Genomic DNA, 57671 nt, shown 5'->3' on the forward strand with positions numbered 1-57671 from the left:
TTCCGGCCGTGTAGGTCAACGTGTCGCCATCCGGATCCGCGAAGTAGTCGGGTCCGGCCCACGTGCGCGTCTCCCCGGCCGTCAAGCGTTGGGAGAGGATCCTATCCGTCACGACCGGCGCCTGGTTGGGAATCACGACTCCGAAACTTTGATCGGCGGCCAAACCACCGGGATCGGTGACTGTCACCTTCACCGTCGCCCGCCCCCTGGCCACCGCCCGGACCGTCAGCGTGGTGCCCGACACAGATACGGCAGCAATCGCTTCTTCCGATGTCTCTGGCGTGTAGGTGAGCGCGTCTCCGTCAGGATCGCGGAAGTACTCCTCAAGATCGAATGTGGCCGAATCCCCTGCGGCGAGTTGCAACTCGGGAATCGTGTCCGTTACCTCCGGCGCCCGGTTGGGTACCGTTACCGAGAAACTCTGCTGCGCCACGAGGCCGCCGGGATCCGTGGCGGTAACCGTCACCGTGGCTATACCCGTACTCACGCCCACCACCGTCGCCGTGCTACCCGTGATCGCAGCCGTGACCGTCCCCGCGTTCGACGTGGTGACTGAGTAGTTCAGAGCGTCACCATCAGGATCACTGAAGACGCCCGACACCTCCACCGACGCGGAGTCACCCACCGTCAACTCCACTGCGGGGAGGGTACCGACCGCAACCGGCGCCCTGTTCGGGGGGGGTGGAGGGGGTGTGGGTCGAACCGGGGCTGTGGGTTCTCCGCCACCGCACGAGATGAGCAACGCGCCGATGAGGATTGGTCCTGCCGAAGCAAGAGCTTGCCGGTTCAGCACGGAGGAGGCGATGCCTCTCAGGCTCGCGAGGCCGCCGCCAAGGCGCTCCCTCCGAGAACCACCTGTGAAGTGGCTATTGGCCAGCTGGAGGCTCCTGAGTCGTCGTTGGGTGGCAGGATAGGCAAGCGTCATCGGCGGACGACAGTACAACCAGGAATTGAGGGACGCAAACCTGCTCGCGCGGGTGCGGAGGGGCCGTGTCCTGCACCCCCGGCACGAGAGCGTCAGGGAGTGAGGGCCTTCTTTGCTACCCGAACCCGAGTGCTGGCGACGAAGTCGTCGAGGGGGACGACCTCCTGTTTCCGCTTCGCGCCGCGGGCCCGCACGGCAACCGTGCCGGCTTCGATCTCGCGGTCTCCGACGACGAGCAGGTAGGGGATTTTCTGCAGTTCGCCGTCCCGGATGCGGTAGCCGAGCGTGTCCGAGCGGTCGTCGAGTTCGGCGCGCAGGCCCTCCGCGGCGAGTCGGTCGCGGAACTCGGCGGCAGCAGCCGCGTGCGCGTCGGTGATCGGCAGGATGCGGACCTGCACGGGGGCGAGCCACGGTGGGAAAGCCCCGGCGAAGTGCTCGATGAGCACGCCCGTGAAGCGCTCCAGCGTACCGAATATCGCCCGGTGGATCATGACGGGCCGGTGGGGCTTGTTGTCCGCCCCCACGTATTCGAGCTCGAAACGCTCGGGAAGGTTGAAGTCGAGCTGGATCGTGGCCCCCTGCCACTCGCGTCCGATCGCATCCTTGTACTTGATATCGATCTTCGGGCCATAGAAGGCGCCCCCGCCCTCGTCCAGTTCATAGTCCAGCCCGGCGCCATCCAGTGCCTCGCGCAACGCACTCTCGGCCCGGTCCCAGACTTCGTCGTCGCCGATCCGCTTTTCTCCGTGAGGACGGGTGGACAGATCGAATCGATAGTCCAGCCCGAGGGTCGTCATCACTGTATCCACCAGATCGAGACAGATGGAGATCTCGTCCTCGACCTGTTCGAGAGTACAGAAGACGTGCCCGTCGTCCATCGTGAGCATGCGCACGCGCAGAAGCCCCTGCAGCGTCCCCGAACGCTCATACCGGTAGACGTTCGCGACCTCCGACAGTCGGACCGGCAGGTCGCGGTAGCTGCGCGGGTGCGCGGCATAGATCGTGATATGCCCCGGGCAGTTCATCGGCTTCACCCGGAACGCCTCGCCGTCCTCCCCTTGCATGCGGGGGTACATGTTCTCCGCATAGTTCGGCAGATGTCCGGAACGCCGGAACAGGGCTTCGCTCGAGACGTGAGGCGTGTAGACGAACTCGTAACCGCGCGACTCCTGCAGGTCCTCGATCCAGCGTCGCAGCTCGAGTTGGACCCTCGCGCCCTTCGGGTGCCAGCACACGAGCCCGGGGCCGATCTCCTCCTGAATCGAGAACAGATCCAGTTCGCGGCCCAGTTTCCGGTGGTCCCGCTTCCGAGCCTCCTCACGCCGCGTGATGAAAGCCTCGAGAGCTTCGCGCGAATAGAAAGCGGTGCCGTAGATGCGCTGGAGCATCCGCCGCCGCTCGTCGCCGCGCCAGTACGCCCCGGCGGAACTGAGGAGCTTGAAGTGGCGGATCTCGCCGGTGCGCGGGGCGTGCGGACCCCGGCACAGGTCGAGAAAGGGGCCGTTCCGATAGACCGAGATCGATTCGTCCTCCGGGATCTCATCCAGCCGCTCGAGCTTCAGGGGATCGTCGGCGAACAGCTCCAGTGCTTCATCCCGCGCGACTTCACGGCGTTCGAACGCGTCGTCCGCCTCGACGACCTCCGCCATGGTCAGCTCGATCTTCTCGAGGTCCTCGGGCGTGAAGGGCGCGGGGACATCGAAGTCGTAGTAGAAGCCCTCGTCGATGGGAGGGCCGAAGCCGATCCCCGCCCCCGGAACCAGCTCGCGGACGGCGGTGGCCAGCGCATGCGCCGCGGAATGCCGGAGCACGTAGAGCGCGTCCACGTCCCCATCGTTCCGGGTCACGATCGCGACCTCGGCGCCGTCCGGAAGGGGCGCCGACAGATCGGTCAACTGGCCGTTCACACGCGCGGCGACCGCGGCGCGGGCGAGGCCGGGACCTATGCCTGAAGCGAGGTCCGCGGCGCTGGAGCCGTGAGGGAGTCGCTTCGAGGAACCATCCGGAAGCGTAATCGAGATCTGCGAGTCGTTCATCGGCCTACCCGTCGATGGACGTTTGGAGGACGCTGTCGGTGGAGGTCGTGGTCGGTTGATTCGGGGCAAGCTAGGGCCGAACCCGCTGATCACCAAACGCGTGGGCGGCGGCGGCTCGCGGCCCGAAACTACGCGGCGCCCTCTCCCTCGGGATCGCGGATGACCCCGTACCCGGACACGCCTCCGCGCTCATCCAGCACGACCCAGATAAGCGATCCCACCCTCCGAGCGAGCTGGCCGGAGACAGAATCGAGTCGGGTCACACGGCCTCCCGGCCGAGCGAGGTGGAAGCCGTCCACGTCCCGTTCGAGTCGTCCGAGCAGGGGACGCTCGCCGTCCACCGACACGAGTTCGTACGACGAGGCCTCGAGAGCCGTACCCGGCTGCTCCCCCTGAACGAGGCGCCCCGTAACGCGTACCTGCGCCCCGGCCAGCCGCCGAACCTCATCCCTGAAGACGCCGGTCACGATCCTGGACCGGCCGTCTTCCGCCTGGACGATGGTGAAGGGGAAGGGTTCGCTCCCCACCACTCGCACCATTCCCTCGAACGACTCGGGGCCGATCTCGCCGACCCAGTCCACCCCCTCGCCGACCCTGGTTTCGGGCGCGCAGCCCGCGACCGTCCCGCACACCAGGAAAAGGGAGAGAAGGGAGAGGACGGAGAGAACGGGGCGGACCGCGCGCACTACCGCGTACGCACCACGATGACGTGGGCCTCGGCGCTGTTGGGGACGTTGCCGCCCGACGCGATGGTCGTCTCCACGATCATCGAGGGATGCGCCCCGTCGGCCCGGAACAGCCAGTAGCGCGCCGTCGATGATCCCAGATCGAATTGGGACGTCGACGATACGCCCGACCCCATCTGCACGATCTGGCGCTGGAGCGGGTCGCCGCCGCTCAAGCCGCGGATCCCCGCCGACTTCAGCTCATCCCACAGCCGGGGCCAGTCCCACGTCGAGAACTGGACCCCCGGCGACAGTGCGTCGTTCCTGCCGTCCGCGGCCGGTGCGGCGAAGTATTCGGCGAGGATCTCGGGCCAGGTCGTCGTCCCGCCCCCCGTGACCTCGATCGCACGGAGGATGTTCTCGTACCCGAACAGATAGTCGGGACCGCCGACCGCGAGTTCCCGGAACAGCGCCGCCTCGCCCGACCCGTCCACGACCCCGGCCGGATCCGCGGGCCCGTACCGATCCCCGAGCCAGCGCAGGAAGACGTAGCCCCAACCGCGGGTCGCGAAGTTGAGCGTGTTGTTGCTCAGCGCCAGAGAGTTGAATTCGGTCGGGGCCGAAAGATAGCTCGCGGCATTGTCGAGGTTGTCCTCGTAGAAGTCCCGGAAAGCTTCGAGGTCCGGATCGCCGGCCGTCACTTCCGTGAAGCCGTAGTTCCGGCGCACCCCGAGGCCCAGCCGGTAGAAGCCCGTGACTTCTTCGGCGACGTGAGAGAGACCTTCGTTGATCCAGAGATCCGCCGCATTCCACGTGTCCTGTCCGCGCTGCCCGGCCAGACGCTGCGATGCGTTGAGCAGATGCTGGTACTCGTGCGCGACCAGACTGCGAGCCAGTCCTTTCACTCTCTCTGTACTGATTTCGAAGCCGAACTCCGCATCGGGATCCGGTCCGATCAGCCAGACGATCTCGGCCTCGTTGCTGGCCGGACAATCCGCCGGGTCGAAGAGATTGCCGCTCCAGTGGAAGCCGATCGTGATGCTGCCGCTCCCGGGCTCGCTGAGGCGATTCACTTCGCCGGTGAAGAAGGCGATGACCCGCTGATTCCCGTCCAGGTCGTCGGGCCTGCCGAAGTAGTCATCGCTGACCGGCGCGATGAATTCATCCAGTTCCCGGTCGAGGTCGATGTAATCCTCCTCCGTGAACCGGCCCGCGAGACGGTTGTCCTCCACGATGATGAAATTGTCGCCCACCGTCCGGACCGTCGACGCGATCGGCGTGTTCGCCGTACACTGGACGCCGCCGCCCGGCACGATGGCTGACTTGATCGTGATCGTGTCGCCCACCTGCGGAACGTCGGAGGCGCCCGCTGCCGCCAGACCGCGCGAGCCCCGGCCGAACTTTGCCGACGGGCGGGCTCCGAGCCGGCGCAGTTCGCGCTCGGTTTCCACCATAATCCGGAGGTGCGCCTCGCGGTTCGGCCGCAGCTCATCGAAGTCGTCGGCCAGCCCCCGAGCCGGTGGCGCGGTGAGGTCCGCTCCCGTGGCGCGGGTCGCCCGTGGGCGCGGGACGACGTTGGCGCTCACGTCTTCCGCCCGGGCTCGCACCCGCAGCGGGGTCATGCGCCCCTCGCTGAGCGACGCGCTCATCACGATCACCTGATACTCGCGCGCCTCCCCGGCGCCCTGGATCTGGAAAGCCCGGATCGCGTCGCGCTCGGAGAGCACGCGGACCTCGCCCGGCTGAAGGTTAAGTGTGGCCCCGATCGTCGGCCCCGGCGGGGGCGGAGGAGGTCCCGGCGGCGGGGGCGAGGTCGGCCCACCACCATCGCCGCCGCAGGTCCAGGACGAGGCCGCGGAGAACACCGCGAGCCCGTACGCAATCGGTCGACCGAGTCGCCATTTCATTGGGAACGCCTTTCGCTTCGTGTGGAACGACCGCTTACCGGCTCCTGAGGATGGTCACCTGCGCTCTGGCCCGCCGCGGGAGATTCGACCCCTCGCGGTCCATGACCTCGACGATCACGTCCGGGGTGGCGCCCGAAGCCGCCAGCGAAAGAAAGCGCCCGGTGGACGCGTTCGCGGTGAACTCAACGGCACTGTTGGTCGCCACATGGAGATTTACCCTCGTTGGAGAGAGTGGAAACTGGCGCGTGAACGGACACCCGTCCCCGAGATTGGAGTCGTTCAGTTGCCCGTACACCCCCCTGAGATTCCAGGTCCGCCACTGCGTTCGGGGATCCGTGCCCTCCGGCGTGTGGTCGTCGGCGATCAGTGACGCCAGATAGAGCGGGAGCAGCTCTTCCCACTGCAGGTTGGACCCCGCCACGGTCCGAATCGCCTGCTCCACGTTGGAGATGCCCCTGGCGTGGGCCGGTCCGCCCGAAGACAACTCGCGGAACAGTCCCTCCTCCCGGCTGCCGGGCAGCGCCCCCCCACTCCCGGCCTCGCCGAACTGGTCGCCCAGCCAGCGCACAAACCCGTAGGCGAAGCCTCGGAACGCGAGCGATGCAACCCCTCCCGGATCTTCACCCCCGGCGCTACCGAGCGCATGCGCGGCGGCGGGCCCTTCCGAGTCGGGCGTGGGACAACCACCGCGGAGGAAACGGCCGAACCGAATGAAATTCAGCAGGAGGAAGTGATTGAAGTGAGTGAGTTGTTCCTCGCTGGCCGTGATTGTGGCGAGGTCGAGGTTGGCCCGCGTCCCCAGTCCCGACGAGCGGAGGCCGGAGATCTCCTCGGCGAGGTGGGCCGTTCCCTCGTCCAGCCAGGCCACCTCGCGGTCATTGAAGAGGCTGCCGCCCCCGATCGTGACCCGCTGCTGTGTGTTGAGCAGATGAACGAACTCGTGCGCAACTGTCGCGCGCGTGAGCGCGTTAGCGAAGCGAAGGCTGATCTCCGCGCCGTAGTCCTCGTCGGGATCCGGGCCCACGAGGTAGAAGATCTCGCCCTCGTTCGAAGCCGGGCAGCTGGAGCGACTCGTGAGATCCCGCGCCAGGAAGAACCCGGCGACAATGCTCTCATCCCCGGCGGGGGTGAGCCTGTTGACCTCGGCCGTGATCAGCGCGATCACCGTCCCGTTGTTGTCGATGTCCGCAGGTTCGCCGAAATAGGCGACGTTCATCGGGTACACGACCTCGTCGAGCTGACGCCCGATCGTCTCGAATTCTTCCGCCGAAAGTCGGTCGACATCCGGCTGGGTGCCGAACTCGATGTCTTCCACGACGGTGAAGTTCTCACCCGCATACCGGACTTCGCCCCGGATCACTGTGGGGTTGCGGCAGTTCACCGTCAGGTTCGCACCGATACCGATCCGGAACGAAAGGGTATCGCCGAGCCGCGGTGACGCCTTCGCGAGGGCCGCTGATACGTCGAGATCGGGCCGGACGGGCCGGGCGCCGATCCGCACCAGTTCCTCCACATCCCGCTCCCGCAACAGACGCTCTCTCTGGAACCACGAGGCCCGCCGCCGAAGGTCGCGGTTCATACCGCCGGGCGCGGGAGCGAGCTGAGCGGTTCGGGCCGGGGTCACGCTGGCCGCCGCCCGCTCGGCCCGTACCCTCACGCGACCCTCCATCGTCTGCCCGGGCGCCTCCGACGCGCTCTGGATGATGACCTCGTACGTACGCGGACTCTCTCCGCCCGTAAGCCTGAACGCCCGCACCTCATCGGGTGCAACCAGCGTGACGAGACCTCCGGGGGCCAGATCCAGAGTCACGGCGGTCGAGGTGGGAGGCGGGGGGGGGGGTGGAGGCGGAGGAGGGTCCGTCGTCCCTCCCCCGCAGGCCGCCAGGGCAAGGCCGGCCATCGTCGCCGCCAGCAGCCGACGCTCGTCGCGAGGTCTCACTCTCCCTGGCTCACCGTTGCTCTCCCGTGCGAGAAGCGCCGCGGCTCCCGGCCACGGCGCCTGACCGTCGCTCCCCCGGCAAATCTACCCGTCCACGGCGGCGGGCGCCCGCTACCGCGTACGGAGTACGACGAAGCGGACCCCCGCCGAGGGAGGTACACCGAGGCCGGCCTGCGTAGAGAGTGCGATCCGGATCGCCGGGTGGGGACCATCGCTCTCCAACACGAAGTAGCGGCCCGTCGACGCATTCAGCTCGAAATCGACCCTCACGTCGATGTCAGCCGCGAGACCGAACTCCGTCGCGAGGAGCGGAAACGGCCGTTCGAAAGGTTCTTCGCCGTCCACTTCGCGGTTCAGAGCCGCGAACACGTCGCGAAGTCCGAGGCTGGTCACCTGGGTCGCGGCGGGCAGCTCCCCCGGCAGGTCGTCGGCGAGCGGGGACAGGGCCCAGGCCGCAAGGAGGGTTTCCCACTCGGAGGGAGCGCCGAGCGTCGCGGCGACGCGTTCGAGGTTCTCCACGCCACGCGACCGGGTCTCCCCACCTCCGGAGAGGTCACGGAAAATGGCCTCTTCCCGCGGCCCTCCGAGAATCCCCCCGGCGCCCGTCGCATACTGATCGGCGAACCAGCGCAGCAACAGCCACCCGAAGCCCCTCATGGCCAGAGACGGAAGGCCTGCCGGGTCTCGGCCCCGGTCATCGCCCAGCGCCGGCGTACCGTGCGGGTCACTGAGGTAGTAGGCGGCCCGCCGGAAGTTCGGGAAATGGTAGGTGCGGAACGTCTTCGCCTGCGCAGCCAGTTCCTCGAACCCGTAGTTCCCGCCCGGACGATGTGCAGCGAGGAACATGCCGACGAAGGTCTCGGCCGAATGGGCCAGTCCTTCGCTCAACCAGGTCGCTTCGAGATCGCCGAAGCCACCCCCACTCAGGACCGTGCGCTGTTCGGCCGAAATCAGGTGCGCCAGCTCGTGCGTGGCGACGCCGATCGCCCGCGTGGTGGCGAAGGACACGGGGACCGGGTCCGAGAACCGGCCGCCGGGATCCGCCGCGAGGACGTAGAGGAGCTCACCGCCGTTCGAGGCTCCGCAGCTCTCGGGGTCGGCCAGGTCGGTCGGACTGAAGAAGCCGGAGACCCGCGTCGTACTGTTGCGCGACGTGACCCGGTTCACGACCGGCGTGAACAGCACCCACACAATTCCGTTCTCATCCAGGTCCGCGGGCTCGCCGAAGTACGCCGTCACCACGGGGAGTACGAGGAGTTCGAGTGACTCGACCACTCTCTGGTAAGCGTTGGCGGGCACAGGCCCGGCACCGTCAAGATCCTCGACGGCCGCGAAGTTCGAGCCCACCGCCCGAACGACCGCGGTCAGGTCATGGATCCCTGCGCAATCGACGTTGAGGTCGGGGTCCACCGCGTTGTGGAACACCACGGTGTCGCCGACCGAGGGGGGTGCCGCCCGGGGACGTGTCGCGGTCGCGGTCGCGGTTCCTGCCGGCGCCCCGCGCCTGGGCCCCACTCGGAGCGGTGTCGCGCCCTCGAGGGCGCGCCGCGCGTTCTCCCGGAAGTCGAGTTCTGTCTGCGAAGCCGCTTCGAGCCTCTGCCCCTCGATCGAGATCGTACGGGTGGGAGCAACCAGAGCCGGAACCCGGGCGGCGGCGACGTTGCGCGCCCTGGCCGAGAGCCGGAGGCGCGTGGTTGCGCCCGGCGTGCGGACGCCACTCTGCACGACCACCAGATACTGCGCGGAAGCCGACCCCGGCTCGATGTCGACGGCGTCGGCGTCGGACGCCGCCAGCGTACACATCTGACCGGGCGCGAGCGACAGCGGCACCCGCGTCGTGACCCGCCCGGCGACAACGGGGCACGGCCCCCCATCAGGGCCGGTGGCGTCGGCGCATGCCAGCGGTACGAGCAGAGTGAGGGGGAGCACGACCCGCGTCGCCGCGGGGCGCCGGGGCCATCCGCGGCAAGAATCCGGCCGTCGCCGCCGCGAGTCAGCATTGGAGCAGATCATGAGGCATACATGAGGCATAATCGTAACCGCGCCGGCGCATGGATGCGCGAAGGCCCGGCCGGAGCCGGGCCTTCGGTGCTTCTTGCAGCGGACTTCTTCCAGCGGTGGACGGCTACCGCCGCCCCGGGCTCTAGTACATGCCTCCCATGCCGCCGCCCATGCCGCCCGCCGCCGCAGCCGCCGGATCTTCCTTCTCGGGCCGCTCGACGACAACGGCCTCGGTCGTGAGGAGCAGACCCGCGATCGACGCCGCATTCTGGAGCGCCGTGCGCGTGACCTTGGTCGGGTCGATGACGCCGGCCTTCACCATGTCCTCGTAATCGCCCGTGCCCGCGTTATAGCCGGTGTTCAGGCCTCCCGCCTCACGGACCTTCTCGACGATGATCGCGCCCTCGGCCCCCGCGTTCGAGGCGATCGTGCGGATCGGCTCCTCGATCGCGCGGCGTACGATCCTGATCCCGATCAACTCGTCGGAGTCGGCGCCTTCGACACCGTCCAGCGCCGCCTGGCTCCGGAGCAGAGCCACGCCGCCGCCCGGCACGATCCCTTCCTCGACCGCCGCGCGCGTCGCGTGCAGCGCGTCCTCGACGCGAGCCTTCTTCTCCTTCATCTCGGTCTCGGTCGCGGCGCCCACGTTGATGACGGCCACGCCGCCGGCCAGCTTCGCCAGCCGCTCCTGCAGCTTTTCGCGGTCGTAGTCCGACGTCGACTTGTCGATCGCGACCTTGATCTCGCTGATCCGGCCCTGGATCCGGTCCGTGTCACCGGCGCCGTCGACGAGCGTCGTGTTGTCCTTGTCGATGACGACCCGCTTCGCCTGGCCCAGGTCGCCGACCACCGTGTTCTCGAGCTTGAAGCCGAGTTCCTCGGAGATCACCTGGCCGCCGGTCAGAATCGCGACGTCCTGCAGCATCTGCTTGCGGCGGTCGCCGAAGCCCGGCGCCTTGACGGCCGCTACCTTGAGCGTTCCGCGCAGCTTGTTGACGACGAGCGTGGCAAGCGCCTCGCCCTCGACATCCTCCGCAACGATCAGGAGGGGCTTGCCCATCTGGGCCACCTTCTCGAGGACCGGGAGCAGGTCCTTCATGGCCGAGACCTTCTTGTCGTGGATCAGGATGATCGGCTCGTCGAGGACGACCTCCATCTTGTCCGGATCCGTGACGAAGTAGGGGGACAGGTAGCCGCGGTCGAACTGCATCCCGTCGACCGTCTCGAGATCCGTCTCGAGGCCGCGGGCCTCTTCGACCGTGATCACGCCGTCCTTCCCGACCTTCTCCATCGCGTCGGCGATCAGTTCGCCGATCTCCTGATCGCTGTTGGCCGAAATCGCCGCGACCTGGGCGATTTCCGTCTTGCCCGAAGTCTCGACCGAAATCGAGTGCAGGTTCGCGACGATCGCCTCGACCGCCTTGTCGATCCCGCGCTTCAGCGCCATGGGGTTCGCACCCGCCGTCACGCTCTTCAGACCTTCCGTGAAGATCGACTGCGCGAGCACGGTGGCCGTGGTCGTGCCGTCGCCCGCCGCGTCGGAGGTCTTGGTCGCGACTTCCTTGACCATCATCGCGCCGAGATTCTCGACCGGGTCATCGAGCTCGACTTCCTTCGCGACGGTCACACCATCCTTGGTGATGGTCGGGCTGCCGAACTTCTTCTCCAGGACCACGTTCCGCCCCTTCGGGCCGAGCGTGACGTTCACCGCGCGGGCGAGCTTGTCCACGCCCTGCTTCAGGCGCTGCCGCGCCGCGGTATCGAATTCCAGATCCTTCGCCATCTTCATCTCCTTCGCCCGGTGTCGGGCGCATCAATCAAAGGGTGGACTGCCGTCTCCCGCTCCGGCGGCTAGAGGACGGCCAGAACGTCGCCTTCCTTGACGATCAGGTAGTCGTCGCCGTCCAGCGTGACCTCGGTGCCGGCGTACTTGCCGTACAGCACGCGGTCTCCGGCCTTGACCTCCATCGGGATGCGCGCACCCTCGTCGTTCATGCGGCCTGGGCCCACGGCGACGATGGTTCCCTGCTGCGGCTTCTCCTTCGCGGTGTCCGGAATGTACAGCCCACCGCGCATCTCCTCGGTCTCCTCGAGCGGCGCGACGACGATGCGGTCGGCCATCGGGGAGATGTTCAGCTTTGTGTTCGAGGCGGTTGCCATCTTACCTGTCCCTCCTTGAACCTTCGGTATTGGGTGATCCTTCGGGTGACCAAAACCGCGAGGGAACCCCGCGGCTGTTAGCACTCTACCTTATTGAGTGCCAAGACGAGCGGAAGATAGTCCACCGGACGGCGACGATCAAGTAGGGGCGACTTCGGGCCGCTTCGGGCCGCGGAGGTGTTGAAACCCTGCTCTCAACCCTAACGTAGAGGCGGTTCGAACAAGGAGGTCGTCATGATTCGTGCAGGGTTGGTCCTATTCGTCGCCGGGGTCGCGGGGTTCTGGGTGACGGGCATCCTCTTCTCGCTCGTCCTGCCCCTGGTGTGGCTGGCGCTGAAGGTTGGTTTCTTTGTCGGGATCGTCTATTTGATCGTGCGTCTCGTGAATCCGGAGTACGCCGACAAGCTCAAGGAGAAGTGCTGCGGCGGGAGAGCCGTCAAGAGCTGAGATAGCGGGCGGCGATCGCCAGGCCGGTGATCGTCAATGCCGGCTCGATGAGGTCGACCGTCCTGCAGTGTGGCGCCACCACTCGTGCGAGTCCCCCCGTCGCGACCACGAGCGCCTCCCGCTGCCACTCCTCCACGATTCGGCTGACGATCCCGTCGATGCCGTCCACCACCGAGTAGAACCCGCCGCTCAGCAGGCACTCGCGCGTATTCCGGCCGATCACGCGCATCGGGCTCTCCACCTCGACCTGGGGGAGCCGCGCCGTCGCCCTCGCCAACTGGTCCATGCCGGTGGTCGGGCCCGGGGCGATGACCCCGCCCGCGAAGATACCGTCCGCCGTGATGCAGTCGAAGGTCGTCGCCGTGCCGAGATCGACGACGACGGTGTCTCGGCCGTAGAGTTCGGTCGCCGCGAGAGTGTTCGCGATGCGGTCGGCGCCCACCTCCAGGGGGTGGTCCACGTCCAGCGTGACGGGCACCCTGGAGCCGCCGTCGAGGAAGCGCACGGGCACGTCGAGCATCTTTCCCACGCCGAGCCAGACTCGGTGTAGCGCGGGGACAACCGAAGCGACGACGATCCGCTCAGGGGCTGGCAGGTTGCGGGTCTCCAGCAGGCCGCGCAGCTGGAGTCCGATCTCGTCGCCGGTGCGGCGGCGGTCGGTCGCGATGCGCCAGACGTGGACGGGCGTGAGATCCTCGAACCACCCGAGTACCGATTCCGTGTTGCCGATGTCGACGGTGAGCAGCATGCCGCTCAATTCCTCCCGACCGAGATGGAGCCGGCCACAACGCGGCGGAGCGCGCCTCCGCGCGGTCTGAGCAGCAGCGCGCCATCGGGCGCGATTCCGGCAGCGAGGCCGACGGCCGGCTCGCGGTCCGACACTCGGTGCTCGACGGTGCGGTTCCTCAACCAGTCGAGGCGATCGAGTTCGTCCAGCGAAGCCGCATCGAGTGACGGCGGAATCCTGGGCAATCGACGCTCGAGTCCCGCGACGACGGCGTCCGCGACCTCGATCAGAGCCACCGGACCCACGCAGTCGGCAAGGGCCACCGCCCCGGTCACATGCCCCGGAAGGCGGTCCGGATCGACGTTGATCCCGACCCCGACGATGAGAAAGGCCCCTCCGTCCCCGCTGCCAGCCGCCTCGGCCAGGATGCCGCCCAGCTTACGGTCCCGCGCCATCAGATCGTTGGGCCACTTGACGGCTGCCCCGAGGCCCGGAAAGCGACGGTTCAGCTCACGGGCCAGATCGACTCCCGCCACCACCGTCACCAGTGGCGGAACGACGCCGGCCACGGGGCGGAACAGCATGCTCAGATAGAGGCCCGCCCCGGGGGGCGAGCTCCAGCTCCGGCCTCCCCTGCCCCGCCCGGCGGTCTGCTCCCGGCACAGGACGATGGAGCCGGCGGGTGCCCGGGCCTCCGCGAGTTCGCGCGCCAGGTCGTTCGTGGAAGGGACGCTGCCGAACGCGTAGACGGAGTCGCGCTGCCAACGTGTTCGCAGCGCGGTGCCCGATTCCCCGGCCCAGCGGTCTACTTGTTGTTCAAGCATGTTCGCCCCGACATCCGTCACTTTCCCGTCACCCGCGCAGCGCCGGCCAGACCCCGGCTGCCGCGAGGTATGCCCCGCCCACGACCCAGCAATACCACGCAAAGTGGTGGAAGACGCGCCGTTCCAGCATCCGCAGGAAAATACGAATGGCGAGGACCCCGGACAGAGCGGCGGTGACGAACGCGACGCCAAGGGGCACGGCCCCGAGCGCGGACCCGGCTTCTCCGAGAGCCGGCGCCTGCAATACCGCGGCCCCGGCGATGGCGGGAATCGAGAGGAGGAAGGAGAACTCGGCTGCGTGGCGGGGTTCGACGCCCGCGGCGGTCGCTGCGGCCACCGTGCTTCCCGACCTCGAGATGCCGGGGAGGATGGCGGCCGCCTGGGCCAGGCCGATACCGACCGCCCCGCGGACGGTGGGCTGGTGCCGCGAAGTCCGGCGAGCGAAGTGCCGGATCGACCAGACCAGAACGCCCGTCACGAGGAGCATCGCCGCCGCGATCACGGGACGTTCGAACACGCCCGCGAGCGCATCCCCGAACCCCACGCCCACGACGGCGGCAGGCAGCGTGGCCACCGCGAGCAGGGCGACGTAGCGGAGGCTGTCCCGATCTCCCGACGAAACGCCGCGGACGAGGGCGGCCAGGAGGGTCCGATACACCCAGCACACCGCACACAGCGTCGCCAGGTGCACGGTGACCTCGAACACGACTCCGGGGATCTCGATCCCGAAGAGCGCCTGCCCGAGTACGAGATGCCCGGAACTCGACACCGGCAGGAACTCGGTGACGCCCTGGACGACCCCGAGGAGGGCAGCTTCGAGCAGGTTCACGCCGCCGAGATCCCGGATGTGTCGGTGGTTCCGATGACCTTGTGATAGAGCGATTCGTAGCGGGGGACGATGCGGTCGGCGGCGAAGTGTTCGACAGCCCGCTGCCGCGCCGCGCTGGAGAACTCCGCCCAGCGCGCGCCGTCAGCGAGTACGGAGATCGCCGAGCGCGCCATGGCATCGACCGAGCCCACCGGATGCAGGTAGCCGGTCACACCGTTCTCGACGACTTCGTCCAGGCCCGTGCCGGAGGAGCCCACGACGGGGACGCCCGACGCCTGAGCTTCCAGGGCAACCAGCCCGAAGGCTTCCTGTTCGCTGGGGAGCAGGAAGAGGTCGGCGCTCGCAAGCAGTTCGGCGACCGAGTCGAACTTGCCCAGGAAGACGACGCGCTCGGAGATCCCCAGTCTTGCCGCGAGCTCCTCCGCGCGCTGCCGTTCCGGGCCGTCACCTATCAGAACGAGACGCGCCGAGATTTCCCGCTGGATCTGTGCGAATACCTCCATCAGGTCCGGGATCCGCTTGACCGCACGGAAATTGGAGATGTGCATCACCACTTTTTCGCCGGCCCGGGCGAGTCGGTGCAGACCCCTGTACCGCTCGCGGTCGTAGATCTTCGGGTCGACGAAGTTCGGGATCACGTCGATCGCGCAGCGGTCGCATTCGAAATCGCGATGCGTGCGGTCGCGTAGCCAGCCGGACACGGCGGTCAGACGGTCGGATTTCTCGATCGAGAAACGCGTGATCGACCAGTACGACGGATCCTGGCCGACCAGTGTGATGTCCGTACCGTGCAGCGTCGTCACAAGCTTCACGTCGCGGCCGCCGTCCCGGAGCATGTCGCGCGCGATCCAGCCGGCCGTGGCGTGCGGGATCGCATAATGCACGTGGAGCAGGTCCAATTCCTCACGCCGCGCTACTTCGTGCATGGTCACGGCCAGGGCGAGCGAGTAGGGCGGATACTCGAACAGAGGGTACTGGTTGACTTCCACCTCGTGGAAGTAGACGCCGTCGATGAAATGCGTGAGCCGGAACGGCTGGGCATAGGAGATGAAATGCACCTCGTGCCCGCGGCGGGCGAGGCCGAGGCCGAGTTCGGTCGCGACAGCCCCGGAACCTCCATACGTCGGGTAGCACGTGATGCCGATCTTCATTTCCGCCCTGTCTCCCCGGCTTTCCTCGCCGACTCTCGCCATTCGTACGCGATGCGGCGCGCAAGTTGCTCCGGCGCCGCCGAGCCGTCCAGCACCACGGCGTCTGCCGGCAGCTGGTGTCTGAACCAGGTTCGCTGTCGCCGCGCGTAGTGCCACGTCGCGGCGGACACGCGGTCGACCGTCTCCTCCGGAGGCACGGCGCCCCGAACGAGTGCGGCGACATCGGCATATCCCAGAGCGTTGAAGGCCCGCGATCCCTCCAGGCCGCGCTCCAGCAGGCGGCGCACCTCCTCCGGCCAGGCGCCGTCCCGGATCAGGGTTTCTGCCCGGCGCCGGATCCGTTCACGGAGGAGGGCGGCGGGCAACTCCAGCGCGTAGGTCGCGGTGCACAGCGGCGGTCGCTCCGGTCGGCCGCTCGCCATCCACCGGCTCAGCGGCAGGCCCGTCAGAAGCGCCAGTTCCACGGTCCGGGCCGCGCGCTGCCGGTCGAGGGGAGACCGGCGCTCCGTCAGAACCCGGTCCAACCGCGCAGCCCAATGCCTCAGTTCCCCCCGCTCCAGCTGGTCCAGCCAGCCGTGCAGCCGCCCGCGCCGCTCCGGGTCGAGCGCCGGCTCCTCGAACATCGGGTGCGTAAGGGAGCGCAGGAAGAGCCCCGTACCGCCAGCCAGGATCGGGACCGACCCCCGGCTCCCGATGTCCGACAGCCAGCCGGTCGCCAAGCGCGCGAAGCGCCCCGCACCGTACCGTTCGTGGGGATCGAGGAAGCCCACGCCGTGGTGCCGCGCCGCCGCCAACTCCTCACTGGAGGGCGCCGCGGTCCCGATGGCGAAGCCGCAATACGCCTGTCGGCTGTCCATCGAGATGATCTCGCCGTCAAGTCGGCGCGCGACCTCGACGGCGACCGAGGTCTTCCCCGAGGCGGTGGGTCCCGTGATCACCGGCACCGGCAACTGCTCCACGACTGGCTCCCCTAGCTCCGGCCGAAGCGCCGGTCCAGCTCTTCGATGCTCAGGCGCACGATCGTCGGACGGCCGTGTACGTCGTGCCCGGGCAACTCGGTCGCGAACAGCCGGTCGAACAACTCCCGCGCCTCCTCAGGCGAGATGTGCTCCCCCGCCTTGATGGCGCCCTTGCACGCCATGCTCTTGGCGATCCGTTCGTGCTGGTTGCGCGCGGTGTCCACGAGCGGGGACCCTTCCGCGAGTTCACGCACCATGTTCCGCAGACAGCGCTCGGCGTCGAAGCGGGCGTGCGGCAGTGGTGCGGCTCTGAGGATCCAGGTCCGGTCCCCGAAGGGTTCCAGCTCGAAGCCCAGACGCGCGAGAAAGCCCGAGAGGTCCTCGAGCGCGGCGACCTCGGGCGGAGAGAACTGCAGCGTCACCGGAAAGAGGAGCGCCTGCGACGTGCCGCCTCCGGCCTCGAACCGCGCCATGATCTCCTCGTAGAGGACGCGCTCGTGAGCCGAATGCTGGTCGACGAGGAGGAGGCCCTCGCGGGTCGCGGCGAGGATGTAGCGGTCGTGGAGCTGCCACAGCTGGGGGCCCGCAAAGTCCGCGTCCGGCTCGTCTCCGGGCAGCGCGGTGGGGGCTCCCTCGCCTTCGCCTGTCGTCCCGGCACCGGACGTATCCCGACCCGACACGAAGAGGGCGAACTGAGGCATCTCCGGCGGTTCCCGTTCGGCACCCCTCCCTGCGGAACGGGAGCCTCGCTTGCGATCGGTCAGAGCCCCCGCGGCACCGATCGACTTGGTCGAGTCGATCCGGCCGAGCGCGGATCGCACGGCGTCATGCACCGTCGTCTCCATCCGCTCGCGGTCGCGGAACCGCACCTCCGCCTTGGCGGGGTGCACGTTCACGTCCACGCTCGCGGGGGGAAGCTCGATCCACAGGAACAAGCTCGGCCTCACGCCCTCGACCACCGTCGTGCGAAACGCCTCGTCCACCAACCGCAGGAGTCCGGGGTCACGGAACGGACGGCCATTCACGAAGGTGTAGCGACGTCCCCCCCGGGCGCGGGCGGCATCGGGCCGCTGGATGAAGCCGCGCACTCGCACCGCTCCGCCTCCGTTCTCGACCGGAATGAGGGTGGCCGCGAGGTCCGCCCACAACTGGCTGATTCGGGCCAGCCAGTCCCTCGCGGGGGCAAGGTCCATCGAGACCCTCCGGTTCGACTCGAGGCGGAACCCCACGTCGGGGTTCGCGAGCGCCAGCAGGACCAGCGCCTCACCCGCGGCCCGCGTCTCCGCTGCCGTACTGCGCAGGAACTTCGCCCGCGCCGGCAGGTCGTGGAACAGCGCCCGGACGGTCACGGTAGTCCCGCGCCTGCGCGCCACATCATCCACGCTGCGAATTCGGCCGAAATCGACCCGCGCGCGCACGCCCTCGTCGGGACGCAGCGCCGTGTGGAGCTCGAAGCGGCTTACCGCGGCGATGGACGGGAGGGCTTCGCCGCGAAAGCCGAACGAACGCACGCTCCTCAGGTCATCGACGCCTCGAATCTTGCTCGTCGCGTGTCGCTCCAGAGCGAGCAGCGCATCGTCGCGACCCATGCCGCTCCCATCATCGGAGACGCGGATCTCGGTCTTGCCTCCGTTGCGCAGCGCGACCTCCACCCGCCGTGCGCCCGCGTCGATCGCGTTCTCGGCCAGTTCCTTCACGATCGAGGCGGGATGCTCCACGACTTCGCCCGCCGCGATCTGGTTCGCGACGTGGTCGGGCAGAATCTCGACCCGGCCTGCCGCCGCGCCGGTCATACCGGCCCCCCGGCGGTCCCCGAGGAAGGCCCCCCGTTCGACAGGGTCTCCAGCCCGTAGAACCGTCGAGCGTTGGCGGTCGTGGCCGCCGCCGTGTCATCGAACGACATGCCGCGAAGCTCGGCCAGTCGCTCGCATGTGTGGGGGAGGAACCCTGGCTCGTTCCGCCGCCCGCGGCGTGGAACCGGCGCCAGGTACGGCGCGTCGGTCTCGATCAGCAGTCGGTCGGCGGGCACCGCGCGGACCGGGCCGGCAAGCTCGGCGACGAAGGTGATCAACCCGGAGAACGACACGTACCAGTCGGCCTCCAGCGCGGCGTCGAGGAGTGCTTCGCCTCCCGTGAAGCAGTGCAGCACCCCGCTGACGCCGTCGCCGCACTCCCTGACCAGAGCCGCTGTATCGGCCTCCGCCGAGCGCGAATGGACGACGATCGGCAGTCCCAGCCGGTCAGCCAGCCCGAGGTGCGCCTCGAAGTTCTCGATCTGCGCAGCCCGGGCCGCATTGTCGTAGTGGAAGTCGAGGCCCGTCTCACCGATCGCGACCACCTCGGGCGCCGCGGCGATCCGCTCGATCTCCGCCAGAAGTGAGGCCGAGGTCCGGTCCGCCTCGTGCGGATGGAGGCCCGCCGTGGCCCAGAGTCCCTGCGTCCCCACAGCCAGCGCCACGGCATCGGAGGCATCCTCGGGGTTCGACGCGACAGTGACCATACCGCCAACCCCGCGCCTCCGGGCCCGCTCGAGCACCTCGCCGAGGTCGGAGGAGAAACGGGCCGCCGTCAGATGGAGGTGCGAGTCGAAGAGATCCGGCCGGGTCACCTCTCTCCCAGGACGGCTAGGTGCGGGCGCCGATCGCGGCGCGTTTGCGCGCCCGCTCGTGAATCTCGACGAGGGCCGGCGAGGCTACGAAGATCGAGGAATACGTTCCGACGAGTACGCCGACGATCAGGACGCTGGCGAAGGGCCGAATCACGGCGCCTCCGATAACCACCAGCGAGACGAGCGAGACCAGTGTCGTGCCGCTGGTCAGAACCGTGCGAGGCAGCGTTTCGTTCAGGCTGCGGTCCAGGGTCGTCTCGTACGGTTCCTTCCGCTTCTTTCTCAGGTTCTCCCGAACGCGGTCGAAGACGACGATCGTGTCGTTGAGCGAGTACCCGATGATCGTGAGGATGGCCGCGACCGTGGCCAGGCTGATCTCGATGTCGAACAGCGAGATGAACCCGAACGTGATCAGCATGTCGTGGACCGTCGCGATCACGGCCGCCACACCGAAACGCCACTCGAACCGGAATGCGAGGTAGATCAGGGTCAGCAGGAAGGAGAGGATCACGGCGATGATCGCCGTGCGCTGAAATTCTCCGCCCACCTTGGCGCTCAACGTGTCGCCGCGGACAATGTCGAAGCTCCCGGCCGCGAACTCCGTCTCGAGGCTCTGCCGGATCTGGTCCCTGACCTCGTTCTGGTCCTCATCCGCCCCGACCGGCACCCTCAACAGGAAATCGTTCGTCGCCTGGGCCACCGCCCGCAGCTGCGTGATCTGAACCCCGGTGGTGCCTCCGGCTGTCAGCGCGTCCCTGATCTGGCCGACATTCGTCTCTTCGGAGAACTGCACCTCGAGCAGGACGCCTCCGGTGAATTCCACCCCCATCCGCAGCCCGCCACGAAGGGCGATGGACGCGAGTCCGATGGTGATGATCGCGGCCGAGACGAAATAGGCCGGCCGCCGCATGGAGAGAAACTTGTAGTTCGCGTTCTCGAAGACCCTCATGATCGCAGGCGCCCTATATGCTCACGGACTCTCTGGAGCCCCGTCGGTTCAGATACATGATGAAGAAGGTTCGCGTCACGTAGATCGCGGAGAAGAACGACGCGAGGATTCCGATGCACAGCGTGACCGCGAAGCCCCGTACCGAACTGGTCCCGAACTGGAACAGGATGATTCCGGTGATGAGCGTCGTGAGGTTCGCATCGACGATCGCCGAGAGCGCGCTGGCGAACCCGGCCTCTACGGCGGTCCGCGGCGTCTTCCCCGCGGCCAGTTCCTCGCGGACGCGTTCGAAGATGAGGACGTTCGCGTCCACGGCCATCCCGATCGACAGGATGAGACCTGCGATTCCGGGCAGCGTAAGCGTCGCGTCGAGGCCGGCCAGGCCCCCCAGCATGAGGACGACATAGACGATCAGGGCACCGACCGCGAGCACGCCCGCCGCCTTGTAGTACAGCATCATGAGGACGATGACGCCCACGATGCCGATGATGAAAGCCGTGCGTCCCTGCCGAATCGAGTCCTCGCCCAGCGAGGCGCTCACGTTGCGCTCTTCCACCACCTCGATGGGCATGGGCAGCGCCCCGGCCCGCAGCACGAGCGCCAGGTCCTGCGCTTCCTGGAACGACGCCCCCGGGGCCAGCTCGATCTGCGCGCGCCGGCTCAGGGTGCTGCGGATGACGGCGTAACTCTGCACGCGATCGTCGAGGACGATGGCCATGTTCTGACCGATGTTGCGGGCGGTGCCGCGCTCGAAGACCCGCGCCCCCCGGCGCGTCGTCTCGAACGGCACGAGCGGCTGGTTGAACGTCGGGTCGCGGTTCGCGGGCCCGGCGTCCTGCAACATCTCACCGGTGATCAGGGGCTCCGCCTCCAGCACATAGAGCGGGACGTAGGAACTCCCGCCCGCCCCGACCTCCTCGACACCCCAATGGATCGTGACCTCTCTCGGGATCGTCGCCTGCACACCCTCCAGTTCGAGCCATGCGGTGACGGTCGGCTGGTCCTCCCGCGCCACCAGGAACTCGCCCAGAACCCCACCCTGACCAAGGAGCGCGCTGAGCGGTCGAGCCGTCGCCGGATCGGGCGTGGCGGAGTCCCCCGCGCTGGCCGGGTCTTCCGTCTGTGCCGGATCTTCGGCTCCGGCGACGGCCGGATCCTCCGCTTCACCCGGGCCCCCGGCATCGGCCTCCCCCTCGGCCGTGTCCGCCGTGGTTCCGAGGATCTCGCCGAGGTCGACTTCAGGCGCCGTTTCCAGCGGCGTGATGCGGAGGTTCTCGATCCCCACCTCGTTCACGATCGCACGATCGATCCGTTCGAGCGCCTCCATGAACGCCTGACCGTCGGTGATGATCTTGAACTCCATATAGGCGGTCTCGGTGGCAATCCGCTTCGCCTGATCGGGGTCGTCCACGCCCGCGAGTTCGATGACGATGCGGTTGCCGGAACGCTGGATGGTGGGCTCGCGGACGCCGAACTCGTCGATCCGGTTGCGGATCGTGGTGAGTGTCCGGTCGAGTGCGTCGTCGAGGTCCGCGCCGGTCAGTGTACCCTCGGGGTCGTAGATCTCGACCGCGAGGTGCATCCCGCCCTGCAGGTCGAGCCCCAGCTTCAGTGGCCAGACGAGTTCAGACTCTCCCGTGGCCTCATCCACGACGGTCTCCGGCATGAGAGCGAAGCCGCAGACCGTTATCAGGACGGCGATCCAGATCAACCGCCATCGTACCGAACTGAACATCTAAATCGTCACCGTTCTTCGTGGGTCTCGTGACCGCGGACCCGATGGGGTCCGGGCGGCGCCGGCCCCGGTGGGCGGCGGCGCTGCGAGTGGCAAAGGGACGGAAAGCTAGTCAAGCGACCCCCGCGACGAAACTGCGCGACTTCTCGCGCCGCATGGTAGGTTCCTCGCGGGCGGCGCGGCGGCGGGCGGCCCGCGGCGCACCCCCGCGAGGGCGGGGCTGAGACCGGGGCCCGGAGCCACGAGGAGCGCATGGCGGATACCCGTTCGGGAAACGATCCTGCGGAGGGGCCGGCGGCCGCACGCCGGTCGCGCAGTCAACGCGTCGGCCTCTGGCTAGGGCCGCTGCTGTTCCTGCTCATGCTGCTGCTCGATCTGGATCCCGGCCGGCCGGAGGTCACGCGCATGGCGGCGCTGGCCCTCCTCATGGCCACCTGGTGGATCACCGACGCGATCCCGCTGTTCGCCACCGCGCTGCTCCCGCTCTTCCTCTTCCCCCTCCTCGGCATCGAGCGGACGGGTGACACGGCGCCGATCTACTTCAACAGCACCATCGTCCTTTTCCTGGGCGGCTTCATGATCGCCCTCACCATGGAGAAATGGGACGTGCACCGGCGGATCGCCCTCTGGGTCATCCGCTCGGTGGGAGGCGGGCCGGCCCGTATCGTCCTCGGATTCATGCTCGCCGCCGCCTTCCTCTCGATGTGGATCTCGAACACGGCCACGGCGATCATGATGCTCCCGGTCGGACTCGCCGTGATCCTGAGGATGGAAGAGCAGTTCGGGCGGGATCGGACGCGCACCTTTTCCGTGTCGATCATGCTCGGGATCGCGTATGCCTGCTCGGCCGGCGGGATCGCCACCCTCGTCGGGACGCCGCCGATCCTGTCGCTGCAGCGGATATTCCAGATCACGTTTCCGGACGCACCGCCCATCGCGTTCGGGCAGTGGTTCGTCATGGCACTTCCCATCTCGGCCCTGATGCTGGCCATCGCCTGGGGCCTGATCACCCGCGTCTTCTTCCGTGTACCCGAGGAGGTCACGGTCGACCGCGAGGTGGTCGAGTCGGAGATGCGGAAGCTAGGCGCGATCGCCTTCGAGGAGCGGGCGATCCTCGGGGTGTTCGCGGCCACGGCGTTTCTCTGGGTCTTCCGTGCCCCGATCGCAATCGGGCCGCTCACCGTCCCCGGCTGGTCCACCCTTCTGCCGTACGGGCACCTGATCGACGACGGCACCGTCGCGATCACCATGGCCAGCATCCTCTTCCTCATCCCGACGCGTACGCCCGGCGCGAAGTCGCGGACGGTCATGGGACCGGGCGTGGTGCTGCGGCTCCCCTGGAACATCGTGCTGCTCTTCGGCGGGGGCTTCGCGCTGGCGCACGGCTTTCAGACCACCGGGCTCGCGCGCTTCATCGGCGACGGATTCGGTGGACTGGCCACCGTACCGCCGCTCCTTCTGATCCTCGTCATCTGTCTCGCGATGACGTTCCTCACGGAGCTCACGTCGAACACGGCGACGACCGAGATGGTGCTCCCGATTTTCGCGGCCGTTGCGGTGTCGACCGGCGTTCACCCGCTGCTGCTGATGATCCCCGCCACGCTGTCCGCCTCGTGCGCCTTCATGATGCCCGTGGCCACGCCGCCCAACGCGGTCGTGTTCGGGAGCGATCGGGTGAGGATCGCGGAGATGGCGCGGGTGGGCCTCGTGCTCAACCTCTTCGGCGCGGTGGTGATCACGCTGATCTTCCGCGCCCTGGGTCCGCTTCTGTTCGGGATCGAGCCCGGCGTCCTGCCCGACTGGGCGGGGCCGGGTCCGTAGTGGCGGGCCGGCGGCCGGGGCGATCGAAGCGACCCGGCCGCCGGAGCCCGAGTGGGAGTCGCTACATGCCGGCGGAGTGCGCGCCCATCAGCAACCAGTGCACCATGAGGTCACCGTCCTCGCCGCGCATGTACAGCGCCGCGAAGTGGCCCCCAGCCGCACCGTCCGCACCCTCGGTGCCGTACGTGCCGATGCCGACCACGTGCCCCTCGTCGAGTTCGTGCGCGGACCAGCCGGAAACCCCGCTGAACGTGACGCCCGCATCGAACATCGCCTGCAGCCCCTCCTCGACAGCGGCGCGTCCCTCACGGGCCCGCTCGCCCGGCATCATCGCGACCGCGTCCTCCGTGAAGGTATTCGCGACCATCGACGCGTGGCCCATGTTGTAGTGGGTGGCGAAGTAGTCCCCGCTCGCCTGGATCAGGTCTCCGCCCATCCCTTCGGGCATCTCCATCATCTCGCCCGCCGACATGGCCTGGTCGGGTGTGTCCAGGTTGCTCACCATGCCCTTCAGAGACCACTCGCCATCCATGTTCCCGGCCAGCGCCATGTAGTATCCGGAGTTCCTGACCGCCGCCCCGTCCACGGTACCGGTCAGCACATAGTGTCCGCGCGTGACCATCTGGTCGCCGAATCCCATCGTCTCGCCCGGGTGGATCGCGATCTGCGACCCCTCCGCGTCAATCCGCGCCTGGAGGCCCGCGCCGACGGCATCCCTCCCGTAGAGCATGGCCCCCGAGGAACCCCAGAGGAGCCCGTCCTCGGCGAACCTGCCCGCGACCATGCTGCCGTGTCCCATGTTGAAATGGGTCTGCCAGTAGTCCGTGATTTCCGTCATCGCCGCGGTGGCGTCGGGCATGGCTTCGGCATCGGCCATGTCTTCCGTCATTGCGGCGTCTTCCGTGGCAGGCTCTCCGCAGGCGAAAGTCACGGCGAGGGCGAGGGGAGCCAAGGTGCGGATGCGCATCAGGTACCTCCTTCGGCAAGAACCGTCGCGACCCGGCGGCGTACCTTCCAATTCAGCGCCCCGGTATCTGTCGACGAGACAACGCATAACTGCCGGGAACCGTACGTCGGACGAGGCGGATCCGTCAATGCGCGCGACGCTTCGGATTGTGGTTGGCCCGCCCCGGCGTCGGGCATAGTTTTCCCGGCGAGCCGGCCTACGCTCGAGATTTAACGATACTCCCGCAACGGACAGTCAAAGCCATGGTTCGCATCTCCAGCGCCCCCCGACGCTTCGCACTCGTACTCCCCCTCTCCCTGCTGCTCGTGGTCTCAGGCTGCGTGCGGCCCTTCGCGCGTCCGGCCGCGGGCCCGCCCGCGTCGGCCGGCGGAGGGGCCGACAGCCGCGGTGGCGACGGGAGCGACGACGGACCCAAGCCCTACGCGGAGGTCGTTACGGAGGAGGCGGTCACCGACTCGGGCATGGTCCACGTGCACCGCTTCGACGACAAGATCCTGTTTGAGATTCCGAACGAGATCCTCGACCGTGAGATCCTCCTCGTGAGCCGCACGGCGTCGGTCCCCAACGGGATGGGCTACGGTGGCCAGAAGCTGAACACACAGGTCATCCGCTGGGAGAAGAACGGTCCCAGGGATGAGCGGGTCTTCCTGCGCGTGGTCACGCACGTGAACGTGGCCGACGAGGAGCTTCCGGTGGCCCGCGCGGTCCGGAGCGCGAACTTCGAGACCATCCTCCGGGCCTTCGACGTGGAGGCCCTCAATGAGGACTCGACCAGCGTGGTCGTGGACGTCACCCCTCTGTTCGAGTCGGACATTCCGATGCTGGGCCTGCGCCAGAGCTTCCGCGACTCGTACCGGGTGCGCTCGCTCGACTCGAACCGCAGCTATGTCGACTGGGTGAAGAGCTTTCCGCGCAACGTCGAAGTCCGGCACGTCCTCACCTATACCGCGCAGTCGCCTCCGACGAACGCGACGACGAACGCGATCTCGATCGAGATGAACCAGTCGATGATCCTGCTTCCGGACGAACCGATGGAGCCGCGGATCTACGACGAGCGGGTCGGGTTCTTCAGCGTGAGCCAGGTGGACTACGGCCGCAGCGACCAGAAGGTCGTCACGCGACGCTACGTCACGCGCTGGCGGCTCGAGCCCAGCGACACGGCGGCCTTCCGGCGCGGCGAGCTCGTCGACCCCGTGAAACCCATCATCTATTACCTCGACCCAGCCACACCCGAGAGGTGGCGCCCCTATCTCATCCAGGGGATCGAGGACTGGCAGGAGGCGTTCGAGGCCGCCGGTTTCAGCAACGCGATTCAGGGGCGGATGCCCCCCTCGTTCGAGGAGGATCCGGAGTTCAGTCCCGAGGACGTGCGCTATTCGGTGATCCGCTGGCTTCCGTCGCAGGTCCAGAACGCCTCGGGACCTCATGTCCACGACCCCCGCACGGGCGAGATCCTGGAGAGCGATATCCAGTGGTACCACAACGTCGCCAACCTGCTGCGCAACTGGTACCTGATTCAGACGGCGGCGGTGAACCCGGCCGCGCGCCGTGCGCTCTTCGATGACGAGGTCATGGGCCGGCTGATCCGCTTCGTCGCCGCGCACGAAGTGGGACACACGCTCGGGCTCCAGCACAACATGAAGTCGAGTTCGGCCTTCCCCGTCGATTCGCTCCGGGCCCCGGGCTTCGTGTGCCGGAACGGCGTCGCGCCCTCGATCATGGACTACGCCCGCTTCAACTACGTCGCGCAGCCGGACGACGAGGGCGCGTGCGTCGACCCGCGCATCGGAGAGTACGACCGTTTCGCGATCAACTGGGCCTACCGGCCGATTCCGGGGGCCGACGCCGACGAGGAAAGAGCCACGCTGGACGCGTGGGCACGCGAGGTCGAGGACGATCCCGTGTACTACTTCGGCAACTCGACGCCGATCGACCCGAGCGCCCAGACGGAGGCCATCGGCTCCGACGCCATGGAGGCCGGCGACCTCGGCATCGAAAACCTGAAGCGGATCCTTCCCAACCTCGTCGAGTGGAGCAGCGAGGAGCGCGAGGGAGAGGATTACTCGGAACTGGCCGAACTATACAGCAACGTCATCGGTCAGTGGAACCGGTACATGGGCCACGTCGGCACGGTGGTCGGCGGCGTCACGCGGACCCGGAAGCGGATCGGGCAGGAAGGTCCCGTCTACGAGTTCGTGGATGAGGCGACTCAGGGGCGGGCCATGGACTTCTTCGCCCGGCAGGCCTTCGACCCGCCCACATGGATGATCGACGAGAACATCCTGTCGAAGATCGAGAACCCCTCGACGGTGGACCGCATGCGGGGCATACAGGTCCGCGTCGTCAACCTGGTGCTCGACCCCGGGCGCATGCAGCGGCTCATCGAGGCGGAGGCCCGGAACGGAGACGATCACTACAGCCTCGGGGAGATGTTCGAGGATTTGCGCAACGCGATCTGGGGAGAACTCGAGACGGGCGCGCCGATCGGCGTCTACCGGCGCAACCTCCAGCGGGGCCACCTGGAGCGCCTCGAGTTCCTGATGAGGTCGGAACTCTCGCTCCCGCCCTTCATCTTCGGCGGTCTGGCTGATTTCTTCACGTCGGTCGACGTGTCGCAGTCCGATATCCGCGCCTTCGTGCGCGGCGAACTCGCCGGACTCCAGGAGTCGATCGAGGGCACGCTGCGGCGCCGGCTCGACCGCACGACCGAACTGCACCTGCGCGACGCGCTGGCCCGGATTGACGACATCCTGAACCCTGACTGAGGTCGAGGAGCCACGCGTGCTCAAGCGAAACTCTACCGCAGCGCCTCAACTCAGAAGCGGAAGCGGACGCCGAGTTGCGCGCGGCGCGTGTCGCCGAGGCCGCTGCGGATCGTGCCGTCGAAGTTGAACAGGAGTCCCGTCTGCGCCGTGTCGAGGAAGTTGTCGGCGCCCGTCAGGTTGAAGACCTCCAGGATGGGCTCGATCGTACGCCCGCCTCCGAGCGGGAACACCTTCGAGATCCGCAGGTCCCACGTGAAAAAGTCGTTCTCCCGGCGCAGCGTGTTGCGCCGCAGAATCGAGCCGTCGGCGCACACGCGATCCGCAGGGGCCCCGGCCCGCTCACCAGCCGGGGCGGCAAGAGGGTTCGCAGCCGTCGGGCCGCAGCTCTCCGACATCGGCGACGCGGACAGGTACCGGAACACGTGGTTGAGGAGGACGCCCCGTCCCAGGTGGAACAGGAAGAAACCCGTCATCTGATGGCGTCGATCCCGGATCGACCAGTTGTATTCGGGCGTGAGATCGGTCGCGCTCGCATAGAAGAAGTTGAACGGGTCACGTTCATTGTCGTCGTCCGACTTGTCGAAGGCCAGCGTGTAGTTCGCTTCGAAACTCAGCCTGCCGGAGAGCGCGTTGTCGCCGTGCAGCCCGAGCGTGATCGCGTGATAGCGGGAGCGCGCGCTGCTCTCCGTCACCGTCAGCGTCCCCAGTCCGTTGGCTCCCTCGGCAAACGGCGCGCCAAGCTCCGCCGCGTTGCGGTCGACGAAGCGGAACAGGTTGTCCGTGCGCGCGTGCTGTAGCGAAACGGTCGCGGCCATGTCCTCGCTGAACGCCTGTTCCAGGGCGACGTTGAACGACCACGTGCGCGGCAGCTCCAGGTCCCGGTTCGCGACGTTGACCCCCGGCTGGAAAGGCGGCGTCCCGGGCGGCGGGGGTGTGAGGAATTCTCCGATCCGTGGCGGCGGCGGGAGGAACGTCGCGTCGCTGGCCGCGAACTGGGTGCCCTGGAAGGCCCCGTTCGTGGTACGGTGCTGTGCGAACACCAGCATCGGGATGCGCGAAAAATAGGACCCCGCATTCAGGCGGACGAGGGTCCGGCCATCATCGCGCGGGTCCCAGGCCAGCCCGAAACGCGGCTGGAAATTGTCGAGGTCGTCCGGGATCCTCCCATCCGAGGGGAACCCCGATTGTCCGATCCAGGGGCCGTAGAAGGTGTCCTCCGGATCGATGAACATGTCCGGGTGCCACGAGCCCTCCCAGCGCAGGCCGAGGTTCAGCGTCAGGTTGGTGCGCGGACGCCACGTGTCCTGGATGAAGAGCCCGAGTTCGTCCATCGGAAAATCCTGCAGGCCCAGTTGATTCTGCGGTGTGTGGCCGAGCGTGAGCGCCTGCAGGTAGAGGAGCACGGGACCCGTGATCGTGGTCCCCGCGGGGCAGACGCCCGTCGCGCTGTCGGAACCGTCCGAGCAGGTCACGTAGCGGTTCCCCTGCGTGACGAAGTTCATGAAACCGTCGACGGAGGCGAACTTGTAGAGCCCGTTCGCAAAGCCGATGAACTGCTGGCCGACGGACGTCCGGTTGTACTCGAGCCCTACTTTGAACAGGTGGTCGCCCGCCAGGAACGAGAGGTTGTCGACGAGTTGGACGCGGGTGTCGTAGCCCGGATCGATGGGCAGGAAGAAGGGCAACCCGATCCGGAACCCGTCCGCGAAATCCATCGCGATGTCGGGGAACGGGCGACCGCCGAGCGCCGCGAAGGCCGGTTGCGGCGGGGCGGCGGCCCCGGGGATCAGCGGTCCGCTGTACCCTCGGGGCCGGTCCTCGCGTGCGTACTGGAAGCGGAATTCGTTCGACACCGTGTTCGAGAGCTGGGACCTGAGGCTCGCGTTCACCGCGTGCGAGAAGTCCTCCTCGAGACCGTTGGCGCTCAGTCCCCACGAATCCACGTCGAACGTTCCGTTCACCTGCTGGGACCAGGTGTAGTTGTACTTGAACGACGCCTGATGACGGTCGCTGAGGTTGAAATCGAGCTTGGCGACGAGCGCCTTGTTGTCGTCGGTGCGCTGGATGGGCCCGAACTCCTCGTCGAACAGGCCGGGCCATTGGGTCTGGAGGAAGGTCTCCAGTTTCTCCAGTTCGGACCGGTTCACGACGTTGCGCGTGAACTGCTTGGTCTCGCTCGCCTCCTGCTGGTCGTACGCCACGAAGAAGAAGGCTTTGTCCCGCACGATCGGGCCGCCGAACGTGAACCCGAACTGACCTCGTCCGAAGTCGGGTTCGCCGCCGTCTCGCTCGCTGGGGTAGGCGGAGGAAATTGCGTCCCACTGGCCGAAGTAGTGCGCGGATCCCGTGAAGTCGTTCGTCCCGGACTTCGTGATCACGTTCACAAACCCGCCCGCCGAGCGCCCGAACTCGGCCGATGCTCCCTGGTTCACGACCACAATTTCCTCGATCGCGTCCTGGTTGAAGGTGAAGGCGGGGCGCTGTCCCCCGCGCTGCTCGCCGAAGAAGGGATTGTTGAAGTCGGCGCCGTCGACGGAGACGTTGTTGAAGATGCCCCGCTGCCCGCCGATGTTCAGCACCTCTCCGTCCGGCCCCTGCGACACCGAAACGCCCGGCGTAAGCAGCGTATAGTCGAGGAAGTTGCGGCCGTTGTTGGGGAGGTTGTCGACCACCTCCTCCGCGAGCCGGTGAGAACTCGACGCGTCTTCGGTGTCGACGAGCGGGGCACCCTCCGCGCTCACGGTGATCTCGGCCACCGCGACGGGTTTGAAGTCCAGTATCAGGTCGAGCATCTCGCCCACCCGCAGCACCAGACCCTCGACGCGTTCGTCGCCGAACTGGCCGAGGGCGCGGGCGGTGACGTCGTACACGCCAAGGGGGAGGAGCGTTCGCACGAAGGTCCCGTTCGAGGTCGTCTCGACGGTCGTCGCGAGGCCGGTCGCGCGGTGCTCGATGAGGACGGCGGCACCCGCGACGGGCGCCCCCCGCGGGTCCCGCACCAGGCCACGGATCACACCGGTCGTAGCCTGGGCCTGGGCGGCCGCTTCCGCCGCCCCGGCTAACAACAGCAGGAGTACCGCGAGCGGGCCGGCGGACCATCGCCGGGTGACCGGAATGCGGGGTGGCCGCATGGACGACTCCTTATTGGTCACATGGGCCCGGCAGGATTCGAACCTGCGACCTTGGGATTATGAGTCCCCTGCTCTAACCAGCTGAGCTACGGGCCCGGACTCGTTTCAACCCACGACATCGTGTGCGCAACGTACATGCCGGAGCGCCCCGCACAAACGTCGGCCACGGGGCTGCTACGGCACGACTTCGACCTCGACGGCCGCGCCGCGCCGCGCCACGACGTCTCCGATCACTGCGGCCGCATACCCCGCGTCCTCGAGCGCCGCCGCCGCATCCCCCGCCTGGCTCGCGGGGACGGCGGCGAGCAGCCCCCCCGATGTCTGAGGGTCGAGGAGAATGTCCCGGCGGGCCTGGGGAATCTCCCCTTTCCAGACGACATGTGGTGCGACCGCCTCGCGGTTGAGGGTGGTCCCGCCCGGCACGCATCCCTCCGCGGCGAGTCGGAGCGCTCCGGGCAGGAGTTTCGGCGCCGAAGCCCGGATGTGCGCGCTCGCGTCCGAGGCCCGGCACATCTCGAGCAGGTGCCCCAGAAGCCCGAATCCGGTGACATCGGTCGCCGCGTGAACGTCGAAGCCCGACAGCACCGCGGTCGCGTCTCGATTGAGTTGCCGCATCGACGCGACGGCGACGAGGAGATCGGCGGCGGCGGTGATGTCGCGCTTCACTCCGGTCGTGATCACACCCGTGCCCAGCGCCTTGCCGAGTACGAGCACATCCCCGGGTCGCGCGACGCCCTTTCGCCAGAGGCTGCCGGGGTCGCCGAGGCCGATCGCGACCAGTCCGAACTTCGGCTCGGCATCGTCGATCGAATGCCCGCCGGCGATCGGGATTCCGGCTTCGCCGCATACGTCTCCGGCGCCGCGAAGGATCGCGCCCACCGTTTCCTCGGAGAGGGTGCCGGCCGGGACGGCCAGAATGTTGAGCGCGAACAGGGGGCGGGCCCGCATCGCGTACAGATCTCCGAGGGCGTTCGCGGCCGCGATGGCGCCGAAATCCGCCGGATCGTCGACGAGCGGCGTGAAGAAATCGAGGCTCGCGACGATCGCTTCTCCGCTGTCGAGCAGATACACGGCGGCGTCATCCGGACCCTCGAGTCCCACGAGGAGCCGGTCATCGGGCAGGATCGGAACGTGCTTGAGAATGCGGCCCAGATCCTCCGGGCCGAGCTTGCACGCTCAGCCGGCTCCGTGGGAATACTGGGTCAGGCGGGCCGCTTCGGCCGAAGGCGAGTTCATGGCGACCGAAGCTACCGTGAAGCGAGGCGTCCCGCAGGCACGGTTACCGAAGGCCTACCAGTTTCGCTCGACGACGGGATCCTGGAAGCGGTTGCGGCCCATCACGCGGTCGCGGATCGCCGCCTCGGCGTCCCCCGCCTGTTCGAGCAACGCCGCGGCCTCTTCCGGGGACAGCATCTGCATCTCGCCGGAGCCGGCGGCCGCCGCGGCGCCGGCCCCGCTCCCCTGCGGCGACTCTCCCTCTCCGCTCTGCTGCTCGTCGCCGCCGCTTTCGCCTTCTTCCTCGAGCCAGCGCTCGACCAGTTCGAGGTTCCAGCGCGCATCTTCGTCATCAGCACGGGTGCGGAGCACGGACCGAAAGGCCTCGCGGGCCGACTGCAAGGCGGCGCGGCGGGCCGAAGGGTCGCCCCGGGCGAACCGGCCGTCCAGTGCGGTGCTCAGTCCGAGGTTGTAGAACGCGCTCTCACGGACCTCGTCGCGTTCGCTCCCGATCGACTGCTGCAGCGGCACCTGTGACTCCGCCAACTGGCCGTCGTTGAGCAGGGCCGTCCCGAAGTTGTACTGGTCGATCGGCCGATCCGAAGTCGCGGCGCGCTCCCGGTAGCGGGCGACGAGTTCGGATTCGGGCGCGGTCTGGTCACCGGGCGCGGCCTGCCGCGAAGCCTGCGCCGGCGGGACAAGCCGTGCGGCCGCCGTGAAGACCGCGAGCGAAGCTGCCGCGGCCGCGAAGCCGAAGATCAGGCGCATCCGTCTCAGTTCAACCACGTGGCAGGAGAAACCCTTCACCCCAGAGGCTGACGAAGGCCAGCAGCAGCAACGCCGCCACGGCCGCGTCCTCCGTCGACGTTACGGGATCCCGGGTGCCGCGGGCCAGTTCCCGTTCGATCGCGGCAATGCCATCCGAGCCGCGAACATAGCGGCCGCCCGTCGCGCTCGTCATCTGCGTGAGCGACCTCTCGTCCAGCCGGGTGACGACGGGATTGCCGTCCGGTCCCTGGAGTACGGACGCTCCACCCCGGCGACGCGCGGCCATCGTCGGATCCAGCGACGCCTCCCGCGTGAGCGGAATCTGGCCACCGGCCGCCGTCCCGATCCCGACCGCGTGGATCACGACCCCGGCGTCTCGCGCCCGGCCGATCGCTTCGCCGAACGACGGACCTGCCGTCTCCTCACCATCGGAGAAGACGACGATCGACTTTCGTCCTCCCTCTTCCCCCCCCGCGAGGAGGTCGATCGACTGCGTCAGGCCGGAAGCGAGCGAGGATCCGCCGAGACCCACGGCGGCCGGCCGCACGCCTTCGGCGAGCATCTCGATCGCGCTCACGTCCGTCGTCAGCGGGGAGAGTACGTATGCCCGCCCCGCGAAGTACACGACACCAATCCGGCCTTCCATCCGCGTGGCGAGGCGTGCCGCCAGTTCCCGCTGCACCTGAAGCCGGCTCGGCTCGACATCCACCGCGAGCATCGAGTTCGAGGCGTCGAGCAGCAGGATCGTCTCGGCACCGGTCTCATCGAGGCGTCGTGCCTCGGCCCCCCCGGACCCTGTCGCGAGCGCGATGGCGACAACTCCGGCCGCCAGCAGCCCCAGACGGACGAACGGGACCGCCTCGGCCGGAAGCCGGACGTAACGCTCGAGCAGAGACGACTCCGCGAGCCGCGCGCGGTCGGCGACCGAACGCCGGGTCGCAAGCAACCTCAGCCCCGCGGCCAGCGCACCGATAAGCAGGGCAATCGGGAGTGACAGCACGATCAGACCCACACTCTGCGTGCGCGCGTGGCGGTCACGAGCAGTTCCAGCATGACGAGAGCGAGCGCCGCAATAAGCAGTTCCCGCCGCATCCCCACGCGCTCCTCGGTGCGTATCTCCTTGATCGGCGTGGTCTCGAGTTCATTGATCCGTTCGTAGATCTGCGTCAGCCCCTCGGGATTCGTGGCCCGGAAATAGAGACCGCCGGTTTGCGTCGCCATCCGCTCCAGTAGTTCGTCGTTCACATGGACACGGATGTTCGCGTATTGGTAACCGAAGGCTGTGCGCGCGACGGGCACCGGCGCGACGCCGTCCCGGCCGACCCCGATCGTGTACACGCGGATGCCCAGGGACGCCGCCGCGGCGGTGGCCTCTTCGGGCGAGATGCCGCCGCTGTTGTTGTCGCCATCGGTCAGGAGGACGACGATTCGAGACTCCGGTTCGAGGTCGCGGAGACGGTTCGCCGCCGTGGCGAGGGCCACCCCGATCGCCGTGCCGTCGCGAAGCTGCCCGGCTTCGAGGCGCTCGACGGCGCTCTCGACGACGGGATGATCCAGCGTGCCGGGCACCATCGTGAGGGCTTCGCCCGCGAAGGCGACGAGGCCGATCCAGTCGGACTCGCGCCCTTCCACGAAGCGAATGACCTCACGCTTCGCGACTTCGATCCGGTTGTCCGGCCGAAAATCCTCCGCCAGCATCGAACTTGAGATGTCGACCGCAAGCATGATCGCCACCCCTTCTCGCTCCGATTCCACGCGCTCCCAGACCCGGACGGGATTGACGAGCGTGATCACGACAAGGGCCAGAGCGGTCGAACGGAGCACCGGCGGCAGCCACCACCAGAACCGACTCTGGCGCCGCGACCCGGCGATGCGCGAGATGTCGGGATAGGGGAGCCGGATCCGTCCCTCCCGCATCAGGGCCCATCCGAGGGGCAGCAGGAGGAGCAGGAGAAGAAACGGCCAACCGGGGAGCGCGAAACCGGTCATTCCGCAACCTCTTCGCTCTCGGGCGGCGGAGCCACGGGCATCTCCGAGCGGACGAAGGCTTCGCCTACATCGAGGTCGTCGAGCGGGCTGTCACGGTCCGTTCGCAGGCGTGCGAACCGCGCGAGGACGGAATGGCGCAGGGCGGCGATCAGCACCGAGTCCTGATCGCCGAGCCCGAGCAGTTCCCTGGACGGCTTCCAGCCGCGTGTGGACCGCGCATAGCGCCGGAGCGTGGCCTCGTAGCCATCATACAGCCGGTCCCCCGTCACCCGGCGCTCGATCCAGACCTTCCGCAGCCGCTCGAACTCGCGCAGCGCGATGTCCGCGGGCGGGGCGGGGCCCTCCGCCGCGGAAGGGGCGACGCGGCGCCGGCCCCAGGTCCACCAGGCGAGCCCGGCGAGGGCTGCCGCCAGCGCGAGCAGCCACCACGGAAATCCCCGCAGACTGAGGAACGGACGGGCCTCCCGGAGCTCGAGCGGATCGTCGGCTTCCGGCAGCACGCTCAGGACCGGCACGGCGGGAGGCTGCAGCGACCGGATCACGCCGCCCGCACCCGCGAGTTCGACTTCAATCGGAGGGAGGGCGAGGGTATCGGCCCGCCAGGCGACGAGCGTGTACTCGGCCTCCCAGCGACGTCCGTCGTCCGCTGACCGAATGCGCACGGGCCCCGTCTGCTCGAGCGACTCGGGCACGTTCATGAGGGCCGGGAACCGTACCTCCCCCGTCCGCTCCTGCGCGACGACGAGGCGGATCGTGAACGGCTCCCCGACCCGGACCGACGTCACATCCACCGTCGCCTCGAGGTCGACCGCGGACTGGCCCGGCGGCCCCGGGGCGAGCCCCCACGCGGCCCAGGCCAGCAGCACGGATCCGATCCCGGCGAGCTTCACCTGAGCCTCCGGCGGCCGCGGGCCGCGAAGAATCCTGCAAGACGCGATTCGTAGGGGACGTTGGTCCGGAGCTGCATGAGATCGACGTGGCAACGAGCACAGAGCGTCTCCAGTTCCCGGTCCCGGGCCCTCGAGCTGTCCGTCAGCCGCTCCCCTACGGTCGTGTCTCCCAGGTCGACGACGGCCCGCTCGCCTGTCTCCGGATCCACCACCTCCACCCAGCCGGACTCGGGGATCGTCGCCTCGGCGGGATCGTCAACCGCGAGCGCGACCACGTCATGGCGCCCGGCAAGGCCCAGCAGCGGACGGGCAAGATCGGTGGAGCCGACGAAGTCCGAGATGACGAACACCAACGAGCGTACGGTAAGCATGCGGGCGGCCGTGACCAGCGCGAGATCGAGGTCGGTGCCCCTCCCTCTCGGCTGGATCGTGACGAGGTCGTGCAGGAGGCGGAGATTGCGATTCCGACCCCGGGCCGGACGGACGTAGCGCTCGATCCGGTCGCTGAAGAGCAGCATCCCGACGGGATCGCCGGCGCGCATCGCCGCCAAGGCCAGTACGCTGGCCACCTCGGCCACGAGATCGCGCTTCAGGGCCTTTCGCGTGCCGAATTCGTGCGAGGCGGAGACGTCGACGATGAGGAGGACGGCGAGTTCGCGCTCTTCGACGAAGCGCTTGACGTACGGGCGGCGCATGCGAGCCGTGACCTTCCAGTCGATCGCCTGGAAAGGGTCGCCGGGCTGATACTCGCGGACCTCCGAGAACTCGATCCCGTGTCCCCGGAAGAGCGAGGGGTATGGCCCCAGCGCGGGGTTGTCCATGAACCGCCGGCTCTTCAACTCGAGCCGCCGCACCTCTTTCGACGCAGCAGTGGAATCGGGCGTCGGCGCGGACCGGATCGGACGCCAGAGGAAGTCGGTCAGTCTCACGGCACCGGGACGGTCTCCAGCAGGCGGTCGAGGATGCGGTCGGAGTCGAACTGTTCCGCCTGCGCCTGGAAGGTCAGCACGAGACGATGTCGAAGGACATCGCGCGCGATCGCCTTCACGTCCTCCGGAACCACGAACGCCCGGCCTTCCAGGAACGCATGAGCGCGGGCCGCCCTCGCCAGGTAGATCGTGGCGCGCGGCGAGGCTCCGAATTCGATCCAGTCGACGAGGTCCGCGAGATCGTGCAGGGCCGGTTCTCGTGTCGCCAGCACGAGCGCCAGGATGTAATCCTCCAACCGCTTGTCCACATAGATGTCGGGGAGCATGGCCCTCGCGGCGAGGATATGGACGGGCTCCACGACCGGCTCGACGGGCGGCGGGTTCTCCCCCGCCATGAGCCGCATGATCAACCGCTCCTCCTCGGGGGCCGGATAGTCGACCCGCGTCTTGAACATGAAGCGGTCCACCTGCGCCTCGGGCAGCGGATACGTCCCCTCGTGTTCGATCGGGTTCTGCGTGGCCATGACGAGGAACGGAACGGGGAGCGGATGCGTCTCCTCTCCGATCGTCACCTGGCGTTCCTGCATGGCCTCGAGCAACGCCGACTGCACTTTGGCGGGCGCGCGGTTGATCTCGTCGGCGAGAACGATATTGGCGAAGATCGGCCCGCGCTTTGGCGTAAACGTGCCTGTCTTCTCCTCCCAGACGAGCGTCCCGATGACGTCGGCCGGGAGCAGATCGGGCGTGAACTGGATCCGCCTGAACGTCGTGTGGATCGTCTCCGCCAGGGTGCTGACCGTGAGGGTCTTGGCGAGTCCGGGTACGCCCTCGAGTAGAATGTGGCCGCCGGTGAGCAGGCTCATGAGGACGCGATCGATGAGCGCATGCTGACCGACGATCCGCTTTCCCATCTCGTTCCGGACTTTCGAAACGAACGATCCGGCATCCTGAATGGACGACGCCTGGCTGTCCAGATCCTGCGGCGAGATCCGTTCGGCCGTCCCGGCTTCTGCGTTCATGCGCTCTCTCGCTTGTGGGATTCGACGGGGGCGCCTGTCGCCGCCTGGAACTCGCCACCGGCTGCGGGATCTTCACCCCCGAACCGCTCGCGAGCAACCCGGGACCCCCGATGAGGGTCTCTCCGGCGGGACGTCCGTGCCAGGCCGCCGGTCACCGACCCGGACCCGACCCGCCCCGTCGCATGCCCGCCGCCCGCTCCAGCGCAGCGCGCTCGGCACCGGACAATGCGCGACTCTCGCCCGCCGCCAGCTCCCCGAGTTCGATCGGGCCGAACGAGGTCCTGCACAGGCGCCGGATCCTGATCTCCAGCCGTGCCAGCATCCGACGAACTTCGCGATTGCGTCCCTCGGTGAGGACCATCTCAACCGCCGGCGACGCGGTGCCGGGGTCGCCGATCCAGCGCGCGTCCCGTGCTCGCGCCGGGCCGTCCTCGAGCGGTACGCCGCCGCGCAGACGACGCGGGAGGTCCCCCGACACCGGGCCGAGGAGTTCCACCCGGTAGACGCGCGGCAACTCCGTTGACGGATGAAGCAGCCGGTGTACCACATCGCCCTGGTTGGACAGGAGGAGGAGACCCTCGCTCATGAAATCGAGCCGGCCGACGTGGGGCAGGTGATGCATGCCGACCGGCAGCAACTCGTAGATCGTGGGATGTCCCGACGGATCGCGCCGGGTACACGCGACCCCGGGTGGCTTGTGCAGCGCCAGCCACTGCGTCGCGGCCGGTCGGACGCGCCGCCCGTCGACTTCGACGCGGTCCGTTCGGGGATCCACCTTGCTGCCGAGCAGTGTGACGACGTTGCCGTTTACGCGGACCCGGCCCGCCACGATGAGTTCTTCGCTCTTGCGGCGCGAAGCCACGCCCGCCCGGGAAAGGAACTTCTGGAGACGCATGGGAGCCGTGAGCGAACCCCGCGCGGCGCGGCTCAGCGCCGCGAGCCTTCGACCGCTGGCGCTTCGGCCGGCTCCACCTCCGCCTCGACCTCAGGTCGGGCGAGTCCGATGGACAGATCATCGGAAGTCGGCAGGTCGGCGAGCGATTGCAGAGCGAAGTGATCGAGAAAGTGCGCCGTCGTCCCGTACAGGAGCGGTCTCCCGAGTCCCTTGCCTCGCCCGACGACGGCGATCAACTCCCAATCCTGAAGAGTGCGCAACACCGAAGTAGAGGCGACTCCACGGATCTCCTCGAGCTCGATCCGCCCGATCGGCTGACGGTAGGCAATGATCGCGAGTGTCTCGAGTGCCGCGCGGGAAAGCGTCGGAGGACGCGGGACCGACTCGAACCGTTCCAGGTACGGCGCGAACTCCGGGCGGGTGAGAATCTGAAACCCATCCCCCAACTGGTAGACCTGGAACGCCCGCCCATCCGCCTCGTAGTGCTCCCTCAGCGCGGCGAGCGCCTCCCGCACGCGCCGCACATCGATCTCGTCGTCGGCCCGGGCCAACTCACGCGCCGTAAGCGGTGTCTGGCTGGCGAAGAGCGCGGCCTCGACGATCTGCTCCGGGTTCACGCGCTCCCGCCTTCGGTATCCACGTCCACGGGCTTGCGACCGAACATCCAGATCGCGCCGAACCGCTTCACCTGCTCGAGCCTGAGGAACTGTTGCCGGGCCAACTCCAGACAGGCGAGCAGGGCCGCAACGACATGATGTCTGTCCGCCCATGACGTGAAGAGCCGGTTGAACGGCACGCGTTCGCGCTCGCCCAGCAGGCGCCGGATCACGGCGACCTTGTCCTCGACCGCGACGACGCGGATGGGCGCGACATGTCGTCGGATCGGGTCCGGTGCGGGCATCCCGCTCACAGCCTCCAGGAAATCCTCCAGCGTCGTCGACAGCTCCACACCCTCCGCTTCGCGCGGCTCGGCCGGAGGGAGATATCCCTTCGCCAGGTGACGCCGCCGCTCCAGTTCCGCGGCTCCCAGGACCCGGGCAATCTCCTGGAACAGTTCGTATTCCAGCAACCGCCTGACGAGTTCCGCGCGCGGATCGTCGTCCCATTCCGTGTCTCCGCGTCCCGGCAGCAGAAGTTGCGCCTTGATACGGACCAGGGTGGCGGCCAGCTCGAGAAACTCCCCGGCGCGGTCCAGTTCCAGACGCTCGATCCCCTCCGTCAGCGCTTCGTGAAACTGGTGGGTGATCTGGGAGATGGGGATGTCGAAGATGTCGATGTCCTGCGAGCGGATGAGGTGGAGAAGCAGGTCAAGGGGACCCTGGAACCGGTCGATTTCGACGACGAACGGCTGCGCCGTCAACTGGCTGGGCAGTCGGTTGGGAACCGCCGTCAATACTCCTCCCCTCCCCACGCAGGCCCACAGGACGCGGGCGGGCGCCGGTCATTCATCCGGGCTGGACGCGCGTCGCCCGTCGTTCAACCCACAACGTAACACGGAGAAGTTCTTCGTGCGTGCGCCCGTGCGTGGGGCCGCGTGTAACGTAATATGGTTGAAAAGCCCCGCAGATAGCGTATCTTCCGTCTTGATTTTGGGCCGGGCCCGTCTCCCCGGTCACCGATTCAAGGAGAAGATGTTCGAATGCCGAATAATGCGAGCCACAAGAAGCGACTGCGCCAGTCCCAGGTGCGGAGACTCCGGAACCGTCAGGTGCGGTCGGAGATTCGGACGCGGACCAAGCGTCTTCACGCGCTGGAGACGCACGATGAGGCCGAGTCCGCTCTCACCGACCTCTATCGAGTGCTCGACCGCGCCGCGCGTCGCAACGTGATCCCCCAGAACACCGCGGCACGGCAAAAGGCGCGAGCGGCGAGGCACGTCCGGAGCCTCGCCTAGCCCGGTTCGTCGCCGGCGGTTTCTTCCTCTTCCTCCAGCATGGCCGAAACCGCGTCGAAGCCGGCGGATTCCCCGAATGAGAGCGACTCGAGGAAATCCAGTTCGTCGCCGTAATCGCTCTGCCGGCCGTTGTCGTCGGCCGGTGTCTCCGGTTCCGGAATCACAGCCACTTCAGGCTCCGGTGCGGAGACAGGCACCTCGCCGGGGGGCGGCTCGGCGGCGGACTCGATGGACTCGATGGACTCGATGGATCCGATAGACTCGAGGCCGTAGGTTCCGAGCCGTTTGATGACGCCGGTCAGCGTCGCGATCGTTTCCTTTTCCCGTTCGATGTGCGCCTCGAGCGTGGCGAGCGCCCGCTCGACCGGCGCCCTCCGGGCCTTCAGTTCGGATTCGTCGAACTCCCCGATTTCATGCCGCAGCCCGATCTCTTCCAGATCCGCCGCGCGCGCCCCCATCTCGTGACGCAGGGCGCCAAGCCCGTCTTCTCTCTCCGCGACGATCTCGACGAGCCGCGGGCGATGTCCGGCCAGGCGTTCGTCCGCCGCGTGGAGCCTCCCGTCGTAGTCCCGACGTATCCTGGCGACGATCTCCGGTCGTGTGTCGCGGGCCAGATCGGCCAGGCGGTCGAGCCAGCCGAGGATCTCCTGCGACTCCTCTACAAGCCGGCGAATCTCCCGTGGAATCGAGGCATCCGGGTCGGTCATGACCTCTCCCAGTCTCCTGAGTCGTATCGGATTTCGCCGGCCACGATCGTGCGCCGCACCCGGCCCTTCACGTCCCAGCCGCCGAAAGGCGTGTTCCGACTTCGGGAGCGGAAGCTGGCCGCATCCACCGTCCATCGGCTCTCCGGGTCGAAGACGACGATGTCCGCAGGGCTCCCGGGGCGCAACGTGCCGCCGTCGATTCCCATCGTACGAGCCGGAGCGGTCGACATCCGCTCGATCAGCCCGGACAACGTGAGGTCTCCGGGCGTCACGAGTTCATCGATGCAGACGGCCAGCGCGGTCTCGAGCCCGACGATACCAAACGGCGCGTCGTCGAACTCGCGCTCCTTCTCCTCGTAGTGATGCGGGGCGTGATCCGTCGCCACGCACGCCAGGACGCCATCGATCAGACCCTGGCGCACGGCCAGCCGGTCCGTCTCCGACCGGAGCGGCGGGTTCATCTTGGCCTCGGTTCGGTACCCGCGCACCGCCTCCTCCGTGAGCGCGATGTGGTGGGGCGTGGCCTCCCCGCTCACCCGGGTTCCCCGTTCGCGCGCGAGCCGGATGAGCTCGACGGCCTCCCGGGTGGACACGTGCTGAATGTGCACATGCCCTCCCGTCAGTTCGGCGAGATAGATATCCCGGGCGACGATGGTCGATTCCGATGCGTTCGGGATACCGCGCAGACCGAGTGCCGTGGCGACGGCGCCCTCGTTCATCACGCCGCCGGCGGAGAGTGCCATGTCCTCCGCGTGCTGGAGCACGGGGATTCCGAAGGACTGCGTGTACTCGAGCAGCCGCCGCATCAGGGCGGAATCGCGGATCGGATGCCCGTCATCGGTGACGGCGACGGCGCCGGCCTCGACGAGACCGCCGATCTCGGTCATCCGCTCCCCGGCCAACCCCGGCGATGCGGCGCCCACGGGACTGACCCGCGCACCGCCCTGCCCCTTCCGGGCCCAGCGCCGCGCCTCCTCGCGCACGAAACCGACCGCGGCAGGATCGTCCAGTGGCGGATCGGTGTTCGGCATCGCCCAGATGGTCGTGAACCCGCCGGCCGCCGCCGCCTGCGCGCCCGTGCGGATCGTCTCCTTGTGCTCGGCCCCCGGCTCCCGAAGATGGACATGCACGTCGATGAGTCCCGGAGCCACTACGAGCCCCTCCGCGGACACCCGCGGGACCCCGTCCGGGCCGGCGATCCCCCGCGCCATCGCCGCGATCCGGCCGTCTTCCACGAGGACATCCCGCACTTCGTCCGTGTTCGTGGACGGATCGATCACCCGGCCGGCGGCGAGAAGCAGCGAACCGCTCACGCCCCGTCCACCTTGGCTGATTCCGCAAGCTCCGGACGCCCGCCCGCGAGCAGGTAGAGGACCGCCATGCGCACGGCGACGCCGTTGGTCACCTGCGGGAGGATTACCGAACGCGGTCCGTCCGCCACATCCGAGTCGATCTCGACGCCGCGGTTCATGGGCCCCGGGTGGAGGACGATCATCTCATCCCCCGCCCGCGCCAGCCGCGCGGAGCTGACCCCGAACACACGGTTGTACTCGCGCAAGGAGGGCACGTAACCGCCTTCCATCCGCTCCAGCTGCAGCCGCAGCACGTAGAGCACATCGCACCATTCGATCGCTTCCTCGATCGCGCCCAGCCGCTGCACGCCAAGTTCCTCGATTCCGGCCGGGATCAGGGTTCGCGGCCCGCACACGGCCACCTCCGCCCCGCACTTCAGGAGACCCCAGATGTTCGACCGGGCGACGCGCGAATGCTGGATGTCCCCGACGATGCAGACCCGCCGGCCCGCGATCGCCCCGAACCGGTCCCGGATCGTCAGGAGGTCCAGCAGGGCCTGCGTGGGATGCTCGTGTCGCCCGTCACCGGCGTTGATGACGTTCGAAGGGATCCTGTCGGCGAGGAACCTGGCGGCGCCGGATGAGCCGTGCCGCACGACGACCATGTGAATGCGCATGGCCTCGAGGTTGCGCGCCGTATCGACGAGCGTCTCCCCTTTCTGCACGGACGACCCCGCAGAGGAGATGTTGACCGTATCCGCGGAGAGTCGCTTCTCGGCAAACTCGAAGCTGATACGGGTTCGGGTCGAAGGTTCGAGGAAGAGGTTGACGATCGTTTGGCCGCGGAGAACCGGCACTTTCTTGATCTTCCGCTCGCTGATCTCCTTGAACGGCTCGGCCGTATCGAGAATCGCCTCGATCTGCGCGCCCGTGAGGGGCTCGAGTCCGACGAGGTCCTTCCCCAGTCCGAGTTCCCGACCCGGCGCCGTCACTCTCTCACCTCCGGGCCGGTCGTCCCCAGGTCCACGACGTCGACGGCCCACCCCCCGTCCATGTCCCCGACGCGCACCGCGACATCCTGGTCGGGTCCCACTTCGATCGCGCATCCGACGTAGTCCGGCTGAATCGGGAGCTGGCGCCCGCCGCGGTCGACGAGCACGCAGAGCTGGATCCTCCGTGCCCTGCCGAAGTCCGACAGCTCGTTGAGTGCGGCCCGGATCGTCCTGCCCGTATGAAGCACGTCGTCCACAATCACGACATGTGCGTCATCGATGGACTCGGGGATCCGGGTCATGCCGACGAGGGGGAACGCACCGACCTGTTCGAAGTCGTCGCGATAGAGGGTGATGTCGAGCGACCCTATGGGCACAGGCCCGCGCGCGGCCTCCAGGTGGCGCCCGATCTCGGCGGCAATCGAATCACCGCGACGCCGGATGCCGACGAGGATGAGGCGGGCCCCGGGCTCTATCGCCCGGTCGATCTGCGCGGAAAGCTCGGCCAGCAGCTTCCCGGCAGCAGTTTCGTCGAGGACGTTCGGCGTCAGTTTCGTCTCGGCTTCAGTCGATCCGGTGCGTCGGCCAGGTCCGTCGGCCGCGTCGGTCGGGCGGCAGTATAGATCGGCTCCCCTCCGCGATCAATGTCGCGCCCCGGCGTGCGGCCCGACGATCCCCTCGTTGCCCCTCTCGCGACGCTCCCGGTAGGTTCGGGCATGCGCATACGACCCGACGCTTCACGGCGCGCGCGGTTGGGGTTCGCGGCGCTGGCGCTCGCGGCGCCGGCCCAGCTTCCCTCCCCCGCTCTCGCGCAGGACGCCCCCCATCTCTCGGTGGAAGGGCCGGCAGTCGTCCTCACCAACGTGTCCTTCTCGCTCACATTGCGGACGGAAGACGGGGAGAACGCACGCTATAGCGTCCGGTCTGCCGGGGGTCGCGAACTCGCCTCCGGAGAACTGCCGATCCGGACCGAGACGTCCGTTGACGGTCTGCGCGCGGGACGGGGCGACCTCCCGTTCACGGTCCGGATCGACTCGGACCAGGGATCGGCGAGCGAGACGGTTGCCGCGCCGCAGTTCCCCGGCTGGATCAGCCTGCTGCCCCCGCTCATCGCCATCGCCCTGGCCCTGATCTTTCGCCATGTCGTGGTCTCTCTCTTCTTCGGGATATGGCTGGGCGGCTTCTTCATCGCGGGGCTCGACCCCCTGGCCGGACTTGGGCGCTCCGTGGACACGTTCATCGTTCCGTCGCTCGCCGATGCGGACAACGCCTCCATCCTGATCTTCTCCGCGCTGCTGAGCGCCATGGTGGGCGTCATCTCCCGCTCCGGGGGGACACGCGGCATCGTCGAAGCCGTACGCCCCCTCGCCACGACGCCGCGCCGGGCACAACTGGCCACCTTCTTCGCGGGCGTCGGCATCTTCTTCGACGACTACGCGAACACGCTGATCGTCGGAAACACCTTCCGCCCCATCACAGACAAGCTGAAGGTGTCGCGGGAGAAGCTGGCGTACGTCGTGGATTCCACCGCAGCTCCGGTGGTGACGATCGCCTTCGTCTCCACCTGGGTCGGGTTCGAGATTTCCCTCATCCGCGACGGATTGCGTATCGCCGCCGAGCAGACGCCCGACCCGGCCCTGGCCAGCGCCCTCGCCACGGCGAGTCCGTTCACGGTCTTCCTGAGCAGCATCCCGTTCCTCTTCTATCCCATCCTCGCCCTGTTGATGGTGGCCCTCGTCATCGTCACGCAGCGCGACTTCGGTCCCATGCACGGGGCCGAGGTGCGGGCGCGCACGGGGGGCGGCGTGTTCCGTCCCGGCTCGCAACTGATGGTGAATTCGGAGGAGACGGGTCTCGACGCCCCGGAGGGGATCCCGCTGCGCTGGTACAACGCCGCCATCCCCGTCTTCACCGTCGTCGTCGTCGTCCTCCTCGGTCTCTATTTCGATGGCCGGAGCGCGGCGGGGCCCGCCTCGCTCTGGGACACGTTCGGGGCGGCGGACCCGTTCAAGGCGATCCTGTGGGGCTCCCTCGCCGGCTGCCTTGTCGCGATCGCGCTGGCGACGACGCAAAGGATCCTCTCGCTGAGCCAGGCGCTCGATGGCTGGCTGGCGGGGATCCGGGCGATGACGATGGGGTTCGTGATCCTGACTCTTGCCTGGTCGCTCGGCGAGGTGACGAGCCAGCTGGCCACCGCCCAGTACCTGACCCAGATCCTCGACGGCAACCTTGCTCCGGAGCTGGTGCCGGTCCTGACGTTTGCGACGGCCGCGGTCGTCAGCTTCTGCACGGGCACCTCGTGGGCCACGATGAGCATCCTGCTGCCGCTGGTCGTGCCCCTGATTGTCGCCCTGGGCGGCGCCTCCGGCTTCGAGACGGGAGCGGGGGGCGAGCTGCTCGTGAGCTCGATCAGTGCCGTGCTCGCGGGGTCGATCTTCGGGGATCACTGCTCGCCGATCTCGGACACGACGGTACTGAGTTCGATGGCATCGGCGTGCGACCACATGGACCACGTGCGCACGCAGCTTCCGTACGCCCTCATCGTGGCCGTCGTCGCGATGCTGTTCGGGCACATCGGCACGTCGTACGGCCTGCCGCCCTGGGTCGCCTACGTCCTCGGGGTCGGAGTGCTGCTCGCGGCCATGCGCTTCGTCGGGAGACCGGTCCCCGCACGCGCCTGACGCGCACGTCCACCGCCGGCGTGAGCCGGGAGGCAGACTATCTGCGGGCCCGAAAGAACTCCTGCAGCCGCTGCGCGGATTCCGTGGCGAGGACGCCGGCCACCAGCGCGACGCGGTGGTTCAACCGAGCGTCGCGCACGAGATTCTCGAGCGATCCGCACATGCCGGCCTTCGGGTCGGGCGCCCCGAACACAAGCGTTTGCACGCGCGCCAGCACAGCGGCTCCCGCGCACATCGCGCAGGGTTCAAGGGTGGAGTAGAGGGTGTAGCCCTCGAGACGCCAATCGCCGAGCTTCGCCGCCGCCGCGCGCAGGGCGAGAACCTCGGCGTGGGCCGTGGGATCAGCCAACTCCCGCGTACGGTTGTGCGTCTCCGCGGCGAGCCGCCCTTCCGGGTCGACGACGAGGGCGGCGACGGGCACCTCCCCGCGCTCACCTCCGAGCGCCGCCAGTTCGAGCGCCCGCCGCATCCACTCTTCGTGGACGGCCGCCGCGAGCCGCGCCATCACGCGATCGCGGCCCATCGCCTCGAGCACCTCGAAGATGCCGGGGCTCACGCTCTGCCCCATGAGCGCGACGCGCAGCGGGTTGATGACGCGCCCCGCACCAACGCCGAGCCGTTCGGCGAGACCCCGGACTGCGGACTCGAGCGTCCCGACATCGCGGAACGCGCCCTCCGCGGACACGTGCTCCGCCAACTGCCCCAGATGGCCCGCGACTTCGTCCGGGCGCTTCCAGAACCGGCGGACCGCGTCTTCATCGTAGCAGACCGAGGCCGCGAAGAAGGGAGAGACCTGCCGCGCCAGCGCGGGCATCGTGCGCGGACGACCCTTCACGAGATCGATGATGCGCTCCAGGCGCTCCGTCGAGGCCTCGAGCTCCGGGTGCGTTTCGGCCAGGCTCCGGCCGGCCTCCCGAGCTTCCCCCCGCAGGAAGCTGAGAACCCCGCCCGCCAGGGTGCCCGCGGGTGATGAGGCGATGTGCCGTCCGTTCAGCCACCCCAGCTTGTCGAGATCGAACACCGCACTCTTCCTGAGCACGCGGTCGATCGAGAACGCCTGGATGAGGCCGTCGACGTCGAACGCCTCTCGGTCGTCTCCCGGAGACCAGCCGAGGAGCGCAAGGAAGTTCATCATCCCCTCCGGCAGGTATCCTTCGTCACGGTAGGCGAGGACCGACATCGCCCCGTGCCGTTTGGACAGACGCTTGCCGTCCGGCCCGAGAATCAGCGGAACGTGCCCGAAGACGGGGAGTGAGGCCCCCAGCGTCCGGTAGAGGAGGATCTGCTTCGGCGTGTTCGAGATATGGTCGTCACCGCGGATGACGTGCGAGATCCGGGCCTCCGTGTCGTCCGAGACCACGGCCAGATTGTAGACCGGCGTGCCGTCGGAGCGAAGGACAATGAAATCGTCGATGGAGCCGGACGGGAACTTCATCGGACCGTGGATGAGATCCTCCCAGCCGATCGCCTCGGCCGGCACGCGGACCCTGAGCGCGAAAAGCTCTCCCGCTTTCGCCCGCGCCCGTGAGGCGTCGGCGTCCAGGCGCCCGCACCGGCCGTCGTACCCGTAGCCGGCTCCGGTCTGCCGTGCCTGCTCGCGGCGGCGCGCGAGTGCCGCGGCCGTACAGAAGCAGCGGTAGGCGGCACCCTGGCGGAGCAGGCGCTGCGCATCGGTCCGGTGACGTTCGATTCCATCGGCCTGGAACACAGGACCGTGGTCCACGGTGAGCCCGAGCCAGGCCAACCCGTCCAGAATCGCCCGCGTATGCTCCGGGCTCGAACGCGCGCGGTCCGTGTCTTCCACGCGCAGGACGAATTCGCCGCCCGCCCGGCGCGCGAAGAGCCAATTAAACAGTGCGGTGCGCGCGCCGCCGACGTGCAGAAAGCCCGTGGGGCTGGGGGCGAACCTCACCCGTACCGTCATCGATGCTCCTCTTCTCCCGTGATTGCAGGGCGGATCGGCCGCAAGGCCAACGCCTTGGGACGCGACATCTTCAACCTTTCCATCTTGGGAGCGCGGTCGATAGGATGCCAAGCATGAGTCCCGGTTCGGCTTTCGTGCTTCCCGGCCTGCGCAGCCCGTTCGCGAAGATCGACCGCGAGCTTTCGCGCCTGGACGGCCTGGCCTTGTCCGCCCCGGTTGTCCAGCAGACGGTCGCGGGCGACCGCGGGCCGGGCCGGGAGGCCGCGCGCGAGATCGACCTTTTCCTGTGGGGCGCGGTCGTCCCGTCTCTCACGGCGAGCAACTGGGGCCGCGAAGTCTGGTTCGATTCGGGACTCGATGCGAGCGTTCCGGCCCAGAGCATCGTCCAGGCCTGCGCAACCTCGCTCGCCGCCGCCACCCACGCGGCCGGCCAGGTAGTCGCCGGGCGGGCGGACCTCGTGCTCTGTGGCGGGGTCGAGTCGATGAGCCATACCCAGATCGGGCTCTCGGCAGGGCTCAGCAAGAAGATCCGGCGCACGGGCAGGGCCGGGAGCTTTCCCCGCATGGTCAGGACGCTGGGCGGCATCCGTCCGCGCGACCTCCGGCTCTCGGTGCCCGCCATCGCGGAGCGGACGACCGGAAAGACGATGGGACAGCACGCCGAGGAGATGGCGCGGGAATGGGGGATCCCGCGAGAGGCCCAGGACCGCTTCGCGCTCGCGAGCCACGAGGGCGCCACGCGCGAGGGGGCGACGTTCTTCCGGCCGCTCCTTGTGACACCCGGCACGTTCCCGGTCGATCGCGACACGCTCCCGCGCGCCGACACCTCGCTGGAGAAGCTGGCCAGCCTGCGACCCGCCTTCTCGCGGTCGAAGGGGACGCTCAGCGCCGGCAACTCGTCGCCGCTCACCGACGGCGCCGCGGCGTGCTGGGTCGCTTCGGAGAGCGGTCTCTCGTCGCTTCCCGACTCCCTGCCCCGCGCGAGACTCGTGGACTGGGCGCAGGCCGCGGTCGACCCACAGCGGGAGGGGCTCCTGATCGCCCCGGCCATCGCGATCGCCCACCTGCTCCATCGCCACGGGCTGTCGCTGGAAGACATTGGCTTGTGGGAGCTCCACGAGGCGTTCGCCGCGCAGGTCCTGTGCACCGTGGCTGCGCTCGAGAGTCCGGAGTGGCTCGCCGCGCGCTCGCCGGTGAAGGACGGCCTCGGCGAGTTCCCTGCGGACCGGATCAATCCGAACGGAGGAAGCGTCGCCCTCGGACACCCGTTCGGATCCACGGGCGCGAGGATCATTTCCCAGACCGTGGCGGAACTGTCGGACCACCCTGCCGGCACGCGCGCGATCGTCAGCGTCTGCGCCGCCGGCGGCCTCGGCCACGTGGCCCTCCTGGAGGCCGTCTAGCAGACCGCGGCAACACCCTGCGTCAGCGCCGTCGTAGCTCGAAGGTCAGGCCCAGAAGTGCGGTGAAGAGGACGAGCGCGTTCGTCTGATGGAGCGCCGCGAGGGGGATCGGGACGAAGAGGAGCAGCGTACCGACACCGAGGGTGGCCTGCGCCCACACGGCGACGAAACTCGCATGCGCCCACCGCCTGGCCGCACGTCCGGCACGCCGCGCGCTGACCCACCACAGGGCCGTCCCGCTCGCGAGCAACAACATCGCGAGAACACGATGATCGAACTGCACCGTGGAGCGGTTCTCGAACAGGTTGAGCCACCACGGCGTCGCCGCGAGGAGGTCCGGCGGGATCCAGTCATCCCCCATCTTCGGGAAGGTGTTGTGGACGAACCCGGCGTCCAGCCCGGCCACGAAACCGCCCGAGAGAATCGTGAGCGCGGCGAGTCCGAGAACGACGGCTGACCAGCGTCGGAGTCCGTCGTCCGATGACGAGCCCGGCTCCGCGTGCCCGACCCCGGGGCGCAGCAGCGTGAGCGCGGTCCACAGCAGAAGGGCATAGACGAGAACGGCGAGCGCCAGGTGTGCCGTGAGGCGGTAGGGACTCACGCGTGGGACATCGACGAGCCCGCTCTGCACCATCCACCAGCCGAGCAGCCCCTGCGCGCCTCCGAGTGCGAAGATCAGCAGGAGACGCGGGATCAGGGCACGCGGAATGATCCGCCGCCAGAGAAACAGCGCGAAGGGCACGATGAAGACGAGCCCGATCACCCGGCCCAGAACACGATGGGCGTACTCGAACCAGAAGATCCGCTTGAACTCGGCCAGAGACATTCCCTGGTTCATGAGCCGGTATTCCGGGGAATCGCGGTAAGCGGCGAACTCCCGCTCCCAGCCCTCGGCGCTCAGCGGAGGCACGACACCGCTGACCGGCTCCCAATCCACCATGGAGAGTCCCGACCCGGTCAGGCGGGTCACACCCCCGAGGATGACGGTCGACGCGACGAGCGCGCAGCCGATCAGAAGCCAGATCGCGATGATCCGGGCATGGCGCCGCGATTCGGTGTGGATGAGGGGTGGCTTCGTCAAGATCTGCCGTGCGTGGCGCGTTGCGCCGGTTTCGGGCCCCATGCGAACTTCCGGCTCCTCCCGGAGTCACCGGGGCGCGGAAGATAGACGGGGGCGGCGGAGAGGCCAAGCGTGATGTCGGACTCCGGACCACGATTTTCGATGTTCGCGCTGAAGCGGCTGGCCCCGAGGCTGGGGCCCCATCGGGGAGCGCTGGTCGGGGCCGGAATCTGTCTCCTCCTGAGCACCGCCATTGGGCTCGCCTTCCCCCTCGTCGTCCGCTATCTGATGGACGCTGCGTTCGGTGACGGGGATGCCGCACTCCTGAGCGCGATCGCGCTGGGGCTGCTGGGACTCTTCGCGCTGCAGGGCCTGTTCAACTTCGGCGAAACGTACTGGCTGGGGGCGACGGGTGAGCGCGTCGTGACGCAGCTGCGCGACGAGTTGTTCTCGAAGCTGGTCGGGCTCTCCCCCGGTTTCCACGCCAGCCGGACCAGCGGCGAACTCACCTCGAGACTGGCCTCCGACTGCTCGACGCTGCAGCAGATCATGGGGCACCAGATCGCCGAGCTGGTGCGACAGCTGCTCTTCCTGTTCGGCGCGCTGGTACTGCTCACGCTCCTGCACTGGCAACTCATGCTCACCACCCTCGCGGTGGCTCCGGTCGTCGTCCTCGCGGGCTTCGCGCTGGGGCGGCTGCTCAGGCGGCGGAGCACCGAAGTCCAGGATCGTCTCGCCGCGGCACACGCGATCGCGGACGAAGCCTTCGGCCAGATCGAGATCGTGCAGAGCTTCGTGCGGGAAGAGTGGGAGCAGGCGCGCTACCGCGCCGGGATCGCCGCCGCCCTGGAGTCCGCTCTGTCCCGCGCCGTCGTCCGCGCCGTGCTGTTCGGGGTGCTGACGGTGGTGGCGTTCGGGGGGATCGTGGTCGTCCTGTGGCAGGGGGGCCGCCTGGTGCTGGCGGCCCAGATCACGGCCGGACAGCTGGTCTCGTTCCTCCTTTACGCCTTCTCCGTGGCGGCCGCGATCATGGCCCTGGCGTCGCTGTGGGGTTCGTACCAGGAGGCGCAGGGCGCCGCGCGACGCGTGTTCGATCTGCTCGATCGCGAGGACTCGATCAAGGATCCCGCCGTCCCGAGGTCGCTCGCGGGGGATGGACCGCCGGAGATCGCGTTCGACGACGTGTCGTTCCGCTACGGAGAGCCGGAGCCATGGGCGCTGGAGGGGATCGACGCGACGATCGCTCCGGGAGAGGTCGTCGCCCTGGTCGGCCCGAGCGGTGCCGGCAAGACCACCTTCGCGTCACTCATCCCGCGCTTCTGGGACACCACACGCGGGGGCGTACGCGTGCGCGGGGTCGACGTCCGCGAGTGCCGGGTCGAAGACCTGAGATCGCGGATCGGCGTCGTGCCGCAGGACCACCCGCTCTTCGCCGGGACGATCGGGGAGAACATCGCGTACGGCAGGCCCGAGGCGGACCTCCGGGCGATCGAGGCGGCAGCTGAAGCGGCACACGCCCGCGAGTTTATCGAACGGCTGCCGGACGGCTACGACACCATGGTCGGCGAGCGTGGCGTCCGACTCTCGGGCGGCCAGCGACAGCGGATCGCGATCGCGCGCGTCCTCCTCAAGGAACCCGAAATCCTCATCCTCGACGAAGCGACGAGCGGGCTCGACGCGGAGAGCGAGGCCCTGGTCGAGGCCGCGCTGGAGGTCGCCTCCGTGGGGCGGACGACGGTGATCATCGCCCATCGGCTGCGCACGGTACGGCGCGCCCATCGGCTTCTGGTCCTGGACCGGGGGGGCCTCGTGGATATCGGCCCGCACGAAACGCTGATCGAGCGCTGCGAGCTTTACGCCCGGCTCTACGAGGGCCAGCAGCTCGCTTAGCCGCTACCCCCTCTTCACGGGAGCAGGGCCTCGATCTCCTCGGTCAGCGACTCGACAGTCTGGGGGCCGAGGAGTTCCTTCCGGATCCAGCCCTCGGGGTCGAGGATCACGGTGGTCGGGAAACCCACGGCCCCGAAGGTGGCGACGGCATCGTCCATCCCGATGATCCAGTTCGGGTACTCGACCTCGTAGTCCCCGAGGAACGTGCGGATCTCGTCCGGGGCGCCGGACTCGACGGCGAGGCCGAGGACGACGATGGGCCGGTCGGCGTACGACCGGGCCAGCTCCACGAGTTCCGGCAGCTCCTGGCGGCACGGGAGGCACCATGTGCCCCACAGGTTCGCGACGACCACGTTGCCCCGCAGGTCGTGGAGGGACGATTCGCCGCCCTCCAGGGTGCGGAAGGCGTCCGCCGGCGCGCGCTTCGCCCCCGAGGGCACCTCGCCCGCGAAGCCGGCCGCCGCCGGGGCGCGATCCGCCGTTTCTCCTCCGGCCGCGTCCGGCGCCTCGCCCCGCGTCCCGCATCCGACCCCGAGCAGTGCGACGAGCGTGATGGCGCCCCGCCCGGTCATCATCCCGCGTCACCCGGCGTGAGGACGACGCCCGGCAACGCCCAGGTCAGCGCGCCGCCGTCGACCACGAGAGTGCCGCTCACGAGCACGTAGTCGACCCCCGAAGCGTACTGGTGCGGATCGAAGAAGGTCGCGTTGTCCTGGAGTTCATCGAGGTCGAGCACCGCGATGTCCGCCACGAACCCCTCACGGATCATCCCCCTGTCGCTCAACCTCAGGAGCTGGGCCGGAAGGCTGGTCATCGAGCGCACCGCGCTCTCGATCGGCAGCACTCCGAGGTCCATCGCATACCGCTTGATCTTGCGCGGAAAGGTGCCGTAGAAGCGGGCGTGCACCGGCCCGTCGTCCGGCAGCGCGATCCCGGCGTCGGAGGCCGTCACCAGCCACGGGTGGGCCGAGAACTCCTCCACATCGATCTCCGACAGGGAGAACCCGCGTACGCGCGCCCCGCCGGGCCGATTGCGGTCGCCCTCCAGCTGCAGCCGGATCGCCACCTCGACAGGGAATGCGTTCCACTCGGCCGCCAGGTCCGCCACCGTCTTCCCGATCAGACTCTCATCGGGGTGGTCCATGATGAGGAGGTTCTCGGGACCTCCGCGGCGCCCGACCTCATGCGCGATGTCCCGCCGGACCTGTTCGCCGTCCTGCGGGTCCGAGAGCGCCGCCTGCAGGGCCGACGCATAGTCGACGTCACCCGCGCCCCCGGTCGGGGCACCGCCGGGCCCGCGGTTCGGGAAGATCCAGCGAGGGAGGAGGACCGTGTTCCCATCGCTGCCCGTCGTGTTGTACGGATACTGGTCGGCCCAGATCGGTACGCCCCGTGCCCGGGCGCGTTCGATCAGGTCCACCAGCGCCCGCCCCGCGCCCCAGAAGTCCGAGCCCCGCGCCTTGATGTGGGTCGCGACCGTCGTGACTCCGGTGCGCTCGGCAACCTCGATGTCCTCGAGGACGGTCTGAATCATGGTCGGAGGACCGGGGTCGTCCTGACTCGGCCAGAACCACATGGGGGTCATGCCGGAGCTGCGTTCGTGGACGATGTACACACCGCCTCCCAGCCCCGCCGCCTCGACCAGCGGGAAGAGTTCGGAGGTCTCGCTCCAGATCCCCGGCACGTACTCCAGTCCGGCGCTGAGACCGTAGGCGCCCTCGGCCATGCCCTGTTGCACCAGTTCGGTCATGCGCGCCACCTCGGCCGGCGTCGCGGGACGCATGAAGTCGTCGCCGAGCGCCATCGCCCGGATGGTGTTGTGCCCCACCATCAGCGCCGCGTTGGGACCATGTCCGCGGGACTCAAGGCGCCCGCGCTGCTCCGCGATGGGCCAGGGGGACCGGCCATCCTGATTGACGACGACCGTGGTGACGCCCTGGCTCACCAGATTGGGGGCCGCCCGGCGACGGGCACCGTCGCTTCCGGCGCTACCCGCCGTATCGAGCCCCTGGTCCGCGTGCGAGTGGATGTCGATGAACCCCGGTACGATGGTCCTGTCATCGAGTTCGATCACCCGGTCTCCGGTCGCGTCTCCCAGGTCTCCGACCGCCGCGATCCGGCCGTCGCGGATCCCGACATCGGCGCGGAACCAGGGATTCCCCGTACCGTCCAGCACGCGTCCGCCCCGCAGCAGGACGTCGAACGTGGCCTGCTGCGCGAACAGAAGCGGCGCATGGGACATTCCGAGGATGATGGCGCACAGCAGCGTGCGTATGGCGCGGCGGTTCATGATCGCTCCCCCTGTGACGGATCCCATGTCGTGGCCCGCAAGCTACGGCGGACCCTGCACGGGTCCAACCGGATGGTTTGCGCGACGCAGGCGGCCGCCGTAGATGGCGGGCAATGAACGATCTTCTTCTCCGCGCCCTGTCGCGTGAACCCGTGGAGCGGACACCGGTATGGTTCATGCGACAGGCGGGACGCTGCCTGCCCGCCTATCGCGAGTTGCGGCGCGAGCGCGGCTTCCTCGAACTCGTGCGCGACCCGGAAGCCGCGGCCCGTGTGACCCGCCTGCCGCTCGACTACTTCGAGGTCGATGCGCTGGTCCTGTTCATGGACCTGTCGACCCCGTTCGAGGCGGCCGGGATCGAGGTGGAACTCCGGCCGGGCGTCGGGCCCGTTCCCCTGCCTCCGTGGGGTGGCCTCGCCGATGTGGACCGATTGAGGCCCTTCGAGCCGCGCGAGCGCCTCGGGTTCGTCCTCGAGGCGATCCGCCTTCTCGCCGCGGACGCGGAACAACCGGTCATCGGCTTCGTCGGCGCCCCCTTTACCCTGTGTTCGTACCTGGCCCGCGGGACGCGCGACAGCCGGCTCGCCCAGCTTCGGGCGTTCCTGCTCGGTTCTCCCGGGTTGTGGGACCGGATGGCCGCCTTCTGGGCCGAACATCTGGCAGAGTTCGCCATCGCGCAGCACGAAGCCGGGGCCGGCGCCATCCAGGTGTTCGATTCGTGGTGCGGGGTCCTGGATCCCGAGACGTACCGGTCGCGCGTGCTTCCCTACTCCGGGCGCCTCCTTGAGCGGCTCGCCGAACGGGGGATCCCCACGGTGCATTACGGGGCGGCACATCCGGCGTTCGCGGAAGCCGGGGGCGACGCGATCAGTGTCGACTGGCGGACGCCGCTCGACGAGGCGTGGGATCGTATCGGGCGGGATCGAGCGATCCAGGGCAACCTCGACCCCGCGTACATGCTTGCGGGCGAAGAAGCGGCGCGAGCCGGAACGCGCGACGTGCTGCGCCGTGCCGGGGGACGCCCCGGACACATCTTCAACGTGGGGCACGGCCTCCATCCCGACTCCGACCCGGCGGTGATCTCCGCCGTGGTCGATGAAGTCCGGCGCTGGAAGCCGGAGGGCTAGGTAGCGGCCAGACGCTCGGCCAGAGACTCGGCCTCCGCGATCCGGCTGGAGATGCCCAGGCGCGCCGTGTAGCTGGCCGCGAGCGTGATCCCGGCGGGAAGTTCGAGGCCCGCGAGAGCATCCCACGACTCGTCATGGGACGGGAGCTGCGGTCGCGCGGTACAGATCGACTTCGCCCGGGCTCCGTGGATCGCTTCGTACTCGCGAGCGGCGGTGGCTTCAAGCCGACTGGAGTCCCACCTGGCGACCTCGGGGTCGAGACCGCCGCCGAGGTAGGCGGTGCAGAGGCCCTCTCGCCCGAACAGTGAAGCGTTCCACGTCACGCCACGGGTGCGCCACCGCTCGCCGAACGCGACCTGGAACCCGAATCCCTCCGGCGCCCGATCGACCTCCAGGGGCACAACCGCGACGTGGTGGTACCGTAGTCTGGCGAGGCGGTCCGCGGCCTCGGGCGCTGCGGCTCTCAACAGGCGGGCCGCGTCGGGGGCCGGCGTCGTGACGACAACGTGGTCGACCTCCTCGCTATCGGAGCGAACGCCGCCGTAGCCGATGGCGAACCGCCGGCCGGAGCGGCGGAGTTCCTCGACGGGAGCGGAGCACCGCACGCGATCCGCGTGCCGCGCCCCGATGGCCCGCGGCAGAGTCGCCATGCCCGCGTGGAACGTACACGCAGGCGGCGACCCGTCCGGCTTCCAGCGGCGGGCCGCCGCGAGCAGACTGCGCTTCACCCCCAGCGGCCCCAGCAGCATAGGCACGATCCGGGCCGCCTTCATCGTCTCCGGATCCGATCCGAACGTCGCCGAGATGAGCGGCCCGAACAGCCGCCGGTACGCTTCTCCGCCGGCCTTGCGGCGAAAGTAGCGGGCGACCGACTCCTCCGGACGCAGCCCTCGCGTGACTGGCTCGCGCGCGATCCGCAGACGCCCCGCCGGAGACAGCAGATCTCCGGTCAGGAGCCCGGACGGACGGGTCGGGACGGCGCGCAGACGGTCGCGGGCCCAGATGAAGAGTCGAGACCCGCGCTTCGCCTCGATGAGCGCGGGGCGAAGTTCAAGTTCGTCCACAAGGCGGCGCACCGGAGCGGTGAGCCGCGTCCGCTGCGGCCCGAACTCGACGACCTGGTCGCCATGACTCCGGCTGCGGATCACGCCCCCGACCTCTTCGGACTTCTCGAACAGGATCGAGTCGACACCGCGCCTCGCCAGGGCGTGCGTGAGTGCCAGTCCCGTAATCCCGCCTCCAATGATTCCGACTCGCATGCCGGGGAGTCTCCCGACCGGGTTCCGTCCGGGCAAGCCGGGGATCGCCCCGATATGTTCCTCCGGGTCGGTCCTGTCCCCATGGATTCCCCGCACATCCGGAGCCCACGCCCGATGCGGAGCACCGAACCCGAAGCCGCGGTTCTCCTCCTCAATTTCGGCGAGCCGAGCGCGCCGGACCCCGGCGAAGTCACACGCTTCCTGGAGCGGATCTTCCTGGCGAACGCGCGACTCGAGCCAGGCGGCGACGCGGCGGCCATCCGCGCCCGAAGCCGCGACCTCGCCCGGCGACGCTCGCCCGGTCTGCTCGAGGCCTACGAGCGGATCGGGGGCTCACCTCTCGACGTGCAGGCGACCGCCCAGGGGGTCGCGGTGAAACGGACCCTCGCGGCCCGTGGCCACCCGATGCACGTGGGGGTCGGAATGCAGTTCACCGCGCCCTCCATCGAGGAGGCGCTGGCGAAACTCAAAGCGGCCGGCGCCGACACGCTCGTCGCTCTGCCGGTGTATCCGCTCTGCGGCCCCTCCACGACGGTTGCGGCCCTGACCGAAGTCGACGCCGCACTCGAACGCATGGGCTGGCAGCCCGACGTGCGCCGCGTGACCGGCTGGCACCGCCATCCCGAGTACCTGCGCCTGCGGGGGGCAGCGATCCGCCGCACCGCCGCCGCGTCGGGCTGGAGCCTGACCGATCCCGCCGTCCGCCTTGTGTTCAGCGCCCACGGCACCCCGATCCGTTACATCGACGAGGGCAGCCGCTACGTCGAATACGTTGAGGATTGGTGCGCGACTCTGGCGCGGACGCTGGGCCTCGAAGCCTGGACGCTCGGCTACCAGAATCACACCAATCGCGGGATCGAGTGGACCCAACCCGACATCGAGGCTGCCCTGGGGCACCTTG

General features: G+C 68.5%; 47 protein-coding genes, 1 tRNA gene and 1 pseudogene (2 of these 49 only partly in view). 10 read left to right on the top strand and 39 right to left on the bottom strand.

Annotated elements, in window-relative coordinates; genetic code table 11:
* From ACN9M6_RS06685 to groES, 8 genes are all read right to left on the bottom strand, one after another.
* Positions 1-601, bottom strand: the 5' end (the start) of a protein-coding gene (locus tag ACN9M6_RS06685; protein WP_419162132.1) for a putative Ig domain-containing protein. 2108 nt of this gene lie to the left of the window's left edge; the window shows 601 of its 2709 coding nt (coding positions 1-601); it begins with the start codon at positions 599-601; its stop codon lies off the left edge, out of view.
* 416 nt (positions 602-1017) lie between these two features.
* A complete protein-coding gene (gene thrS, locus ACN9M6_RS06690) occupies positions 1018-2961 on the bottom strand; it encodes a threonine--tRNA ligase (RefSeq protein WP_419162133.1) in 1944 nt (647 codons plus the stop codon).
* A 128-nt stretch (positions 2962-3089) separates the two neighbouring features.
* Positions 3090-3647 (bottom strand): hypothetical protein, encoded by a 558-nt coding sequence (locus ACN9M6_RS06695; RefSeq protein WP_419162134.1) that lies wholly within the window; start codon positions 3645-3647, stop codon positions 3090-3092.
* Positions 3647-5533, bottom strand: a complete 1887-nt coding sequence (locus ACN9M6_RS06700) for a hypothetical protein (RefSeq protein ID WP_419162135.1) — start codon at positions 5531-5533, stop codon at positions 3647-3649. The genes ACN9M6_RS06695 and ACN9M6_RS06700 overlap by 1 nt, the downstream gene beginning before the upstream one ends.
* Before the next feature lie 34 nt (positions 5534-5567).
* Entirely contained in the window at positions 5568-7472 is a 1905-nt protein-coding gene (locus ACN9M6_RS06705; protein WP_419162136.1) for a hypothetical protein, read from the bottom strand.
* Positions 7473-7583: 111 nt separating this feature from the next.
* A complete protein-coding gene (locus tag ACN9M6_RS06710) occupies positions 7584-9401 on the bottom strand; it encodes a hypothetical protein (RefSeq protein WP_419162137.1) in 1818 nt (605 codons plus the stop codon).
* Positions 9402-9615: 214 nt separating this feature from the next.
* Positions 9616-11256: a chaperonin GroEL gene (groL, locus tag ACN9M6_RS06715; protein WP_419162138.1), complete on the bottom strand. Its 1641-nt coding sequence runs from the start codon at positions 11254-11256 to the stop codon at positions 9616-9618.
* A gap of 68 nt (positions 11257-11324) precedes the next feature.
* On the bottom strand, positions 11325-11633 hold the full coding sequence (gene groES, locus ACN9M6_RS06720) for a co-chaperone GroES (protein ID WP_419162139.1): 309 nt from the start codon (positions 11631-11633) through the stop codon (positions 11325-11327).
* A gap of 234 nt (positions 11634-11867) precedes the next feature.
* Between groES and ACN9M6_RS06725 the strand changes: the two genes are divergently transcribed.
* A complete protein-coding gene (locus tag ACN9M6_RS06725; protein WP_419162140.1) occupies positions 11868-12080 on the top strand; it encodes a hypothetical protein in 213 nt (70 codons plus the stop codon).
* On the opposite strand, the gene ACN9M6_RS06730 is transcribed toward ACN9M6_RS06725, so the two are convergent.
* The 9 genes from ACN9M6_RS06730 to secD are packed head-to-tail and all read right to left on the bottom strand — an operon-like array spanning position 12070 to position 21862.
* Positions 12070-12828, bottom strand: a complete 759-nt coding sequence (locus ACN9M6_RS06730; RefSeq protein ID WP_419162271.1) for a type III pantothenate kinase — start codon at positions 12826-12828, stop codon at positions 12070-12072. The genes ACN9M6_RS06725 and ACN9M6_RS06730 overlap by 11 nt on opposite strands.
* Before the next feature lie 5 nt (positions 12829-12833).
* Positions 12834-13631, bottom strand: a complete 798-nt coding sequence (locus ACN9M6_RS06735) for a biotin--[acetyl-CoA-carboxylase] ligase (protein ID WP_419162141.1) — start codon at positions 13629-13631, stop codon at positions 12834-12836.
* 28 nt (positions 13632-13659) lie between these two features.
* Positions 13660-14460, bottom strand: a complete 801-nt coding sequence (locus ACN9M6_RS06740; RefSeq protein WP_419162142.1) for an undecaprenyl-diphosphate phosphatase — start codon at positions 14458-14460, stop codon at positions 13660-13662.
* Positions 14457-15611: an N-acetyl-alpha-D-glucosaminyl L-malate synthase BshA gene (gene bshA, locus ACN9M6_RS06745; protein ID WP_419162143.1), complete on the bottom strand. Its 1155-nt coding sequence runs from the start codon at positions 15609-15611 to the stop codon at positions 14457-14459. Before bshA ends, ACN9M6_RS06740 begins: the two co-directional genes overlap by 4 nt.
* Positions 15608-16570 carry a tRNA (adenosine(37)-N6)-dimethylallyltransferase MiaA gene (miaA, locus tag ACN9M6_RS06750; RefSeq protein ID WP_419162144.1) on the bottom strand — a complete coding sequence of 321 codons (963 nt, stop codon included), beginning with the start codon at positions 16568-16570 and terminating at the stop codon, positions 15608-15610. The genes bshA and miaA overlap by 4 nt, the downstream gene beginning before the upstream one ends.
* Before the next feature lie 11 nt (positions 16571-16581).
* Positions 16582-18363 carry a DNA mismatch repair endonuclease MutL gene (gene mutL / locus ACN9M6_RS06755; RefSeq protein WP_419162145.1) on the bottom strand — a complete coding sequence of 594 codons (1782 nt, stop codon included), beginning with the start codon at positions 18361-18363 and terminating at the stop codon, positions 16582-16584.
* Positions 18360-19178 (bottom strand): TatD family hydrolase, encoded by an 819-nt coding sequence (locus tag ACN9M6_RS06760; RefSeq protein WP_419162146.1) that lies wholly within the window; start codon positions 19176-19178, stop codon positions 18360-18362. Before ACN9M6_RS06760 ends, mutL begins: the two co-directional genes overlap by 4 nt.
* A gap of 16 nt (positions 19179-19194) precedes the next feature.
* Complete coding sequence (gene secF / locus ACN9M6_RS06765) at positions 19195-20127, bottom strand: protein translocase subunit SecF (RefSeq protein WP_419162147.1); 933 nt, start codon at positions 20125-20127, stop codon at positions 19195-19197.
* A gap of 13 nt (positions 20128-20140) precedes the next feature.
* Positions 20141-21862 (bottom strand): protein translocase subunit SecD, encoded by a 1722-nt coding sequence (gene secD, locus ACN9M6_RS06770; RefSeq protein WP_419162148.1) that lies wholly within the window; start codon positions 21860-21862, stop codon positions 20141-20143.
* Between the two features lie 252 nt (positions 21863-22114).
* Here secD and ACN9M6_RS06775 point away from each other — a divergent pair, with 252 nt between their 5' ends.
* A complete protein-coding gene (locus ACN9M6_RS06775; RefSeq protein ID WP_419162149.1) occupies positions 22115-23683 on the top strand; it encodes an SLC13 family permease in 1569 nt (522 codons plus the stop codon).
* Between the two features lie 61 nt (positions 23684-23744).
* On the opposite strand, the gene ACN9M6_RS06780 is transcribed toward ACN9M6_RS06775, so the two are convergent.
* Positions 23745-24650 (bottom strand): DUF4440 domain-containing protein, encoded by a 906-nt coding sequence (locus tag ACN9M6_RS06780; protein ID WP_419162150.1) that lies wholly within the window; start codon positions 24648-24650, stop codon positions 23745-23747.
* Between the two features lie 242 nt (positions 24651-24892).
* On the opposite strand from ACN9M6_RS06780, the gene ACN9M6_RS06785 reads away from it, so the two are divergent.
* Positions 24893-27415, top strand: coding sequence for a zinc-dependent metalloprotease (locus ACN9M6_RS06785; RefSeq protein WP_419162151.1), 2523 nt, complete (start codon positions 24893-24895; stop codon positions 27413-27415).
* Positions 27416-27465: 50 nt separating this feature from the next.
* Here the strand turns inward: ACN9M6_RS06785 and ACN9M6_RS06790 are convergent, their stop codons facing one another.
* From ACN9M6_RS06790 to ACN9M6_RS06845, 12 genes and pseudogenes are all read right to left on the bottom strand, one after another.
* Positions 27466-30546, bottom strand: coding sequence for a TonB-dependent receptor (locus ACN9M6_RS06790; RefSeq protein WP_419162152.1), 3081 nt, complete (start codon positions 30544-30546; stop codon positions 27466-27468).
* Positions 30547-30568: 22 nt separating this feature from the next.
* A tRNA-Ile gene (locus ACN9M6_RS06795) sits at positions 30569-30642 on the bottom strand.
* A gap of 78 nt (positions 30643-30720) precedes the next feature.
* Positions 30721-31710, bottom strand: a pseudogene (gene selD, locus ACN9M6_RS06800) (selenide, water dikinase SelD); the annotation flags it as partial.
* 126 nt (positions 31711-31836) lie between these two features.
* Positions 31837-32547, bottom strand: a complete 711-nt coding sequence (locus ACN9M6_RS06805; RefSeq protein ID WP_419162153.1) for a hypothetical protein — start codon at positions 32545-32547, stop codon at positions 31837-31839.
* Positions 32540-33529 (bottom strand): vWA domain-containing protein, encoded by a 990-nt coding sequence (locus ACN9M6_RS06810; protein ID WP_419162154.1) that lies wholly within the window; start codon positions 33527-33529, stop codon positions 32540-32542. The genes ACN9M6_RS06805 and ACN9M6_RS06810 overlap by 8 nt, the downstream gene beginning before the upstream one ends.
* Before the next feature lie 2 nt (positions 33530-33531).
* A complete protein-coding gene (locus ACN9M6_RS06815) occupies positions 33532-34518 on the bottom strand; it encodes a VWA domain-containing protein (protein WP_419162155.1) in 987 nt (328 codons plus the stop codon).
* Complete coding sequence (locus ACN9M6_RS06820) at positions 34515-35408, bottom strand: hypothetical protein (RefSeq protein WP_419162156.1); 894 nt, start codon at positions 35406-35408, stop codon at positions 34515-34517. The genes ACN9M6_RS06815 and ACN9M6_RS06820 overlap by 4 nt, the downstream gene beginning before the upstream one ends.
* The gene (locus tag ACN9M6_RS06825) at positions 35405-36337 is read right to left on the bottom strand and encodes a DUF58 domain-containing protein (RefSeq protein ID WP_419162157.1); all 933 of its coding nucleotides are present in this window, start codon (positions 36335-36337) and stop codon (positions 35405-35407) included. The genes ACN9M6_RS06820 and ACN9M6_RS06825 overlap by 4 nt, the downstream gene beginning before the upstream one ends.
* Positions 36334-37356 carry an AAA family ATPase gene (locus ACN9M6_RS06830; protein WP_419162158.1) on the bottom strand — a complete coding sequence of 341 codons (1023 nt, stop codon included), beginning with the start codon at positions 37354-37356 and terminating at the stop codon, positions 36334-36336. Before ACN9M6_RS06830 ends, ACN9M6_RS06825 begins: the two co-directional genes overlap by 4 nt.
* Before the next feature lie 151 nt (positions 37357-37507).
* Positions 37508-38251 carry a pseudouridine synthase gene (locus ACN9M6_RS06835; protein ID WP_419162159.1) on the bottom strand — a complete coding sequence of 248 codons (744 nt, stop codon included), beginning with the start codon at positions 38249-38251 and terminating at the stop codon, positions 37508-37510.
* Between the two features lie 32 nt (positions 38252-38283).
* Positions 38284-38868 carry an SMC-Scp complex subunit ScpB gene (gene scpB, locus ACN9M6_RS06840; protein WP_419162160.1) on the bottom strand — a complete coding sequence of 195 codons (585 nt, stop codon included), beginning with the start codon at positions 38866-38868 and terminating at the stop codon, positions 38284-38286.
* Positions 38865-39644, bottom strand: a complete 780-nt coding sequence (locus ACN9M6_RS06845) for a segregation and condensation protein A (protein ID WP_419162161.1) — start codon at positions 39642-39644, stop codon at positions 38865-38867. Before ACN9M6_RS06845 ends, scpB begins: the two co-directional genes overlap by 4 nt.
* Positions 39645-39890: 246 nt before the next feature.
* Here ACN9M6_RS06845 and rpsT point away from each other — a divergent pair, with 246 nt between their 5' ends.
* Positions 39891-40145: a 30S ribosomal protein S20 gene (rpsT, locus tag ACN9M6_RS06850; protein WP_419162162.1), complete on the top strand. Its 255-nt coding sequence runs from the start codon at positions 39891-39893 to the stop codon at positions 40143-40145.
* Here the strand turns inward: rpsT and ACN9M6_RS06855 are convergent.
* Genes ACN9M6_RS06855 through pyrR form a run of 4 tightly spaced genes read right to left on the bottom strand, consistent with a single transcriptional unit; the run spans position 40142 to position 43624 of the window.
* Positions 40142-40852 (bottom strand): hypothetical protein, encoded by a 711-nt coding sequence (locus ACN9M6_RS06855; RefSeq protein WP_419162163.1) that lies wholly within the window; start codon positions 40850-40852, stop codon positions 40142-40144. The two genes, rpsT and ACN9M6_RS06855, sit on opposite strands and share 4 nt — an antisense overlap.
* Positions 40849-42165, bottom strand: a complete 1317-nt coding sequence (locus ACN9M6_RS06860) for a dihydroorotase (protein WP_419162164.1) — start codon at positions 42163-42165, stop codon at positions 40849-40851. Before ACN9M6_RS06860 ends, ACN9M6_RS06855 begins: the two co-directional genes overlap by 4 nt.
* The gene (locus ACN9M6_RS06865) at positions 42162-43136 is read right to left on the bottom strand and encodes an aspartate carbamoyltransferase catalytic subunit (protein ID WP_419162165.1); all 975 of its coding nucleotides are present in this window, start codon (positions 43134-43136) and stop codon (positions 42162-42164) included. The genes ACN9M6_RS06860 and ACN9M6_RS06865 overlap by 4 nt, the downstream gene beginning before the upstream one ends.
* On the bottom strand, positions 43133-43624 hold the full coding sequence (pyrR, locus tag ACN9M6_RS06870) for a bifunctional pyr operon transcriptional regulator/uracil phosphoribosyltransferase PyrR (RefSeq protein ID WP_419162272.1): 492 nt from the start codon (positions 43622-43624) through the stop codon (positions 43133-43135). The genes ACN9M6_RS06865 and pyrR overlap by 4 nt, the downstream gene beginning before the upstream one ends.
* On the opposite strand from pyrR, the gene ACN9M6_RS06875 reads away from it, so the two are divergent.
* Together ACN9M6_RS06875 and ACN9M6_RS06880 are read left to right on the top strand one after the other, a co-directional pair.
* Entirely contained in the window at positions 43535-43759 is a 225-nt protein-coding gene (locus ACN9M6_RS06875; RefSeq protein ID WP_419162166.1) for a hypothetical protein, read from the top strand. The two genes, pyrR and ACN9M6_RS06875, sit on opposite strands and share 90 nt — an antisense overlap.
* Before the next feature lie 93 nt (positions 43760-43852).
* On the top strand, positions 43853-45817 hold the full coding sequence (locus ACN9M6_RS06880; protein WP_419162167.1) for a Na+/H+ antiporter NhaC family protein: 1965 nt from the start codon (positions 43853-43855) through the stop codon (positions 45815-45817).
* A gap of 37 nt (positions 45818-45854) precedes the next feature.
* Here the strand turns inward: ACN9M6_RS06880 and gltX are convergent, their stop codons facing one another.
* Positions 45855-47741 carry a glutamate--tRNA ligase gene (gene gltX, locus ACN9M6_RS06885; RefSeq protein WP_419162168.1) on the bottom strand — a complete coding sequence of 629 codons (1887 nt, stop codon included), beginning with the start codon at positions 47739-47741 and terminating at the stop codon, positions 45855-45857.
* A 113-nt stretch (positions 47742-47854) separates the two neighbouring features.
* Here gltX and ACN9M6_RS06890 point away from each other — a divergent pair, with 113 nt between their 5' ends.
* A complete protein-coding gene (locus ACN9M6_RS06890; RefSeq protein WP_419162169.1) occupies positions 47855-49144 on the top strand; it encodes a thiolase family protein in 1290 nt (429 codons plus the stop codon).
* 22 nt (positions 49145-49166) lie between these two features.
* Here the strand turns inward: ACN9M6_RS06890 and ACN9M6_RS06895 are convergent, their stop codons facing one another.
* The gene (locus tag ACN9M6_RS06895; protein WP_419162170.1) at positions 49167-50225 is read right to left on the bottom strand and encodes a COX15/CtaA family protein; all 1059 of its coding nucleotides are present in this window, start codon (positions 50223-50225) and stop codon (positions 49167-49169) included.
* A gap of 141 nt (positions 50226-50366) precedes the next feature.
* On the opposite strand from ACN9M6_RS06895, the gene ACN9M6_RS06900 reads away from it, so the two are divergent.
* Entirely contained in the window at positions 50367-52094 is a 1728-nt protein-coding gene (locus tag ACN9M6_RS06900) for an ABC transporter ATP-binding protein (RefSeq protein ID WP_419162171.1), read from the top strand.
* Positions 52095-52108: 14 nt separating this feature from the next.
* Here the strand turns inward: ACN9M6_RS06900 and ACN9M6_RS06905 are convergent, their stop codons facing one another.
* Together ACN9M6_RS06905 and ACN9M6_RS06910 are read right to left on the bottom strand one after the other, a co-directional pair.
* Entirely contained in the window at positions 52109-52669 is a 561-nt protein-coding gene (locus tag ACN9M6_RS06905) for a TlpA family protein disulfide reductase (RefSeq protein ID WP_419162172.1), read from the bottom strand.
* Complete coding sequence (locus ACN9M6_RS06910; protein ID WP_419162173.1) at positions 52666-54384, bottom strand: N-acyl-D-amino-acid deacylase family protein; 1719 nt, start codon at positions 54382-54384, stop codon at positions 52666-52668. Before ACN9M6_RS06910 ends, ACN9M6_RS06905 begins: the two co-directional genes overlap by 4 nt.
* Positions 54385-54497: 113 nt before the next feature.
* Between ACN9M6_RS06910 and hemE the strand changes: the two genes are divergently transcribed.
* A complete protein-coding gene (hemE, locus tag ACN9M6_RS06915) occupies positions 54498-55511 on the top strand; it encodes a uroporphyrinogen decarboxylase (RefSeq protein WP_419162174.1) in 1014 nt (337 codons plus the stop codon).
* Here hemE and hemG read toward each other — a convergent pair.
* Complete coding sequence (hemG, locus tag ACN9M6_RS06920) at positions 55508-56770, bottom strand: protoporphyrinogen oxidase (RefSeq protein WP_419162175.1); 1263 nt, start codon at positions 56768-56770, stop codon at positions 55508-55510. The genes hemE and hemG overlap by 4 nt on opposite strands.
* Before the next feature lie 114 nt (positions 56771-56884).
* Here hemG and hemH point away from each other — a divergent pair, with 114 nt between their 5' ends.
* On the top strand, positions 56885-57671 hold the 5' portion of the coding sequence (gene hemH / locus ACN9M6_RS06925) for a ferrochelatase (protein WP_419162176.1). Its footprint extends 278 nt past the window's final position; the window shows 787 of its 1065 coding nt (coding positions 1-787); it begins with the start codon at positions 56885-56887; the stop codon falls past the right edge of the window.

Source organism: Candidatus Palauibacter sp. (assembly GCF_965197445.1).
GTDB lineage: Bacteria > Gemmatimonadota > Gemmatimonadetes > Palauibacterales > Palauibacteraceae > Palauibacter.

What these genes read in the sequence shown, in the direction of transcription:
- ACN9M6_RS06910 (WP_419162173.1), bottom strand. Translation starts at nt 54,384, where the DNA reads ATGAACCGCCGCGCCATACGCACGCTGCTGTGCGCCATCATCCTCGGA.
- ACN9M6_RS06775 (WP_419162149.1), top strand. Translation starts at nt 22,115, where the DNA reads ATGGCGGATACCCGTTCGGGAAACGATCCTGCGGAGGGGCCGGCGGCC.
- ACN9M6_RS06835 (WP_419162159.1), bottom strand. Translation starts at nt 38,251, where the DNA reads ATGCGTCTCCAGAAGTTCCTTTCCCGGGCGGGCGTGGCTTCGCGCCGC.
- hemE (WP_419162174.1), top strand. Translation starts at nt 54,498, where the DNA reads ATGAACGATCTTCTTCTCCGCGCCCTGTCGCGTGAACCCGTGGAGCGG.
- ACN9M6_RS06900 (WP_419162171.1), top strand. Translation starts at nt 50,367, where the DNA reads ATGTTCGCGCTGAAGCGGCTGGCCCCGAGGCTGGGGCCCCATCGGGGA.
- ACN9M6_RS06890 (WP_419162169.1), top strand. Translation starts at nt 47,855, where the DNA reads ATGAGTCCCGGTTCGGCTTTCGTGCTTCCCGGCCTGCGCAGCCCGTTC.
- ACN9M6_RS06855 (WP_419162163.1), bottom strand. Translation starts at nt 40,852, where the DNA reads ATGACCGACCCGGATGCCTCGATTCCACGGGAGATTCGCCGGCTTGTA.
- groES (WP_419162139.1), bottom strand. Translation starts at nt 11,633, where the DNA reads ATGGCAACCGCCTCGAACACAAAGCTGAACATCTCCCCGATGGCCGAC.
- bshA (WP_419162143.1), bottom strand. Translation starts at nt 15,611, where the DNA reads ATGAAGATCGGCATCACGTGCTACCCGACGTATGGAGGTTCCGGGGCT.
- mutL (WP_419162145.1), bottom strand. Translation starts at nt 18,363, where the DNA reads ATGACCGGCGCGGCGGCAGGCCGGGTCGAGATTCTGCCCGACCACGTC.
- gltX (WP_419162168.1), bottom strand. Translation starts at nt 47,741, where the DNA reads ATGACGGTACGGGTGAGGTTCGCCCCCAGCCCCACGGGCTTTCTGCAC.
- hemG (WP_419162175.1), bottom strand. Translation starts at nt 56,770, where the DNA reads ATGCGAGTCGGAATCATTGGAGGCGGGATTACGGGACTGGCACTCACG.
- ACN9M6_RS06730 (WP_419162271.1), bottom strand. Translation starts at nt 12,828, where the DNA reads ATGCTGCTCACCGTCGACATCGGCAACACGGAATCGGTACTCGGGTGG.
- ACN9M6_RS06725 (WP_419162140.1), top strand. Translation starts at nt 11,868, where the DNA reads ATGATTCGTGCAGGGTTGGTCCTATTCGTCGCCGGGGTCGCGGGGTTC.
- ACN9M6_RS06780 (WP_419162150.1), bottom strand. Translation starts at nt 24,650, where the DNA reads ATGCGCATCCGCACCTTGGCTCCCCTCGCCCTCGCCGTGACTTTCGCC.
- rpsT (WP_419162162.1), top strand. Translation starts at nt 39,891, where the DNA reads ATGCCGAATAATGCGAGCCACAAGAAGCGACTGCGCCAGTCCCAGGTG.
- secD (WP_419162148.1), bottom strand. Translation starts at nt 21,862, where the DNA reads ATGTTCAGTTCGGTACGATGGCGGTTGATCTGGATCGCCGTCCTGATA.
- ACN9M6_RS06905 (WP_419162172.1), bottom strand. Translation starts at nt 52,669, where the DNA reads ATGATGACCGGGCGGGGCGCCATCACGCTCGTCGCACTGCTCGGGGTC.
- ACN9M6_RS06815 (WP_419162155.1), bottom strand. Translation starts at nt 34,518, where the DNA reads ATGACCGGTTTCGCGCTCCCCGGTTGGCCGTTTCTTCTCCTGCTCCTC.
- secF (WP_419162147.1), bottom strand. Translation starts at nt 20,127, where the DNA reads ATGAGGGTCTTCGAGAACGCGAACTACAAGTTTCTCTCCATGCGGCGG.
- ACN9M6_RS06735 (WP_419162141.1), bottom strand. Translation starts at nt 13,631, where the DNA reads ATGCTTGAACAACAAGTAGACCGCTGGGCCGGGGAATCGGGCACCGCG.
- ACN9M6_RS06700 (WP_419162135.1), bottom strand. Translation starts at nt 5,533, where the DNA reads ATGAAATGGCGACTCGGTCGACCGATTGCGTACGGGCTCGCGGTGTTC.
- ACN9M6_RS06785 (WP_419162151.1), top strand. Translation starts at nt 24,893, where the DNA reads ATGGTTCGCATCTCCAGCGCCCCCCGACGCTTCGCACTCGTACTCCCC.
- ACN9M6_RS06880 (WP_419162167.1), top strand. Translation starts at nt 43,853, where the DNA reads ATGCGCATACGACCCGACGCTTCACGGCGCGCGCGGTTGGGGTTCGCG.
- ACN9M6_RS06790 (WP_419162152.1), bottom strand. Translation starts at nt 30,546, where the DNA reads ATGCGGCCACCCCGCATTCCGGTCACCCGGCGATGGTCCGCCGGCCCG.
- thrS (WP_419162133.1), bottom strand. Translation starts at nt 2,961, where the DNA reads ATGAACGACTCGCAGATCTCGATTACGCTTCCGGATGGTTCCTCGAAG.
- groL (WP_419162138.1), bottom strand. Translation starts at nt 11,256, where the DNA reads ATGGCGAAGGATCTGGAATTCGATACCGCGGCGCGGCAGCGCCTGAAG.
- ACN9M6_RS06830 (WP_419162158.1), bottom strand. Translation starts at nt 37,356, where the DNA reads ATGAACGCAGAAGCCGGGACGGCCGAACGGATCTCGCCGCAGGATCTG.